Origin of the sequence: Methanothermobacter sp., assembly GCF_030055425.1 — an archaeon.
Lineage (GTDB): Archaea > Methanobacteriota > Methanobacteria > Methanobacteriales > Methanothermobacteraceae > Methanothermobacter.
Genome location: NZ_JASFYE010000001.1, coordinates 289,753 through 347,257 on the forward strand (window position 1 = coordinate 289,753; position 57,505 = coordinate 347,257).

At 49.1% G+C, this 57,505-nt stretch carries 56 protein-coding genes, 2 tRNA genes and 1 pseudogene (2 of these 59 running past the window's edge); 21 read left to right on the forward strand and 38 right to left on the reverse strand.

What is annotated here, in order from left to right; genetic code table 11:
- Nucleotides 1–1,401, forward strand: partial view of a right-handed parallel beta-helix repeat-containing protein gene (locus QFX39_RS01615; protein WP_300476800.1) — the 3' portion only. The gene continues 657 nt to the left of window position 1, outside the view; 1,401 of the gene's 2,058 nt are visible here — the last part of the coding sequence; its start codon lies beyond the left edge, outside the window; its stop codon occupies nt 1,399–1,401.
- A 70-nt stretch (nt 1,402–1,471) separates the two neighbouring features.
- Here QFX39_RS01615 and QFX39_RS01620 read toward each other — a convergent pair whose 3' ends face one another.
- From QFX39_RS01620 to QFX39_RS01630, 3 genes are all read right to left on the reverse strand, one after another.
- A complete protein-coding gene (locus tag QFX39_RS01620) occupies nt 1,472–2,956 on the reverse strand; it encodes an MBL fold metallo-hydrolase RNA specificity domain-containing protein (protein ID WP_300476803.1) in 1,485 nt (494 codons plus the stop codon).
- Between the two features lie 399 nt (nt 2,957–3,355).
- Nucleotides 3,356–4,228: a hypothetical protein gene (locus tag QFX39_RS01625; RefSeq protein WP_367185373.1), complete on the reverse strand. Its 873-nt coding sequence runs from the start codon at nt 4,226–4,228 to the stop codon at nt 3,356–3,358.
- Nucleotides 4,229–4,472: 244 nt separating this feature from the next.
- Entirely contained in the window at nt 4,473–4,817 is a 345-nt protein-coding gene (locus tag QFX39_RS01630) for a hypothetical protein (RefSeq protein ID WP_300476806.1), read from the reverse strand.
- A 151-nt stretch (nt 4,818–4,968) separates the two neighbouring features.
- Between QFX39_RS01630 and QFX39_RS01635 the strand changes: the two are divergent.
- A pseudogene (locus tag QFX39_RS01635) lies at nt 4,969–5,454 on the forward strand (DUF1802 family protein); the annotation flags it as partial.
- Between the two features lie 164 nt (nt 5,455–5,618).
- Here QFX39_RS01635 and QFX39_RS01640 read toward each other — a convergent pair.
- Nucleotides 5,619–10,592: a cobaltochelatase subunit CobN gene (locus tag QFX39_RS01640; RefSeq protein WP_300476807.1), complete on the reverse strand. Its 4,974-nt coding sequence runs from the start codon at nt 10,590–10,592 to the stop codon at nt 5,619–5,621.
- A 534-nt stretch (nt 10,593–11,126) separates the two neighbouring features.
- On the opposite strand from QFX39_RS01640, the gene QFX39_RS01645 reads away from it, so the two are divergent.
- The 4 genes from QFX39_RS01645 to QFX39_RS01660 all read left to right on the forward strand — a co-directional run bounded on the left by QFX39_RS01645 (nt 11,127) and on the right by QFX39_RS01660 (nt 13,601).
- Complete coding sequence (locus QFX39_RS01645) at nt 11,127–11,624, forward strand: MarR family transcriptional regulator (RefSeq protein ID WP_300476809.1); 498 nt, start codon at nt 11,127–11,129, stop codon at nt 11,622–11,624.
- A gap of 4 nt (nt 11,625–11,628) precedes the next feature.
- The gene (locus tag QFX39_RS01650; RefSeq protein ID WP_300476811.1) at nt 11,629–12,348 is read left to right on the forward strand and encodes a DUF6544 family protein; all 720 of its coding nucleotides are present in this window, start codon (nt 11,629–11,631) and stop codon (nt 12,346–12,348) included.
- 77 nt (nt 12,349–12,425) lie between these two features.
- Nucleotides 12,426–13,157: a nitroreductase family protein gene (locus QFX39_RS01655; protein WP_300476813.1), complete on the forward strand. Its 732-nt coding sequence runs from the start codon at nt 12,426–12,428 to the stop codon at nt 13,155–13,157.
- Nucleotides 13,158–13,160: 3 nt separating this feature from the next.
- Nucleotides 13,161–13,601 carry a hypothetical protein gene (locus QFX39_RS01660; protein WP_300476815.1) on the forward strand — a complete coding sequence of 147 codons (441 nt, stop codon included), beginning with the start codon at nt 13,161–13,163 and terminating at the stop codon, nt 13,599–13,601.
- A gap of 16 nt (nt 13,602–13,617) precedes the next feature.
- Here the strand turns inward: QFX39_RS01660 and QFX39_RS01665 are convergent, their stop codons facing one another.
- Together QFX39_RS01665 and QFX39_RS01670 are read right to left on the reverse strand one after the other, a co-directional pair.
- Nucleotides 13,618–13,908 (reverse strand): carboxymuconolactone decarboxylase family protein, encoded by a 291-nt coding sequence (locus QFX39_RS01665; protein ID WP_300476818.1) that lies wholly within the window; start codon nt 13,906–13,908, stop codon nt 13,618–13,620.
- A gap of 34 nt (nt 13,909–13,942) precedes the next feature.
- Nucleotides 13,943–14,338, reverse strand: a complete 396-nt coding sequence (locus tag QFX39_RS01670; RefSeq protein WP_300477150.1) for a metal-dependent transcriptional regulator — start codon at nt 14,336–14,338, stop codon at nt 13,943–13,945.
- A gap of 73 nt (nt 14,339–14,411) precedes the next feature.
- On the opposite strand from QFX39_RS01670, the gene QFX39_RS01675 reads away from it, so the two are divergent.
- Both QFX39_RS01675 and QFX39_RS01680 read left to right on the forward strand, forming a co-directional pair.
- Complete coding sequence (locus QFX39_RS01675; protein WP_300476821.1) at nt 14,412–14,705, forward strand: TIGR04076 family protein; 294 nt, start codon at nt 14,412–14,414, stop codon at nt 14,703–14,705.
- A gap of 10 nt (nt 14,706–14,715) precedes the next feature.
- Nucleotides 14,716–15,048 carry an MTH938/NDUFAF3 family protein gene (locus QFX39_RS01680; protein WP_300476823.1) on the forward strand — a complete coding sequence of 111 codons (333 nt, stop codon included), beginning with the start codon at nt 14,716–14,718 and terminating at the stop codon, nt 15,046–15,048.
- Here the strand turns inward: QFX39_RS01680 and QFX39_RS01685 are convergent.
- Both QFX39_RS01685 and QFX39_RS01690 read right to left on the reverse strand, forming a co-directional pair.
- Nucleotides 15,045–15,608, reverse strand: coding sequence for a M48 family metallopeptidase (locus tag QFX39_RS01685; RefSeq protein ID WP_300476825.1), 564 nt, complete (start codon nt 15,606–15,608; stop codon nt 15,045–15,047). The genes QFX39_RS01680 and QFX39_RS01685 overlap by 4 nt on opposite strands.
- A gap of 52 nt (nt 15,609–15,660) precedes the next feature.
- Entirely contained in the window at nt 15,661–20,319 is a 4,659-nt protein-coding gene (locus QFX39_RS01690; RefSeq protein ID WP_300476827.1) for a cobaltochelatase subunit CobN, read from the reverse strand.
- Nucleotides 20,320–20,561: 242 nt separating this feature from the next.
- Here QFX39_RS01690 and ppcA point away from each other — a divergent pair, with 242 nt between their 5' ends.
- The 5 genes from ppcA to QFX39_RS01715 all read left to right on the forward strand — a co-directional run bounded on the left by ppcA (nt 20,562) and on the right by QFX39_RS01715 (nt 24,424).
- Nucleotides 20,562–22,013 (forward strand): phosphoenolpyruvate carboxylase, encoded by a 1,452-nt coding sequence (gene ppcA / locus QFX39_RS01695; protein ID WP_300476829.1) that lies wholly within the window; start codon nt 20,562–20,564, stop codon nt 22,011–22,013.
- Between the two features lie 131 nt (nt 22,014–22,144).
- Nucleotides 22,145–22,969, forward strand: coding sequence for a heliorhodopsin HeR (gene heR / locus QFX39_RS01700; protein ID WP_300476831.1), 825 nt, complete (start codon nt 22,145–22,147; stop codon nt 22,967–22,969).
- A 109-nt stretch (nt 22,970–23,078) separates the two neighbouring features.
- Nucleotides 23,079–23,150, forward strand: a tRNA-Gln gene (locus QFX39_RS01705).
- A 66-nt stretch (nt 23,151–23,216) separates the two neighbouring features.
- Nucleotides 23,217–23,288 (forward strand) — tRNA-Gln (locus QFX39_RS01710).
- 26 nt (nt 23,289–23,314) lie between these two features.
- Nucleotides 23,315–24,424, forward strand: a complete 1,110-nt coding sequence (locus QFX39_RS01715; protein ID WP_300477153.1) for an ATP-grasp domain-containing protein — start codon at nt 23,315–23,317, stop codon at nt 24,422–24,424.
- 41 nt (nt 24,425–24,465) lie between these two features.
- Here QFX39_RS01715 and QFX39_RS01720 read toward each other — a convergent pair whose 3' ends face one another.
- Nucleotides 24,466–24,630 carry a hypothetical protein gene (locus QFX39_RS01720; protein WP_160323049.1) on the reverse strand — a complete coding sequence of 55 codons (165 nt, stop codon included), beginning with the start codon at nt 24,628–24,630 and terminating at the stop codon, nt 24,466–24,468.
- Nucleotides 24,630–25,037 (reverse strand): DUF61 family protein, encoded by a 408-nt coding sequence (locus tag QFX39_RS01725; protein ID WP_300476833.1) that lies wholly within the window; start codon nt 25,035–25,037, stop codon nt 24,630–24,632. The genes QFX39_RS01720 and QFX39_RS01725 overlap by 1 nt, the downstream gene beginning before the upstream one ends.
- Nucleotides 25,038–25,098: 61 nt before the next feature.
- On the opposite strand from QFX39_RS01725, the gene QFX39_RS01730 reads away from it, so the two are divergent.
- Both QFX39_RS01730 and QFX39_RS01735 read left to right on the forward strand, forming a co-directional pair.
- On the forward strand, nt 25,099–25,431 hold the full coding sequence (locus QFX39_RS01730) for a hypothetical protein (protein WP_160323047.1): 333 nt from the start codon (nt 25,099–25,101) through the stop codon (nt 25,429–25,431).
- Nucleotides 25,428–25,865 (forward strand): hypothetical protein, encoded by a 438-nt coding sequence (locus QFX39_RS01735; RefSeq protein WP_242451254.1) that lies wholly within the window; start codon nt 25,428–25,430, stop codon nt 25,863–25,865. Before QFX39_RS01730 ends, QFX39_RS01735 begins: the two co-directional genes overlap by 4 nt.
- Before the next feature lie 62 nt (nt 25,866–25,927).
- On the opposite strand, the gene QFX39_RS01740 is transcribed toward QFX39_RS01735, so the two are convergent.
- The 15 genes from QFX39_RS01740 to QFX39_RS01810 all read right to left on the reverse strand — a co-directional run bounded on the left by QFX39_RS01740 (nt 25,928) and on the right by QFX39_RS01810 (nt 40,687).
- Complete coding sequence (locus QFX39_RS01740) at nt 25,928–26,311, reverse strand: DUF22 domain-containing protein (RefSeq protein WP_242451253.1); 384 nt, start codon at nt 26,309–26,311, stop codon at nt 25,928–25,930.
- On the reverse strand, nt 26,311–26,952 hold the full coding sequence (locus QFX39_RS01745; RefSeq protein WP_147671651.1) for a V-type ATP synthase subunit D: 642 nt from the start codon (nt 26,950–26,952) through the stop codon (nt 26,311–26,313). Before QFX39_RS01745 ends, QFX39_RS01740 begins: the two co-directional genes overlap by 1 nt.
- Nucleotides 26,953–26,984: 32 nt before the next feature.
- Nucleotides 26,985–28,376 (reverse strand): ATP synthase subunit B, encoded by a 1,392-nt coding sequence (locus tag QFX39_RS01750; RefSeq protein WP_147671650.1) that lies wholly within the window; start codon nt 28,374–28,376, stop codon nt 26,985–26,987.
- 2 nt (nt 28,377–28,378) lie between these two features.
- Nucleotides 28,379–30,133: an ATP synthase subunit A gene (locus QFX39_RS01755; protein ID WP_300476845.1), complete on the reverse strand. Its 1,755-nt coding sequence runs from the start codon at nt 30,131–30,133 to the stop codon at nt 28,379–28,381.
- The gene (locus QFX39_RS01760; RefSeq protein WP_147671648.1) at nt 30,130–30,450 is read right to left on the reverse strand and encodes a V-type ATP synthase subunit F; all 321 of its coding nucleotides are present in this window, start codon (nt 30,448–30,450) and stop codon (nt 30,130–30,132) included. The genes QFX39_RS01755 and QFX39_RS01760 overlap by 4 nt, the downstream gene beginning before the upstream one ends.
- Nucleotides 30,447–31,604, reverse strand: coding sequence for a V-type ATP synthase subunit C (locus QFX39_RS01765; RefSeq protein ID WP_300476848.1), 1,158 nt, complete (start codon nt 31,602–31,604; stop codon nt 30,447–30,449). The genes QFX39_RS01760 and QFX39_RS01765 overlap by 4 nt, the downstream gene beginning before the upstream one ends.
- 15 nt (nt 31,605–31,619) lie before the next feature.
- Entirely contained in the window at nt 31,620–32,240 is a 621-nt protein-coding gene (locus tag QFX39_RS01770) for a V-type proton ATPase subunit E (protein WP_300476849.1), read from the reverse strand.
- Between the two features lie 4 nt (nt 32,241–32,244).
- A complete protein-coding gene (locus QFX39_RS01775) occupies nt 32,245–32,733 on the reverse strand; it encodes an ATP synthase subunit K (protein ID WP_013296144.1) in 489 nt (162 codons plus the stop codon).
- A gap of 5 nt (nt 32,734–32,738) precedes the next feature.
- Nucleotides 32,739–34,706 carry a V-type ATP synthase subunit I gene (locus QFX39_RS01780; RefSeq protein ID WP_300476856.1) on the reverse strand — a complete coding sequence of 656 codons (1,968 nt, stop codon included), beginning with the start codon at nt 34,704–34,706 and terminating at the stop codon, nt 32,739–32,741.
- Nucleotides 34,707–34,716: 10 nt separating this feature from the next.
- Complete coding sequence (gene ahaH / locus QFX39_RS01785; protein ID WP_237780012.1) at nt 34,717–35,031, reverse strand: ATP synthase archaeal subunit H; 315 nt, start codon at nt 35,029–35,031, stop codon at nt 34,717–34,719.
- Nucleotides 35,032–35,253: 222 nt separating this feature from the next.
- Complete coding sequence (locus tag QFX39_RS01790; protein WP_300476862.1) at nt 35,254–36,096, reverse strand: citryl-CoA lyase; 843 nt, start codon at nt 36,094–36,096, stop codon at nt 35,254–35,256.
- A gap of 17 nt (nt 36,097–36,113) precedes the next feature.
- Nucleotides 36,114–36,956 (reverse strand): fumarate hydratase, encoded by an 843-nt coding sequence (locus QFX39_RS01795; RefSeq protein ID WP_300476865.1) that lies wholly within the window; start codon nt 36,954–36,956, stop codon nt 36,114–36,116.
- A 1-nt stretch (nt 36,957) separates the two neighbouring features.
- On the reverse strand, nt 36,958–37,857 hold the full coding sequence (locus QFX39_RS01800; protein WP_300476868.1) for a peptidase: 900 nt from the start codon (nt 37,855–37,857) through the stop codon (nt 36,958–36,960).
- Nucleotides 37,858–37,963: 106 nt separating this feature from the next.
- Entirely contained in the window at nt 37,964–39,313 is a 1,350-nt protein-coding gene (locus QFX39_RS01805) for an MmgE/PrpD family protein (RefSeq protein ID WP_300476870.1), read from the reverse strand.
- Nucleotides 39,314–39,388: 75 nt separating this feature from the next.
- A complete protein-coding gene (locus QFX39_RS01810; protein ID WP_300476872.1) occupies nt 39,389–40,687 on the reverse strand; it encodes a tRNA(Ile)(2)-agmatinylcytidine synthase in 1,299 nt (432 codons plus the stop codon).
- Between the two features lie 20 nt (nt 40,688–40,707).
- On the opposite strand from QFX39_RS01810, the gene QFX39_RS01815 reads away from it, so the two are divergent.
- Nucleotides 40,708–41,643, forward strand: a complete 936-nt coding sequence (locus tag QFX39_RS01815) for a transcriptional regulator (RefSeq protein ID WP_300476874.1) — start codon at nt 40,708–40,710, stop codon at nt 41,641–41,643.
- Nucleotides 41,644–41,663: 20 nt separating this feature from the next.
- Here the strand turns inward: QFX39_RS01815 and QFX39_RS01820 are convergent, their stop codons facing one another.
- Both QFX39_RS01820 and QFX39_RS01825 read right to left on the reverse strand, forming a co-directional pair.
- Nucleotides 41,664–42,131, reverse strand: coding sequence for a hypothetical protein (locus QFX39_RS01820; RefSeq protein WP_300476877.1), 468 nt, complete (start codon nt 42,129–42,131; stop codon nt 41,664–41,666).
- Nucleotides 42,132–42,294: 163 nt separating this feature from the next.
- Nucleotides 42,295–43,095 (reverse strand): hypothetical protein, encoded by an 801-nt coding sequence (locus QFX39_RS01825; protein WP_300476879.1) that lies wholly within the window; start codon nt 43,093–43,095, stop codon nt 42,295–42,297.
- Nucleotides 43,096–43,141: 46 nt separating this feature from the next.
- Here QFX39_RS01825 and serA point away from each other — a divergent pair, with 46 nt between their 5' ends.
- Nucleotides 43,142–44,710, forward strand: coding sequence for a phosphoglycerate dehydrogenase (gene serA, locus QFX39_RS01830; protein ID WP_300477156.1), 1,569 nt, complete (start codon nt 43,142–43,144; stop codon nt 44,708–44,710).
- 84 nt (nt 44,711–44,794) lie between these two features.
- Here the strand turns inward: serA and QFX39_RS01835 are convergent, their stop codons facing one another.
- From QFX39_RS01835 to QFX39_RS01850, 4 genes are read right to left on the reverse strand one after another with little or no spacing between them, the layout of a single operon-like run.
- Entirely contained in the window at nt 44,795–45,241 is a 447-nt protein-coding gene (locus QFX39_RS01835; protein ID WP_300476881.1) for a Mov34/MPN/PAD-1 family protein, read from the reverse strand.
- Nucleotides 45,222–45,977: a tRNA(His) guanylyltransferase Thg1 family protein gene (locus tag QFX39_RS01840; protein ID WP_300476885.1), complete on the reverse strand. Its 756-nt coding sequence runs from the start codon at nt 45,975–45,977 to the stop codon at nt 45,222–45,224. The genes QFX39_RS01835 and QFX39_RS01840 overlap by 20 nt, the downstream gene beginning before the upstream one ends.
- Before the next feature lie 7 nt (nt 45,978–45,984).
- On the reverse strand, nt 45,985–46,749 hold the full coding sequence (locus QFX39_RS01845) for an aspartate dehydrogenase (RefSeq protein WP_300476888.1): 765 nt from the start codon (nt 46,747–46,749) through the stop codon (nt 45,985–45,987).
- Between the two features lie 18 nt (nt 46,750–46,767).
- Nucleotides 46,768–47,097 (reverse strand): PRC-barrel domain-containing protein, encoded by a 330-nt coding sequence (locus tag QFX39_RS01850; RefSeq protein WP_147671630.1) that lies wholly within the window; start codon nt 47,095–47,097, stop codon nt 46,768–46,770.
- A gap of 167 nt (nt 47,098–47,264) precedes the next feature.
- On the opposite strand from QFX39_RS01850, the gene QFX39_RS01855 reads away from it, so the two are divergent.
- Nucleotides 47,265–47,987 carry a tRNA-binding protein gene (locus tag QFX39_RS01855; RefSeq protein WP_300477158.1) on the forward strand — a complete coding sequence of 241 codons (723 nt, stop codon included), beginning with the start codon at nt 47,265–47,267 and terminating at the stop codon, nt 47,985–47,987.
- Here the strand turns inward: QFX39_RS01855 and QFX39_RS01860 are convergent.
- The 7 genes from QFX39_RS01860 to QFX39_RS01890 form a co-directional block, all read right to left on the reverse strand.
- Nucleotides 47,984–48,898: a radical SAM protein gene (locus QFX39_RS01860; protein ID WP_300476891.1), complete on the reverse strand. Its 915-nt coding sequence runs from the start codon at nt 48,896–48,898 to the stop codon at nt 47,984–47,986. The genes QFX39_RS01855 and QFX39_RS01860 overlap by 4 nt on opposite strands.
- A gap of 58 nt (nt 48,899–48,956) precedes the next feature.
- Nucleotides 48,957–50,138, reverse strand: a complete 1,182-nt coding sequence (locus QFX39_RS01865) for a chitobiase/beta-hexosaminidase C-terminal domain-containing protein (RefSeq protein ID WP_300476894.1) — start codon at nt 50,136–50,138, stop codon at nt 48,957–48,959.
- A 400-nt stretch (nt 50,139–50,538) separates the two neighbouring features.
- Nucleotides 50,539–51,951: a lactaldehyde dehydrogenase gene (locus QFX39_RS01870; protein ID WP_300476896.1), complete on the reverse strand. Its 1,413-nt coding sequence runs from the start codon at nt 51,949–51,951 to the stop codon at nt 50,539–50,541.
- A 15-nt stretch (nt 51,952–51,966) separates the two neighbouring features.
- Nucleotides 51,967–52,161, reverse strand: a complete 195-nt coding sequence (locus tag QFX39_RS01875; protein WP_160323037.1) for a class III signal peptide-containing protein — start codon at nt 52,159–52,161, stop codon at nt 51,967–51,969.
- Between the two features lie 12 nt (nt 52,162–52,173).
- Nucleotides 52,174–53,115: a type II secretion system F family protein gene (locus tag QFX39_RS01880; RefSeq protein ID WP_300476900.1), complete on the reverse strand. Its 942-nt coding sequence runs from the start codon at nt 53,113–53,115 to the stop codon at nt 52,174–52,176.
- Between the two features lie 117 nt (nt 53,116–53,232).
- Nucleotides 53,233–54,216, reverse strand: coding sequence for a Xaa-Pro peptidase family protein (locus QFX39_RS01885; protein ID WP_300476902.1), 984 nt, complete (start codon nt 54,214–54,216; stop codon nt 53,233–53,235).
- On the reverse strand, nt 54,203–54,685 hold the full coding sequence (locus QFX39_RS01890; protein ID WP_300476905.1) for an HIT family protein: 483 nt from the start codon (nt 54,683–54,685) through the stop codon (nt 54,203–54,205). Before QFX39_RS01890 ends, QFX39_RS01885 begins: the two co-directional genes overlap by 14 nt.
- Before the next feature lie 110 nt (nt 54,686–54,795).
- On the opposite strand from QFX39_RS01890, the gene ercA reads away from it, so the two are divergent.
- From ercA to QFX39_RS01905, 3 genes are all read left to right on the forward strand, one after another.
- Nucleotides 54,796–55,938, forward strand: coding sequence for an alcohol dehydrogenase-like regulatory protein ErcA (gene ercA, locus QFX39_RS01895; RefSeq protein ID WP_300476908.1), 1,143 nt, complete (start codon nt 54,796–54,798; stop codon nt 55,936–55,938).
- 11 nt (nt 55,939–55,949) lie between these two features.
- Nucleotides 55,950–57,059: a histidine kinase dimerization/phosphoacceptor domain -containing protein gene (locus QFX39_RS01900; protein WP_300476911.1), complete on the forward strand. Its 1,110-nt coding sequence runs from the start codon at nt 55,950–55,952 to the stop codon at nt 57,057–57,059.
- 135 nt (nt 57,060–57,194) lie between these two features.
- On the forward strand, nt 57,195–57,505 hold the 5' portion of the coding sequence (locus QFX39_RS01905) for a site-2 protease family protein (RefSeq protein WP_300476913.1). 265 nt of this gene lie beyond the right edge of the window; only the first 311 of its 576 coding nucleotides appear in the window; the start codon lies at nt 57,195–57,197; the stop codon falls past the right edge of the window.

The window sequence follows — 57,505 nt, forward strand, 5'->3', positions numbered from 1 at the left end:
GGTATAAATTCCTCAGGTAATGGTACAAGGATCACCAACAACACGGTGCTCCGTAACAACCTCACGGGAATCCATTCGACAGGCGGATGGGCAAATATAACCCAGAATACCGTCAAGTACTCAGGTGCCGACGGTATCTATGTTTCAGGAAACGGATCCACTGTGCAGGGATCCTATGCACAGAACAACACCCGCAACGGCATACATGTGGCTGGCCCCGGCTGCTCTGTTATCAGTTCATACTCATATTACAACGGTGAAAATGGGGTTTACTCCACAGGTCCAAATGCCTCATTCAGGTATGTGGATGCAAGTTTCAACAGAAAAAATGGAATATATTCCAGAGGAAGCAATGCTAGCTTCTTCTATATAACCAGCGCATCCTACAATGGCGAGAACGGTATACTCTCAGCTGGACAGAATTCAAGCATGCAGATAATACTGGACGTCTCCTTAAATTCCAAAAACGGGATCTCAAGCCTCGGTGATAACGCATACATATGGTTCGTTGAGGTTAAGAATAATGGTCTCAACGGTATTTACTCCGCAGGTAAGGACCTTTACCTTTCATATGTGAGGAACTCCACCAACAACACCCTCAGCGGTATCAACTCAACAGGGATCAATGCAAGGATATTTGACGTCACAGTGAAACTCAACAGGCTACATGGGATCTACGCTTCAGGATACAACACCACGGTGGCATACTTCGAAGCACTGGAAAACCTCAAAAACGGCATATACCTTACAGGTGCCCGCAGCTACATCGTATCAGGGAACAGCAGTTCAAACCATCAGAACGGTGTCCAGGTAAACGGTGCAGATACAATCGTGAGATCCGTGAACGCAACAGACAATGCTGCCGCAGGAATAGCTGTCTATGGTAAGAACTCAATCGTATACAACTGCACATCCCTCAGGAACACCGACGGGGTATACACCGCAACAAATTCCAGGATAATCCTGACCAGGGTCTCTGGAAACAGAAACTGCGGTGTAAACGCCAGGGGAACAACAGGTGTGGAGGAGAGCACGGTGACAGGTAACAGGTATGGTGTTTATGTCGCCGGTGCCGGTTCAGTTATCTATTCATCCACCATAGGCAGCAACAGGGGCTACGGCATATACGTTGGGGGCTCATCTGTAACCATCTACCGTAACACCCTGCAGTACAATGGTGGCGACGGCATAACTGCAAGGGGAGGCTATGCAAAGATATACTACAACACTGCAAACAGAAATAAGGGTTCAGGTATAAACTCAGCCTCATACAGGGCAGTCATAGCATACAACCGGGCTTCATACAACAGTTACTACGGCATATACTCCTCAGGCAAGCGTTCAACCCTTGCAAAGAACACAGCATCAGGAAATAAAAAGGGGAATATAAGGAGACTTTAAAATTGACTTTTTTAGGATTAACCTTTCCCCTCATTTTTTAGAGGCTCTAACCTCATATGAAGATCATCCACTATTTTTTCATTACGGGATCAAGAACCCTAATACCCTCCTCCTTAAACATCATGAACTCCTCCCTGTTCCTGGTGTGAATGGGGTATATGGCCTCCGGTTCCACGTCGAGTATCATCTCCACAAGGTCAGATCTCCCTGCATGACCTGAGGAGTGGAACCTCCTGTACTGTGCTATGCCAAAGTGCCTGAGCCAGTTGCTCTCCCTCTCTGCATCGATCTCCATCTCCTCATTGAAGGGTTCAGTCTTGGACTTGATGTAGGCCGCGCCCTCGGGTTTGATGTCTATGAACTCCTTGAAGTCAAAGTAGTCGCACTGGAAGAGGTACTCCCCGGGTTCCTCCTGGAGGTCCCTGTAGGTTATGATGTTGTCCGCTTCAAGGAATTGCCTTTCCCATCCCCTGTAATCCTGAACGATGTATTCCTCAGGAAGTTCAGCTGCAGGTATCCATTCACCATCAAAGCAGACATACGCATCTTCGCCGATAAGTCCCCACCCTCTCCTTGGAAGGTACACCGCAAGATCCCTGAGAGACAGGTAGCCCATGTCCTCAAACAGTTTAATGATGTAGGCCTGTTTCAGGCTCACTGCAAGTGTTCTATCAGAGTTCCTGGCGGCCAGATAAAATGTCAGGAACCTGTCGAGGTCTCTTATGGGGTAATTGACAATGACAAGTCCCCTGTGGTGTGCAGCTATAGCTGCTGTTCTCCTCTCAATATCCTCCTCGAAGGTACTATTATCCTGGTCTATCCTTGTCCCCTCTGTTATGAGGATGTTTGGGGAAAACTTCCTTGCCTTTTTAACGAATTTTCTGGATTCATGATCCCTTCGACCCTTAAATCTGATGTCCCCAGTGTATACTATTGCCTCCTCTGATTCTATCAGGTACGCGCAGGAGCCTGGGACCGAATGGTCAACTGGTGCTGGTGTAATGCTAAATTCACTCGTGTACTGAGTTTTATAGGGTTTAAGAAGATTTATGGGCCTGTTTAATCTGGTATCATCGTCTCTTTTATGTGATGTGTTCCCTAATTTTCGCTTTTTTTCTACGAAATGAAACCTTGGGTTGTATTGAATGAGATCATGGTTCCCATTTGAAGTTTCTTCTATGGCCTTAAGGACTAGAAAGCTCTCCTCCGTCATATAGAATGGTATATCGTGGCGTATGTACTTGAGGCATCCTGCATGGTCAAGGTGGGGGTGGCTCAGAAGCACCCCTGATACCGCCGGCTCCTCCTCAAACTTCATTCCAAGGTACCTCATCTGGTCCTCACGGTAAACCCCCCTTATCCTTGGGAGGGCCCCAAGCTCCATGAGGTCACCGAGACCATTGAAGCTCCTTGGCTGCAGGAACTCATCAAAGTAGAGTTTCTCAATGTTGAACCTCATCCCGAAGTCAAGGAATATCCCATCACCGTTGCAGGATACCTCTATCCTGTTACCACCGATCTCATCAACTCCACCATAAAATTTGAAATCCACCATGATACGCCTCCAGAGTTATCATAGGGTTACTTATGCGAGTATGCTGAGTATGAAATAAAGCAGAAGTAGGCCAAACACACACCCCAGAACTCCCCTGCAGCAGTCATCATCCATACAATCACCCCCTTTTTGTTATCCAGAATATTCAAGGCTGTGATCCCCCATCATGCTGAAACAGCATGAATCAACTGGTCCTGCATATTAAATATAATTTGTTTATATATTTAAAAATTTCCAATTTTTTATGATTTAAAGTTTAATAGAACAGGTTAAAGGTTGAAACTATGGGTGCAAAACGAATGGATTATTGCGTTATATTTCCATATTACGAAGAACATGATAGTGAGCCTACCTTTTATAATTAATCTAGATCTATAGACCCATAAGGTCTACATTTTATCATATACTCCATAAGGCCTCTATTTCATCGTTCCTGAAATCCAATTTTTTCAGGAGACATCGTTTAAGAAAGGTTCTGATTTTATAAGGAAGTTCAAAATCAGTTTGTAGGTAATTTAATTCATTATTATGATCGTGTTCTATCCTACCATGAGAAAGATAGTTCCTAATCTTAACAATTCTGTCCAGTTCCCTTGGTGTGATGTTCATGTCGCTATAATCCTTCAATTCCTTTAACCGGGTCCTCAGACTAACTTCACCATTAAAATAGATCTTATGATAAGCCTCCAGTCCATTAACATAGCTCAAAAACTCTTCTTCAAGCGACTTACGTGTATTATAAAGGTGATCCACGTAGAATCCCAAGACATGCTGAAAGGATGAATCAATGGCATTTGAAAGTATATCATGAAACTCACTTTTTATATCAGAAAATTTAATTCTAAAACTTTCAGGTCCACTTGACATAACTTTACCTGGGGTCACATGAGTTCCGATGTTATTCCATTCTCCATCACTACTTTTTCCCTGAATACATGAAGCATAAAATGGTTTTTCGGTTATGAATGACAGAATATTCTCAAATTTGATTAAAAAGTCTTTATAATCCCTATAATCTACAGGATCTCCTGAATGTGGGGATATATATGCAAAAAATTTACCTTTTAATTTAAACATTCGTGTGAGCATATCTGTTTCTAATCTTGTATTGGACTCAATTGAAACATTGAACCCATCTAAAACTGTGAAAAACAGTTTATTATCTGCTAATTTTATTTTAATCTCATCACCATCTTTGTTAATTTGAAATGGATGAAAATCTATGAAACCATAAAGTAATGGATAATGGACCCTCAACTCCTCAAACTTCATGTCCTCTGGATTGTAGAGTGTCAACATACATTTTTCCTCCCTCAGATGCCAGATGCTTCAAAACATCGAATAAATGTTCATCGAATCCTTTAATCATGAGAAGTGCCTCCTTCAGGTATGAGGAAAAGGGATAAAATCATAGCCACCAGTAAGAGAGCCGCCCCCAGTCAAGACTGAACCTCAGGGCGGATAGAATGTTCCCGTCTACCTTGTGTATAATCTCAGAGCGGTACTCTGCTTCAATTTAGGTTGATGTTAATGTATCACGTGGGGTGTCAAGGTCGGCGCATATCACCACCTCCCTCTCTGAGAGGCCCTCAATGGTTCCAATCACGTTCCTGGATGTTTTAACATCATCTGACCTCAGTGAGTAATATTTGAATTCCCTGACCTCTGTTTTAAGTCCATATTTTCTGAACTGTGCTGCCAGGTAATCTGCAGCCTCTGCCTCTGCATGGGAGCCTGCTGGCCGCGGCCCTATATCCTTGCTCAGGTACCTCACGTGGCCTGTGAGATTAACTGCTTCCGCAGCATTCAGCTGGTAGAGGACAAGGAGGAGTACAAAAAGTGAGATTAGTTCCCTTTTCATCAATGTTTCTATGTTCCCCTGGAACCTTAAATTTTATTCAGGAATTTGCAGGATGGGTGCTGAATTGTCAGAAGATGATGAATGGTATTTATAATTTACAGGATAATATCTATTCAGGTGAAATTATGGAGATGACAAGTGTCTCAATGAATGGAATGCGGTGGTGGAGGCCCTGGGTGAGGGTATTCAGACCATCCTTATCAGGAAGTACAGGACGTCGGCTCCGAGGTTCCTCCTCTACCCCACAAAAAGTTATGCCCTGAAGGATGACTTTCTGGGGGCCTTCAAGGCCGAGTACCATGACTTTGTAAGTGAAAGGAAGCTCCCTGAGATGCAGGGTGATATGGCGGCTGTCAGGTACCTTGCAGAGGTTGTCGATGTTATTGAGAGACCCTCAAATCGCCTTGGAAGGTTCAGTGATTATCATATCTGGAGCCCGGAGCACGTCCGATCCTACCTCGGCTCAAGGGGGTATGTTTGGATTCTCAGGGTCTTCAGACTGCGGGAGCCCGTCTTCACAGGGAGGACGAGGGGAATGGTCTATGCCAATACCCTGAAACCCGTTGATACATCCGGGGCTGAACCTGTTATCGGTGATGATGAGTTCAGTTCAATCCTTGAGGAACTCAGGGGTTGAACCATAATTATTACTTAACAACACACTCAGACGTACACTTCAAGTGTAAAAAAGTACACTTTTTAAGAAGTAGTGCTCTTTTTAGTACCTTTAAAAAATAAAAAATAAAAAATAAAAAATAAAAAATAAAAAATAAAAAATAAAAAATAAAAAATTAATTAATTTTAGTTTCTTCCAGTTCCAAGGAAGTATCCGACGCCAACAAGGGCTACCAGCGCTATAACACCGATTATGGCGTAGACTGGCATTCCGGTGCTTGAACTCTGTGATGCAGTTGCCCTGCTCACCTCATAGGCCTTCCCGGCCTCAGCACCAGGTGACTCCTGGGAGGCACTGGTAACCTCAGAATCCACGCCTGCAGCATCACTGGGCCTTGCATCCGGCCTATCTGATGATGGGGTTCGCCCGGCTGAACTTGACCCTGTATCTGGCTCGCCCGGGTTAGGGGTTGAGAGGACATCAGGGTTGGATCCACCTGCTGGGGCGAATGCTGAGCTCTTTGTGGCCGCATACAGTTTCTCCTTAACCCTTGCAAGGAGGTCAGGGTTGAGGTACTGCATGGCCCACTCCATCATTGCAATGTTGCCGCAGCTGCAGTCACAGCAGGCAACACCATTTTCTGCGATGGCCTCTGCCCATGTGGTGGCTATCAGGCGCCTTGTGGCATCATCAGCATTCCAGTACCCGCGGTGTATTGCGGTGAGCATGGTACCTGTCATGCTTATGAGTGCATAGCTGTTCTTACCCCTTGAAAGCCATTCCCTGACACCAATGCCATATCTGTCCTTGAGGTAGACATCCACAGTTTCCCTCCACATCCACTCGGAAACCGTCTCAGGACTCATAACATTCCATCCCCAGAGGTTGGCAACGAAGTTGTTTGAGATCTCCCTTGCGCCTGCATACCCGCTCTGCATCATCGCCTGTATCCATCGGGGGTTGTAGTAGCGGGACTGGAGCTCCCTGTAGAGGAACTGTCCAAGGGTCTCTATTCTGGAAGCCGATGGGTTCACCTGGTTTATTATGTACATCCCTGGAATCCTGCCGCCTGCAGCCTCCACTGCAAGCCTGAAGCCGCCGAGGAACTCGAAGTTGTGGTCCACGTCCAGAACTCCATAGAGATTCGTTGACCTTGAGTGGTAGACGCCCTCAACGTCCCGTAGCCTCATTGTCAGGACCTCTTCAAGGTCCACTCCCCAGCCATCCTCGCTCAGCGCATACTTCATGCTGTCAATGTAGAGCTTTCCAAGGTCCAGCCTTTCATCCCACGTCCAGTCCTGCTGAACAGCCTCAGGGAGCCTGGTGCCATAGTTACCGAGGGATGGTCCAAATAGCCTGGATATTGCGGCGATTCCAGCGTCCTCAGGTTTCATTCCAAGTTTAATGAGCGCCTTAACGTCTGAGAGCCAGTGCCTTGCAATGGGGTTCTTATCAAGTGGGTCGCTGCCAGGAATGAAGAGACCTGCTTTCTGGATACTTGAAACTGAGGCGTTGAGTGCAGAGATGAGTTTCGTCCTGTTATCGTTTGTTTCCTGATTTATAGCTGCCATCAGTGTGTTGAAGGATGCTGCAAGTGCCACCCTTGATGCGCGGTCCAGGAGCACTCCCAGAAGCGGGAAGGTCTCCCTGAATATCCCGGACGTGGTCATCAGGACATCCACCCTTGACCTGTTGAGCTGTGACAGTGGTGTTGCCCTCACACCCATGACAGAACCCCCATATCCATAGATAGGTTCGAGTCCCATGAGCCTCAGGATGAATGCCACTGTTGCTCCCTTGTCGTTCTGGGTTTCTGTGGCCCATATGACAACACCCAGCTGTTCAGGGGTTGCATTGTATGATCTAAGGGCTTCATCTGCAAGTTTTGATCCCCTGATCCATGCAGCCTGTGTTGGAAGGAGTGATGGGTCCTCACCATACAGGTTCCCCCCTGTTGGGACTGCTGATGGGTTTCTGATCGGGTCTCCCCCTGCTGTGGGTGGTATGTATCCTCCCCCAAGGGCCCTGAGGAGCATCTGCCTCTCCCTTGCACCTGAACCCCTGATGTTCAGGACATCGTTGAGTGTCAGGTTGAGGGCCGTTATCTCTGTGGCTGTTAGATTTCTTCCAAGTGCCAGCTGAAGTTCAGATATGACCGCCTGAAGTGATTTTCCGCCGTAGAAATCCTTTATGATCATATCCACTCCCCTGTTCACCCCTGAAAGTGCCTGTATCACTGATATGAATGTGCTGTTACCGACGGTTATCCTGGGTACTGTTGCCATGGATCTGACCATTGTGGTAACCTGGCTCTCATTCCAGTCCCTGCCAAAGACGTAGAGGCCCAACGGCATCATTGTACCCTCAAGTTCCCTTATGTAGTCGTCTATCCTGTCAACCAGTTCATCGGGGTCCATGTTGAGGTCCATTACTGTCTCAAGGTGGAGTTTGGCTGCCCTCTCCCTTATCAGTTTTATCTCCTCTGACCTGTCGCCTGTTGCTGCATGGTACTGGTCTATCAGGGTTTTGAGTGCCGCGATGTCACCGTAGACTCCCGTTGCCTCCATTGGTGGGGTCAGATGACTTATGCTCACAGCCAGCCCCCTCCTCTTGGCATGTATGACCTCACCGACACCATCCATGATGTAGATGTATATGCTTGGCACTTTTCCAAGGCATATGTCAGGGTAGTCTGCCCCTGAGAGGGCTGATTCCTTTCTGGGGAGCCATTCATAGGTTCCGTGTCTTCCGAGGTGTATCATTGCATCGGCACAGAATTCCATCTGAAGGTATGCATAGAATGCCAGGTACTGGTGGTGTGGCGGGACTATCTGGCTGTGGTAGAGTTTATCTGCATCGCCCTCCCAGCCGCGCTGTGGCTGTGGAGCCACAAAGACGTTTCCATAGAACATCCCGGGTATCACCATGTATTTCCTGCCGTTTTTCTCAACGGTCATGATGTTTCCGGGAGGAGCGCCCCATCCACACAGCCCAGGGACCCTGAGTGCCAGGAACGCTGACTTTACACTGTAGAACTCGTTCCACCTGTTAATGCCGTTTAGGATGTCCTTAAGGGCGCTGTAAGCCCTTAAAACATGTCTCCTGGCCTCTGATGCCCTGCTGATCTGCATGTCATCTATGGTTGAGATCAGTGACTTCTGCCACCTCTCCAGTGTATCCAGTAGTCTGGGGTTGTTAACGCTGTATTTAAAGAGGGCTTCGATGTACCCGAATGGTCCCTCCTCTATCTCCTTTCTTGCAAGTTCAGGGAGCCTGCTGTACCATTCCATGTACCTCTCCACGTCCCAGAGGATGGTTGCATTGGCAAGTCTCTCGAGTTCCCCTGGAGCCCAGTTTGCAATGTTGAGGCCACGGTTCATCATCTCTGTTAGGAGTTCATCCACTCCCGCAGGCACATTCCTAACAGTGTAACCGTTCTCCCTCAGGAGCCCCAGTATCTCAAGTATTGAGGATGGTCCGTCGAGGTAACTTGCACCTGCAAGGTTCTGTTTCCCTGGAGGGTAGTTGTAGTAGATGAGCGCAACCCTTTTATCCGCGTTCTGTGTGTACCTGAGTTTAATCCAGGCTGCAATCCTGTCTGCAAAGGTTTCGACCCTCTCATCTATGGGCTGATAGAATTCAACCTCAAGTCCTGTTAATGGATCCAGTGACTTTCTGGTTGAACTTGTTACCATTGTGAGGATCTGACCCTGGAATTCAGGCAGGACTATCTGACTTGTTATGCTGGTGAAGTCCATTCCTGCGTCAGAAATGTACCAGGTTTCCTCGGTGTCAGCCACATTGAGGGGTCTGAAGACAAGGATGCTGTTATCAAGGACCATTTTCTCGGCAATCGCTGCGGTTGCACCCCCCAGTTTGAATGACTGGAGTGTTATGAGGCCCTGAATTCTTGTCCTGTTCTGTGAGTCCAGGAAGTAGCTTCTCATGGCATTTATGACCGGTGTTCCGTCAACGGGGTTTCCCTGGGCTATTGTGGCTATAACATTTATACCCCTTGATTCCATTTCACCTATGAGTCTGTCGAGCATCAGGAGGTCCCCGCGTTCCCATGTGAGGGCCATCCATGATGTTATACCCACCGTTGGTCTTCCTGGAACCAGGAACTGCTCGTAGTCTGTGAAGTTGTAGTAGAGTCTTCCGTTGCGGTAGAGGGCATACTTTGGCACTATAACTGGTTCGCGGAATGTGTATCCCCTACCCGGGAATGCCAGGGCTATGAGGTACATGAGGCCCTCCTCCCTGTTTTCTGGGGATGCTGTGTCTGATGTCTTGTATTCCTGGAACTTCAGATAGGATGCCATGGCCGGGTAGGCTGCCTGGAGTTCCCTTAGAACCATGATTGGTGTCTTGGGGGGTACAGCCCTTGATACTGACTCGAAAATGGCCTGCAGCTGGCTGTCAGTGAGTTCAGTACCGTTTGCATCCACGAATCGTGTGTTGTTTATGTTTGTAAGCCTTGCAACCGGGAAGCAGTAGTATGGGTTGGGGTAGGCTGCTATTATTTTACCGTTGAGTTTTCCCTGGTTCTTCATTGACATGAGGAGGTCAGGGACGGGCCCGTTTGGGCCGTTGACGGTCTGGACGTTGCTGATATATATGAGGTCGGCCCATTCAATTAACTGTGCGGTCTCTGTAAGGTTCAGTTTTGCCTGGTCGGTGTTTCTGACCTTCACTGTGATCTCAGGGTGCTTCTGCATTATGTTCTTAACCGGTTGAAGGAGCTGCCCAGCCTCTGTTGGCCATGAGATTATCAGGAATCTTATCTCCGGAGGGTCAACCACCCTCACACCGGAGAGTGCCTCATCCCTATCATCAAAGACACTGTTCCTGTTCAGGTCAGCGTAGAGCCTTCCTGTTATGGTTGAATTGATGAAGGATGCCTCAAGTACTACATCTCCGGCCCTCAATGATGCATTTGATGATGGGTGCAGTGTCAGTCTCAGTGTTTCGTTGATTCGATACTTAGCCGGTACTGTCAGTGGGTCCACCCACACAACATGGTTATTATCAGTGACACCAGTGAATGTGAATCGCCCCTCACTGTCTGTGAGGTTCTCTGGATTTTTAATTTCACCTCCATCAATTTCTGCCGCTACAGCTGATCCCTGTAGAATCACTGTAAAAAAAGCTGCAATCAATAGAATAATCAACTGTTTTCTAATCATTTTCACCTCCTTTATTCTTTACAATCAGAGATCTTTCAGAAATTTTATTTAAGAGTTTTTATTAATTTTTTATTACTATTTTTGAATTGAATCAAATTAATGTAATAATTCAATGGAAAATTAATACATATGATGTGGAAATTTATATGATTTTATAATATTAAATATAATAAAAATATTAATTGAAAATTCAAATAGAAATTAAAAGGATTTTTATTAACATTAAAGCCTCTTTTGAAGTTTAATATAAGAATAAAAGCAATAAAATCAGTTATTTTTCATATATGAATCATTTACGTTCCCTTTAACTCAAATCTGTGTAATATTAAATTTTAATATGGTGTTAATAGTGCTGGTCCAGATCCCTCAGCTCATCTTCCAATCCTGCAAAACTTTATATGCTGCAAAAAGAACTATGTAATATATTACCTTAATATGTAATATATTACCATATGAAGTCAGAGGAAACACCACTGAAACCTGTGGTATTAAGAGTGAGGTTCCTTGATGAAGGATTCAAGAGAAATTGTAAATGAACACGCCGGTTCCCGGGATGCCATGGAGAGGTACATACTGGTGGCCCTCTTTCTCATTGAGCAGCGCTGGAAATATATAGTGGGACGGGAGTTTCTCCCAGAGAACATAACACCCAAACAGTGGCTTTTTCTTGTGATCCTCGGAAATGTCTTTGAAAGGCCCCCCTCAATGCAGGAGATGGCTGAGGCCATGAGTACCACGCACCAGAACGTCAAGCAACTCGCAGTACGCCTTGAGGAGAAGGGTTTCATAAGGATAAAACCGGACAGGGACAGGAGAATACTGCGCCTTGAGACAACCCCCAGATTCCATGAATTCTGGAGTGGAAGGGATGAAAAGGACAGGGCAGCTGTGGGGTCGCTCTTTGAATCACTGGACGATGATGAGGTGGAGGACCTCTTCAGGATATTCGCAAAGCTTGAAGGGGCCTCAAAACGAAGGTACATGGAATACCGTAAAAGAAGATGATAGAATGCTTAAAAAGATGTTTGAGATGGAAGTTGAAGAAGAACTCAAAAATAATACCTCCCTGAATGAGAGGGAGCTACCCGACCAGATCAGAAGACACCTTGCCCTCTGCAGCCTCCCTGAAGACGCAGAAAACCTCCTGATAAGGTGGGGGGACTCAAGAATAAGGAGGGGTGAGAGGTGGATGAACATGGACATGTTCCAGTTCAACACCCCCCACACCTTCAGGTGCGTGTACCTGGCCGGCCGTTTTTTCGGGGTCCCCCTGGAGGGCCTTGACCTCTACTCCAGATGTAAGGGAAGAATGATCATCAGGGCCCTTAAATTCCTGGAGGTTGCAGATGAGCACGGACCTGAAATGGGCCGTTCAGCCCTTGTAACCGTACTCTCAGAGGCCCTCCTTCTTCCATCCCTTGCCCTATCAGAGTGCATTGAATGGTACGCCCTGGATGATACCACAGTTGAGGCCACCATAAGGAATCATGGCGTTGAGGCCAGTGGTGTCTTCAGCTTCGATGACCATGGAAGGTTTGTGAGGTTCCAGACAGAGGACCGGCACTGTGCAGAGTTCAACATGGAGGCACACCCCTGGAGTGTTGATGTTCTCTCCTACAGGGAACACGATGGGTTCATCTACCCCAGGAGTGCACCGCAACATGGCACCTTCCTGATGGTGACCTCAGGTACTTCCAGGGAAGCATTGATGAGGTACACCTCAACATAAAAACGTTAGGAAAGGACTTGTAGAATGACTGACAGATTATTTATGGAATTTGGGAATGACAATATGGAGTAAATATGATGAAGAAACTCTACCCTTTCATTTTCAGGAGAAAATCCACGAGAAGGTATTCGTCGCCTGTATCAGACGATGCACTCCATGAGATCAGGGATTACCTTGGTGGACTTGAATCACTTCTTCCCTCCATTCCGTTTGAATTCAGGATAATAGGGGAGAATGATGTCAGTACCAGGATGCAGAAACCCGCCCCCCACTACATTGCGGCCTTCTCAGAGGGACACATGGGGCGGCTCAACGTGGGCTTCATGTTGCAGCAGATGGATCTGAAGCTCTCCTCCATGGGGATTGGAAGCTGCTGGCAGGGGATCCCCAGGGTTAAGGGACATGTGAAATCTGACCTTGAATTCATCATCCTGCTTGCCTTTGGGGTTGCAGCAGAACCGGTGCACAGGGAGCCATCAGAGTTCAAGAGGAAACCCCTCTGTGAAATAACAGACATTAGGGGAATGGATGATGTGCTTGAGGCTGTGCGCCTTGCACCATCCGCAGTTAACAACCAGCCCTGGTACCTGAGGGGTGGTGATGGGATTGTCCATGCATACTGCCGGGTCCAGAACCCTGTTAAAAGGCGCCTTCTTGGGAGGTGGAACCCCATCGATATGGGGATAGCACTGGCCCACCTCAAGATTTCACTTGAGCACCACGGCTACGGGGCTGAATTCAGAATCCTTGATAAAACGCCTGAAATTAAAAATTACACCTATAAAGGAACATACATCTATGGAGATTAAAAAGTGGATAATAATATTCTAAAGGAATTCCTCAGGGACAAGGAACTAAAAAATCAGGAGTTTTTAGTTGGCATCATAGTGAACATCATACTCCTCTATATTGTGAACAGTGTCATGAACTGGAACCTATCATTTGTAGAGGAGTCCTTTAGGGAACTGATACCCCTCTTCAATGTTGTGATCGCCGCCAATCTCATTGCAAACGCCGCACTTATAATATACAGAAAACAGTGGCTCTGGACCTTCGCCCAGATCATTCTGAGTGCCCTTGGTTACCTTCTGGTCTCATCCCTTTACAGTGTCTTCCCATTCACCTTCAGGAACATCTATGTGTTCTACTCTGTTAAATCTGGACTCCTTGTTGCCATGGTCGTTATGGCTGTGGCTGTGTTTCTGCATGGGCTGAAGTTCGTGCTGAAATTCATCCTGAAGGTTGAGCCCTGAGTCCTTAGCAGGGGTTTCAGTCCAGAAATATCCTGGAGGCCGTGTTCATTGCAGAGCCCGCCCTGATCAGGGCTGCCACCGCAGCTGCCTCTTTGAGTTCATCCTCCCCTATTCCTATTTTCAGGGCCTCTGTGGCGTGTTTCTCTGTGCAGGCATCGCACCTTACTGCAACGGCACATGCGACCGCTATCAGCATCTTTTCACGCTCTGTGAGTTTACCCTCAGACATTACGGCGTTTCTGAATTTCATGAATTTTTCGGATATCTCCGGTGATTCTCCAAGGAATTTATCTGCTCCTGACCTCATGGTCCTTAACTTGGTATCTTAACTTAAATATTTTTCAGGGTATGGGTATCCCGTGGGGGCACCTTGAGGGGTTCCTGAGGTACCTCCTGAGTGCATCCTCTGTCTCTGTGAAGAGTTCATGCTTCATCCGGGAGGCCTCCTCATAGGATGAGTCTATGTCCATCCCCAGGACCTCATGGAAGAAGCACTCCAGGAGCATATGTTTTCTGAGGACCTCCTCTGCAAGTTCCCTGCCAGTATCTGTGAGTTCAGCCCCGAGGTATGGGTGGTAGACCACAAGTCCCATTTCATGGAGTTTCCTGAGCATCTGGGTCACACTGGCCGGTTTAACCTTGAGGCGTGCCGATAGATCCGATGTTCTCACAGTACCCCTTTTCCGTATCCTGTATATTGTCTCAAGGTAATTTTCCATGCTCCTTGTAAGTTCCATAAGAGACACCAATTGAATATATATTCAAAACCTATTTAAGTTTTACCATCCATAATCCATCACAGGTGGTCGGATGCTTGAGATACGAGTACATGAGATAAGGGGGAACTGCCCGGTATACAGGGAGGGTGACCGTATCATAATAAATGACCCTGAAATAGACCTTGAAAGAACCGATGCCCTGTGCACACATGCCCTATCAACGATACTGCACTACACAACCATCCTGGAGAGGAAATGGTGCCCCGTGGAGCTGGGACTCACAGTGGAGGGCGACGATGAGCACGCCTACATGCAGTGCGTTGACCCGGGTGAACCCTACACAGATGGGGGCACCGTCATATTCAGGGTGCAAAGGATTGAATGAGGTGTTCAGTATGTTCTCAGACTGCCGCTTCGGACTTGTGAAGTACAGGGGGCGTGAATACACATCAGACATTGTAGTCCACGTCGATGGAACCGTAACCCCAAGGAAGAAGGAGATATCAAGGAGGAAGCATGGAACCTCACACCTCATGGCAGAGGAGGAACTAGAGGAACTTAAAACTGAAAACCCTGACTGTATAATCATAGGTTCAGGCATTTACGGTGCCCTTGAAACCGAATTCAAATCCGCTGTGGTGCTTCCAACATGTGAGGCTATAGAAAGGTACAATGATGAGAAGAGAAGGGGCAGAAGGGTTGCAGCCATAATCCACGTGACCTGCTAGTCGGCGAACCCCTCAAGGTGCAGCCGCACCCAGTAATACCGCAGCATCTCCCTTCGCTCCCTCCAGTCTGGAATGTAATATTCAAGGATACCCCAGAACCTCCTGCTGTGGTTCATCTCAAGCATATGTGCCAGTTCATGGAGGACCACGTACTCCACGAGTTCATCAGGGAGGTATGAGAGGAGTGTGTTGAAGCTCAGGTTACCGAGGGAGCTGCAGCTACCCCACCTTGACCTCATCCTCCTGAACCTGACCCTCCCATGCGTCACCCCAAGCTCCCCTGAATAATGGTCAAGGAATCCCAGGACAAGGGACCTGAACTCATCCTCACCCCTCCCCTGGAGTTCAAAGCCGGATGCAACCCTCACCATCTCCTCATGTTCATCCAGTTTTCTCTCAATCCAGTCCTTTCTGGATAGGATGAGATCCTCTGGCTTTCCCCTGAAATCCCTGGGGAGTATGAGTCTGATACTCTCGAATCTGAGTTCTATTCTCGGGTTCTTAACATCCCTATAAATTATCTCATAGCTAATTTCTGTACCCCTGATTCTTACATTCATAGAAATAGTGAAGAATCAGAATCCTTATAGATTACTAAAAAAGAAATGGGGTTTATGTGCCCCTGGGACCAAGGTAATATCCAAGTCCAATGAGGCACAGGAGGGAAATTACTCCAACCACCGCATATACAGGTATCTCACTTTTTTCTTCGCTGATTGATTGATGTTTCTTAACCTCGTAGGCCTTTGCATTTGATGGTCCTTTCGCTTCACCGACCTCTGATGATTCTGATTCTGCTGAAACTGAGTCCCTGGCTCCACCATTGGCCGAAGTGGATCTTGCCCTTCCAGCTGAGCTTCCTGAGGTACCTGAACCTGATGTTGCATCACCTGAATTTCCTGGAGTGGATGGTACATCCGGTGTGGATCCATCAGATGAAGGGGCAAATGCTGAGCTTTTTGTTGCAGCGTAAAGCCTGTTCTTCACTGCCTCCATAAGGTCAGGGTCAACGTACTGGAGGGTCCACGTAACCATGTTTATATCAATGTGTCCGCCTGTAACACCATTTGCCTTGACAAGTCTTGCCCATGTATTTGCAACGAACCGAATGTCCCCTTCACTTGCTGACCAGAATCCCCTATAGGCTGCCTTGAGGAACGTCTCTGAAAGTGCTATCATTGAGTATGCGTTGCTGCCCTCTGAAAGCCACCTGCTAACACCGATCCTGTACCTGTCCTTGAGGTATATGTCAAGAGCATCGTTCCACATTCTGTCATTGATAACCTCTGGTGCAACAACCTGCCATCCCCACATGTTTGAGAAGAAGTCACTGGAAATTGACCTTGCACCGGCATAACCTTCCTTCATCATAGCCTCTATCCATTCCCTGTTGAAGAACTTGGTGTGAAGATCCCTCATTATGAACTGTGATGCTGTCTCTACTGTTGATGATGCTGGGTCCCTCTGGTTCAGGATGAACATGCCTGGTACGCTACCACTGAGGTACTCCACGGCCAGCCTCATGCCACCGAGGAATTCAAAGTTGTGGTCAAGGTCAAGTATTCCATGGACATTGGTGGACCTTGAATGGTATGCTGCAGTGACCGCTGAGAGTCGCCTTGTGAATATCGCTGTTCCCACAGATTCCCAGCTATCCTCTGCATACGCAAAGCCCATGTCACTTATGTAACCCCTTGCAAGTTCCCCTCTGTCATCCCATGTATCAGTCATGTGCACGCCTTCACGGACAGTCTTTGAACCCCATTCCCCACCAGGGGGTCCGAAAACTCTCTGTATTGCGGCCTTTCCCGCTTCTGTCTCATTGATTCCCATTCCAAGGAGATACCTTACATCAGATAACCAGTGCCTTGCTATACTGTTCATCTCAAGTGAATCGTTTCCTGGGGTGAACAGTCCTGCCTCCTTTATAGTCTTAACCGCCGAATCAAGGGCATTGATTATCTTTGACCTCATAGATGGGCTTTCACTGTTAAGTGACTGTACGATGGTGTTGTATGATGCTGCAAGTGCAACCCTGAATCCACGGTCCAGGAGAACTGCAACCTGAGGGAATGTCTCCCTGAACACGCCTGTTATTGTTACAACAACATCCACCCTAGGTCTGTTGAGCTGTGAAAGTGGCGTGGCTCTGACTCCGATGACGTTTGAGCCTCCTGTTCCCCCATAAACGGGTTCAACGCCGAGTAGCCTCATTATAAATGAGACTGTGGCGCCCTGATCCCTCTGTGTCTCGGTAGCCCACAGTATCACACCAAGCTGCTCTGGAGTTGTATTGAAGCTTCTGAGGGCATCCTCTGCAAGTGCTCGACCCCTTATCCATGCCGTATTGTAGGGTATCTTCTGCTGGTCGAGGCCATAAAGGTTTCTTCCCGTTGGAAGTGATGCTGGATTCCTGACGGGATCATCCCCTGTCGCTGCTGCAATGTAACGGCCGTTAAGGGCATCGAGGAGCGATTTTCTCTCCATCATTGGGCTGATGATTATATTCCGCACATAGGTTTCTGTGAGGTTCAGTGCCTTGAGCTCCGTGGATGTAAGGTTTCTACCTGTAGCCACCTGTAGGCTGGCGATTATCTCCTGCAGTGATGTCCCTGCTATTATCTGGAGGATTATCGAATCAAGTGACCCGGGTAAACCTGACAGGGCTTCCTTTGGTGTTAAATACACTGTTCCATTTACGGGTATCACTCGGTTTCTTGTGAGTATGGTGGTTGCAAGTGCCATGACCCTCTCAGTGGTCCAGTCGACACCAAATGAATGGAGTCCAAGTGGTGTCACCGTATTCTCAAGTCCCTTCAGGTATTCGTCCAGTGCGTCAGCTGATTCATCCATATTCTCCTCATCAATCAAGGAAAGAAGGTTAAGGTTCTCTGCAATCCTCCTTATCTCGGTAAAGACAGCAGGTCTTCCCTCATTTGAGGTCAGCATGTACTGACCAATGAGGTTCTTGAGCTGGCTCATCTCCTCTGTCAGTGTATATCCTGTGAATGGCTGTGTCAGGTGCCCTATGACCACTGAAAGTCCACGCCTTTTTGCATGTATGGCCTCGCCGACTCCATCCATGTTGTAAATGTATATGGCAGGTACATTGCCAATGCAGATGTCAGGATAATCTGAACCTGAAAGTGCTATGTCCTTTCTGGGAAGCCACTCATATGTTCCATGCTGCCCAAGGTGAATTATTGCGCTTGCATTGATCCTTGTCTGCAGGTAGGCGTAGAATGCAAGGTACTGATATGTTGGCGGTATAACCTGGCTGTGGTAGAGCATTGAAGCATCCTCATAGCCTCTCATTGGTTGTGGTCCAATGTAAACTTTACCGAAGCTTATTATCGGTAGCACGAAGTACTTTTTTCCGCCTCTTTCAATCACCATTAAATCGCCGGGCGGCTTTCCCCAGCCACAGAGCCCTGGTATCTTCATTTCAAGGAATTCTGACTTTGCTCTGCGAAACTCTGCCCATCTGTCCTCACAGTTAACTATCCCCTGAAGTGCACTGTAGGCCCTTTCAAGGAGTTCAAGTGCCCTTTCCCTCTGCGTTAGGTTCAGGTAGTTACCCATCTCCCTTATAGCTGATTCAATGCCCTTCTTCCATTCTGTAAGTGTATGTGTAATTAGCTTGTTGAGTTCAATAGTTCTCTTGCTGAGTGGAATGGTATATATCCTGGATGCAAGTACCTCAATGTAGCCAAGGGGTCCCTCCTCCATTTCCTTCCTGGTTATATCCGGTAGTTCCATGAACCATTCCATGAATTCAGATACATCCCAGAGAACCATCCCTGCTGATGCATTCTCAAGTTCACCTGCAAGTTCAAGGTTTCTTCCCCGCCCCAGCATGGTGGCTATGAGTTCATCAACGTTTGCTGGTACCTCCAGCGTGTAACCGTTTTCCTTAAGTAGCCTGAGGATGCTGAGTATTGATTCAGGGCCGTTTAGAGAGTTGCCCCCTGCAAGGTTTTCCCTGCCAGGTGGATAGTTGTAGTAGACAAGTGCAACTATTTTTTCAGTGTTATTCATGTATCGAAGTTTCAGCCAGTTTGAAATCCTCTCACATATTCTTATGAGCCTCTCTGGTATGACATCAGCGACAACCATCTCAAGTCCGGTTACCGGATCCACTGATGTTTTCATTGTTGCAATGAGTATCTGTTCAATGTGGCCCTGGGTCTCCTCGATTGCCATCTCAGATCCGAAACTGTAGTCCAAGCCCTGCTGTGAGATCTGCCAGTAATCAGTGGTGAGGTAACCGCTTGACCAGACCTGTAGGGGTGAAAACACAGGTACCCCAAAACTTGAGAGGAAGCTAGTTCCATTTGCCTGGCCCATACTTCCACCGATGAGCCATGCCAGGTTGATTATGGCATCGACCCTTGAGGTGTTCGCTGTTCGATCAATGAAGTATTCATTGATTGCCCTTATAACGTTGAGGCCGTTTGCGGGGTTACCCTCTGCAACCACGGGTATCGTGTTTATGCCTCTGCTTTCAAGTTCAGTCACAAGTGCGTCCAGAATGTTGCTATCACCCCTTCCAAGGGTTACATGTCTGTAGGCGATTATTCCAACGGTGGGTCTCCCAGGCTTAACATATGATGAGTAGCTGGCAAAATTTTGGTACTCGGTTCCGTTTCTGTATATGACATATGGCTTGGTTGACACTGGTGGTCTGTATGTGAAGCCCCCATCAGGGTACCTGAGGGCAAGGAAGTACATTAAAAGATCCCTTGAAAGGTACCTGTACGCCTCAATGTAATTCGCCGCTGCAGGGTACTGGAGTTTCACCTCATCTATCAGGGATGAATTTGCAGTGTAACCCCTGAGCTGCTGGTACATCAGCTGCATCTGGACATCAGTAAGTGGTTCTTCACTCTGTGATACAAAACGGGTGCCGCCAATATTTGTTATCCTGATGAGCGGAACGTACCATGTGGGCATTCCCATGACAACCACTGTCTTGTTGTTCATCCTCCCTTCAGCGTGTAACTCCAGGATACGATCTGAAACTGGACCGCCCTCAATGTTATCCAGGTATATGATGTCAGCCCAATCAATGAGTTCAGGGATCTCTGTGAGATTGTTGCCTGCCTGGCTCACAGATCTCGCCTTAAACTTTATGTGGGGGTAATCGGCCGAGATGTTATGCATCACCTTTACCATCTGACTGGTTGTCCTGTCTGTTCCTATTACAAGGAAATTTATCTGATCTCCTGTGGTGTTTGAGGAGTTGCTGCTTGCTGAAACACCTCCAATCAATGTTAAAATTACTGAAATCAGTAGAAATGCTGCTATTATTCCCTGTTTTCTAATTACATTCACCTCCTATCATTTTAATTACAGGACAACTTTGGTAGAACAACCACTTAAATCTTATACACTTGAAATAAAGTAATAAAAATAATGGAATAAAATACAATTTAATAATACTATAATTCCTGATAGCATATAATGATGTTTTTATAGTCCTCCCACCTAATATCACTCCGGGAGTGTTAAACATGAAGGTTCCAAGATGCATGAGTACACAGCATCCAGACAACGTGAACCCGCCGTTCTTTGCAGCAGAACCTGAACTCGGTGGTGAAGATGAAATCAGGGAGGCCTACTATGTCTTCTCACACCTCGGCTGTGATGAACAGATGTGGGACTGTGAGGGCAAGGAGGTTGACAACTACGTCGTGAAGAAGCTCCTCACAAAGTACCAGGCCTTCTTCCAGGACCATGTGCTGGGGGAGGACCTCAGGTTAACCCTCAGGGTCCCCAACCCCACTGTGGAGAGGGCCGAGGCCAAGATACTCCTGGAGACCCTTGAGAGCATACCAAGATCCTATGACACCGCAAGCCTCTTCTATGGAATGGACACACACCCTGTATTCGAGGTCATACTGCCAATGACCTCCTCCAGCAGCTGCCTCAACAGGATCCACAGCTACTACCGGGACTTTGTCAAGGGAAAGGAGAAGCTGCAGCTCGCAGATGGTGTAACCGTCAAGGAGTGGATCGGGGAGTTCAGGCCCGATGAGATCAATGTTATACCCCTCTTCGAGGACTATGAGGGGATGCTCAACGCATCCCGTATAACAGGCGATTACCTCGATGGTAAGGACCTCACAGGGCAGAGGGTCTTCCTTGCAAGGTCCGACCCGGCAATGAACTACGGTATGGTCTCAGCCACCATACTCAACAGGATAGCCCTCAGAGACTTCAGGGCCCTTGAGGAGGAGAGTGGGGTTAAACTCTACCCCATCATAGGTATGGGTTCAGCCCCGTTCAGGGGAAACCTCAGGCCAGATAACGTGAGGGACGTTACAGGGGAATACAGCGGGGCATACACATTCACTGTCCAGTCCTCCTTCAAGTACGACCATGAACCCTCAGAGGTCATAGGGGGGATAAGGGAGCTGAGGTCAGCAAAACCAGGCAGGGCATCTGAGATTGACACCGACCGTGCCCTTGAGATAATCTCAGCCTACTGCAGGGAGTACCGGAGGCAGGTCATGGACCTCGTGGATATCATAAACAGGGTTGCAAGGTACGTCCCGGGCAGAAGGAAGAGGAAGCTCCACATCGGACTCTTTGGATATGCCAGGAGCATGGGTAACGTTTCACTTCCAAGGGCAATAACATTCACCGCGGCCCTCTACTCCCTGGGGGTTCCCCCTGAGCTTCTGGGCTTCAATGCACTGTCCTCTGAGGACCTTGAATTCATAGAGGATGTCTACCCTGGCCTCAGGCGTGACCTTGGAGATGCTATGAGGTACGCCAACCCTGACTCACCATTCCTCAGCCCTGAGGTTAAATCCGCGGTTGAGGAGTACATTGAACCTGAATATGACGAGGACCACCGCAGGGTCACCGATGAAATCATAAGGGCCCTCCGGGTTAACAGGACCGCCAACCTCCAGGAACTCATACTTGAGGCTGCAAGCCAGAGGAGGTTCCTGGGGTAACCCCCCTCTTTTTCAACCCCACGTTACAAAAATATTGAAATAAAGGTTCTGGAACAAATTCCTCCTTTTCAACCCCACGTTACAAAATATTAAAATAATTTAAGAAACATAATAAATCCGGGGGTTGTTTTATGGACAATGTTGAAAGACTTAAAATGATTGAGAAGTCCCCTATAAGCTTTGAGGGACTCCGTAAACTGAACATTGCGGCCGGGACACTGCACCTCCTGCAGGGTCTCCTGATGGTTGCTCTGGGCTACCTTCTGACCTGGGACAGGGACATATACACGTTCTACCTGAAGTTCAAGGTGATATCCCTGAACCCGCCGTCCTTCCAGGTACTCCCGAACCCGGAGGTGGCTTTCACTGTGAGCTACCTCGGGGTGATACTTGCATCGTTTCTGCTGATCTCTGCGGTGGCACACTTCACAATAGCCTTCCTGAGGAATGAGAGTTACGTTGAGAACCTCAGGAGGGGGATGAACCCCTACCGCTGGTACGAGTATGCGTTCTCCAGTTCAATAATGATCGTCATACTGGCAACCTTTGTGGGTGTGTGGGACCTCTGGTCACTTGTGATGATATTTGTGCTGAATGCCTCAATGATAATGTTCGGTTATCTCATGGAGAAAATCAACCAGTACACCGAGAAGATCGACTGGTCACCCTACCTGCTTGGCTGTATTTCCGGTTTCACGCCCTGGATCGTCATTGCAGCATACTTTGTGGCGGCCCTTGGTTCATCAGAGACCCAGCCACCTGACTTCGTGTACCTCGCACTCCTCCTCTACTTTGTGATGTTCAACACCTTCTCCATCAACATGCTGCTCCAGTATAAGGGTGTCGGTAAGTGGAGGGACTACCTCTACGGTGAGCGGGTGTACATCATACTGAGCCTCGTTGCCAAGACCATACTGGCCTGGCTGGTATTCATAGGGGTCTTCTCACCATTCTAACCGCCAGTTATTCCAACTATTCTAATTTTATTTTTACCCTGAACCGCAAACTATTTATATGGCTTTCACTTAACACTTATTCTGCCGATATGAACTGTTTTTCAGATACAGTCCCGTGGGGTAATGGCAATCCTGATGGACTCTGGATCCATCGATAGCGGTTCGACTCCGCTCGGGACTATCCCCCCAAAACCCCCTTTTTATCGAAACCTATTTATTATGAACCTCACCACCTATTAACTGTCATAGTCCCGTGGGGTAGTGGTAATCCTGCTGGGCTTTGGACCCGGCGACAGCGGTTCGACTCCGCTCGGGACTATCAAATCAACTTATTCTGTGTCTAGAATGGAAAAACTCCTCATAATAGGCGTCAACACAAGACCCGTTGCTGAATCAGCCTTCAGGGCAGGTTACAGTGTCTACTCTGCATCCTACTACTGCACCCTGGACTTCCTTGGATACACAGAGAGGAGGTGCATCCTCCAGGAGAGAAGGGGTGAAAGCTGCGGGAGATTCCAGGAGAACTTCAGTACAGAGAAACTCCTCGAAGCAGCATCGGATTTCATGGAAATGGCTGATGGCATAATACCCCTCACAGGGGCCCCTGGACTCCCAGAGGATAAGGTGCTGGGTAACACACGGGCAGACCACGTTGAGGACAAGTACCGCCTCTACCGGAGGATAAAGAACTCATACCCCACTCCAGAGACCCACCTCATCACTGACCCCGAGGAAGCACTGGAGATCGTATCCGGTGGGGAGAAGAGGTACCTCATAAAACCCGTGAGGGGTGCCGGGGGTTTCGGTGTGATGGATTTCCATGAGGCCAGCGGCGATTTCCTGCTGCAGGAGTACATTGAGGGCGTGCCTGTGAGTGCCTCGGTGCTATCCACGGGTTCTGAGGCATTGACGGTACTTACAAGCAGACAGATCATCAAAAGGGACATCCCTGGATTTGAGGGCCAGTTCATCTACGCCGGTAACATAACACCCGGGCCCCGTGGCGTGATTGAGGAGATGGCAGAGGACCTCATACTTGACCTCTCACTCAGGGGCTCCAATGGTGTCGACTTCATAATTCAGGGCTCTGAAGTGTATGTTGTGGAGGTGAACCCCCGCATCCAGGGGACCTTTGAGTGTGCAGAGGCATCTCTTGGTATAAACATGACCGAGGCCCATGTGAGGGCCTGTATGGGTGAGCTCATTGAAAAGCCGGAACCTCTAAGGTATGCTGTTAAGAGGATACTCTACGCCCCCTCAAGGTGCATGGTGGGTGAGATAAAAATCCCCGGGGTCCATGACCTCCCATTTCCCGGTGCAATAATTGAGGAGGGCGAGCCCCTAGTAACTGTGCTGGCTGCAGATGAAACCCCTGAAAGGGCACTTTCAGCTGCATCCATGAGGTGCTCAATGGTCCAGGAAAGACTGAACCCCGTAATAAGCCTGAAAAAATAGGGTGCACCTGAGTGTTTCTGGTCAGAAAATGAAACCTATAGTTATATTATGCCGAGAAGCAGGAGTATCAGTATTATGGTGCCTATGGTTATGAGCACTGTGCTCAGAATCATGCCACCTGTCATTAAAAGGAAGAGTTTCGCCCTTCTATCCGGGTCCTTAAGGTACTCCTTAAGCGGATCCTTACTCACATCATCAACCTCCATTAAAGTTCCCTCACAAGGAATATGTACTGTGTTGCCGTTGGAAACCTCGCCCGTAGCACCCTGATCTCAGGCCTGTATATGTAGATCTCATCACCCTCATCGTCCCTCCCAAGAACCTCACCTACCACCTTAACCTCAACCTCACCCGCTATCCTTGCACCGGATGTATCCGATTCTATCTCAATGTAGATGGGTAACCTCAAACGGCGCGCCTCCTGGGGGGTCAGCATGTCCCTGAGCTCCTCAAGTTCAGCCCACTTGAATCTGTGCCTTGTACCATCAGAACCAATGACGTGGGGTTTGTCCTCCCCCAGGAGCTCCTCCAGGGTCTTTCTCCTGGATGGCAGGTGCCTGTTGAGGTTGAAGATCTCCTTCTTTATGAGCCTGTCTGACCTGTCACCTCTCATCGTATAGGCTATGTTTTTATTCTATAAAAGATTAATATCTTAACTGAATGGAGGGTGGACCTTGGATATTGATATAGAGCAGTGCAGGGAAAACGATAAGATAAAAGAGATAATAAGCAGCAGCGGACTCCCCATAAAGTACATAAAACTTCTTCTGAGGCTCTCCGACGGCATATACATAAATGGGGTTAACTACAACGTTAAGATAACAGATGATGGTGTTTCAATCCTCCTCATATCCTCCAAGCCAGATAACAGGACAGGCGTATTCAGGACAGGCGCCCTCACCAACATATTCTACCGTATACGTGAAATTGAAAAGGAGAATGAGGAGATTGAAACCGAGACCCGTGTCAGTGACGGCCTGATAGAGGTGAGGATCCAGTTTAGATGATGGTGGTGGTGATGGATCCAGAGGATTATCAGAGCATCCTTATGGAAATTGCAGATTTCAGTGAAATAGACACATCAACCATCGCATCAACCCGGAAGTCCCTCATGGAACTCACTGAGAGGAGAGAACAGCTGCTTGAAATCCAGAAGCGGATCAAGAGGGATATCCGGGGGGCTGAGCGCTACTACCTGGATCGAATGGCAGAGATAAGAAGTGAGGTTGAGAACCTCAAGGAGAACTCGTCCAGGTTTAAAAGGATAATAACAGGTAACCCTGCGGCTGCACAGGCAAAGGCCATGAAACAGCTACAGAGAAACCGTGATACCCTTATTGAAACCTACAGGGAACTCCTGGAGTACACCGGGGAGCTCCTTGAGTACACCGAGGACCTTATGATTGAACTCTATGACTCAATAAAGTCGTTTTTTGGATAAAAGAGCTTTTTACTCTTTGAATTAATATATAAATAAAAGAACCTTTAAATTAAAAAAAGGATTTAGTGGGTTAGCTCAACAGGGAGGATTATGAGGACTCCCAGGAGGTCGTTCCTGCTTATCTTTCCATCCACTGCAGCCACAAAGGTCGCGTGGTCAGCCTTACGGTCCATGCTTATGGGTAGGGGTGTCTCCTCCCCTGCCGCTATGGGATGACCCAGGGGGTTCGTGGCGTAGGCACACATGAAGACTATGTGGTTTGCGGGTATGCTGATCTCCTTTATCTTCACGGGTTTTGCCTCGCCGGCCCTCACCTCAATATCCTCATCTGCAATGATGGCCCTGAGGTTGCCGTAGACCTCACCCATCCTGAAGTCAACAAGCTCCCTCTTATACCTCTCCTCGGCCTCACGGACCTGGCCGAGCCTTGTAAGTATCCTAACCATCACTCCATCTCCATGGATTTTTTGATCATCTTCAACCTGACGAAGTTCTCCCTCTCCATCTCCTCGAGCCTCATCTCAATGTACTTGACGGTGTTCTTGAGTCTCGGGATTATGATGTGCTCAAGGGCGTTGACCCTTCGCTTGGTTGATTCTATCTCACCGGCAAGGAGCCTTATGGTCTTCTCGATTTCACCGAGTTCTATTATGAGTGCCAGGGACTCCTCGAATTTCCTGGCTGCCTCGTCAAGTTTGACTGATGTGTCCACAAGGCCATAGCCACGCTCAACCACCGTCCTCCTGGTTGCACGGGCATCCACGACAGGGACCACGACACCCATTATGCTCCTTGAGTCTATGTCAACCTCCACTGACTCCCTCACTGACATTGCGGCCCTCTCAACCGCGGCATCACCCATGAGTACCTGGGCCTCTGTGAGGTCCATGAAGGCCTCCCTGAGGTGCTCCTCCACCTTTTCACGGGAACCCTTAACCCTCTCAAGGATGTTGAAGAACTCCATGATAAGGGCGTTCCTCTTCTCCTTGAGGAGACTGTAACCCTTAACAGCGAGTTTCTCCCGCTGCTTGAGTTTCAGGAGCTCCATCCTCGTTGGGTTGATCCCCTCAATCATTTCCTGTGCCATCTGCTACCTCTCCTGAAAAAATATGTTGGGTGTTACTCTGCACCCGGGAGGTACTTGGGTATGTGCTCCTCGCGGACCCTCTTGAGTTCGGATCTTGGCAGGAGTGACAGGAGCTCCCAGCCAAGGTTGAGGGTCTCCTCTATGGAGCGGTCCTCATCACGTGCCTGGGTGATGAAGCGTTTCTCAAATTCATCGGCGAATTTGAGGAACTTCCTGTCCCTCTCTGTGAGGGCCTCCTCACCCACAACAGCCATAAGGTCCCTCAGATCACGACCCTCGGCGTAGGCACTGTAGAGCTGGTCAGAGACACCGCTGTGGTCCTCACGTGTCCTTCCCTCACCGATACCACCACTCATGAGCCTGGACAGTGATGGCAGCACATCCACCGGTGGGTATATACCCTTACGGTGGAGGTCACGGCTAAGCACTATCTGGCCCTCTGTGATGTAACCTGTGAGGTCAGGTATCGGGTGGGTTATGTCGTCCTGTGGCATCACAAGTATTGGCATCTGGGTGATTGAACCCTCCTTGCCAACTATACGGCCTGCCCTCTCATAGAGGCTTGCAAGGTCGGTGTACATGTAACCCGGGTAACCCCTTCGACCCGGGACCTCCTCCCTTGCAGCTGATATCTCCCTGAGGGCCTCACAGTAGTTTGTAAGGTCAGTGAGGATAACGAGCACGTGCATGTCGTGTTCAAAGGCGAAGTACTCTGCTGTTGTCAGCGCCATCCTCGGGGTGATGATACGCTCAATGGCAGGGTCGTCTGCCAGGTTCATGAACACTGTAACCCTTTCAAGGGCGCCTGTCCTCTCGAAGTCCCTCATGAAGTAGTTTGCCTCTTCGTGGGTGATACCCATCGCGGCGAAGATAACCGCAAATTCGCTCTCCTCTGCAAGCACCTTTGCCTGCCTTGCGATCTGTGCGGCCAGTTCGTTGTGTGGAAGCCCTGAACCTGAGAATATCGGGAGTTTCTGACCCCTCACAAGGGTGTTCATCCCGTCAATGGTTGATATACCTGTCTGTATGAACTCCGCAGGGAACTCCCTTGCAGCGGGGTTCATTGGGCTACCGTTGATGTCCAGTTCCTTCTCAGGGATGATCTCTGGGCCGCCGTCTATTGGTTTTCCTGTACCGTCGAATATACGGCCCATCATGTCAAGGGATACGCCGATCTTGGCTGTTTCACCTGTGAACCTTATCTTTGTGGTCTCTGTGTTGAGGTCACTTGTACCCTCAAAGACCTGGACGACCGCCAGGTCCTCCTTCACCTCAAGGACCTGTCCCCTTCTCTTCTCACCTGTGGGTGTTTCAATCTCCACTATCTCACTGTAGGCAACCCCTTCAACACCCTCAACGATCATCAGAGGCCCTGAAACCTCTGTGACGGTGGTGTATTCTCGGGTTTTGATGTTAACGTTCATCTTCACACCTCACCACATTCCTTGACGATCCTCTCCTGGATCTCCTTGATTCTTGCCGGGAATTCATCTTCGGGTATGTACTTCATACGCCCTATGTCCTCCTTGACCGGGAGGGCTATGATGTCCGCTGCTGGCGCACCCTTCTCAAGTGCTGCTGTTGCATTCTTGTGGAACATTATGATTGTCCTGAGCATCTCGAACTGCTTTGATGGTGAGCAGTATGTGTCAACCTCATGGTAGGCGTTCTGCTGGAGGAAGTCCTCCCTTATCATCCTTGTTGTCTCGAGGGTTATCCTCTCCCTGTCTGGAAGTGCGTCGGGTCCAACGAGCTGGACGATCTCCTGGAGTTCCGCCTCCTTCTGGAGGAGCGCCATTGCCTCGTCCCTTGTGGCCCTCCATTCAGGGTCAACGTTTTTGGCCCACCATTCCTCGACGCTGTCAACGTAGAGTGAGTAGCTCTGGAGCCAGTCAATGGATGGGAAGTGACGCTTGTCTGCAAGGGATGCGTCAAGTGCCCAGAAAACCTTACAGATCCTGAGTGTGTTCTGTGTGACAGGCTCTGAGAGGTCCCCACCTGGTGGTGAGACCGCGCCGACGACTGACACGGATGCAACCTTGTCCTCTGAACCCACGGTTGTAACCCTTCCTGCGCGCTCATAGAACTGGGCGAGCCTGGATGCCAGGTATGCAGGGTATCCCTCTTCACCGGGCATCTCCTCGAGCCTTCCTGAGATCTCCCTCATGGCCTCCGCCCACCTTGAGGTGGAGTCAGCCATGAGTGCAACATCGTATCCCATGTCCCTGAAGTACTCTGCTATGGTTATACCTGTGTACACACAGGCCTCCCTTGCAGCCACAGGCATGTTTGATGTGTTTGCTATGAGAACCGTCCTGTCCATGAGGGGGTTACCTGTCTTTGGGTCCTCCAGTTCAGGGAATTCCTTAAGGACCTCTGTCATCTCGTTACCCCTTTCACCACATCCAACGTAGACGATTATGTCTGCGTCGGCCCATTTTGCAAGCTGCTGCTGGGTAACGGTTTTACCTGAACCAAATGGTCCTGGTATTGCTGCTGTACCACCCTTGGCGACTGAGAAGAATGTGTCCTGTGCCCTCTGACCTGTTATGAGTGGAACGTCAGGGTCAAGTTTCTTCTTGTATGGTCGGCCCTTCCTCACAGGCCACTTCTGGAGCATCTGCACCTTAACGGTGCCCTTATCGGTTTCAACCTCTGCTATATCATCAAGAACCGTGTAGTCACCCTGGGGCACTATCCTTGTGAGTTTACCCTCAACGTTTGGTGGGATCATTATCCTGTGGGTTATTGAGGATGTCTCCTCCACCTCACCGATTATGTCCCCACCCTTAACCATCTGGCCCTCCTGGGCCAGTGGCTTGAAGGTCCATTTCTTATCCTTTGGGAGTGATGGTACATCAACTCCCCTCTCGATGTAGTCTCCGGTGAGTGCCTTTATATCCTCCAGGGGCCTCTGTATCCCGTCGAAGATTGAACCCAGTATTCCAGGTCCGAGTTCCACTGATAGAGGACCGCCTGTTCTCTCAACGGTCTCTCCAGGTTTTATACCTGCTGTTTCCTCGTAGACCTGGATGGTTGCTGTGTCACCCTCAAGTTCAATGATTTCTCCTATGAGCTTGTCTTCACCCACCTTGACCATTTCGTACATCTGGGATCCTCTCATCCCCTCGGCGATGATAACAGGACCCGCTATTTTTATAATCCTTCCTTCCTGTGTCATTTTACCATCTCAACCCCAATAACTCTTTTAATAAGGTCCCTCAGTGGATCGGTTTCGCGTTCTGAGGGCCCTGTTTTGTCAGGTATCTCTATTATCATTGGCAGTGCGCTTGAACTTGTGGTTTCCTCAATAAATTCCCTCAGTTCATCCCCAATCTTTTCTGTGACGATTATTATGGAGAAGCCTTCACCTATAAGGTTCCTTATGGTCTCCTCTGCCTCGTCAGGTGTCTCCACGACGTAGCCTTCCCTGACGCCTCCGAGTCTGAACCCTGTCACGGTGTCCCTGTCACCGACCACTGCAATATTTGAACTCATACCAACATCTCCTTAACCATTGATTCAGGGAACCCTGGCTCCCTCTTGCTTCTGGCTATGACCTTGAGGTTTCGCACCTCGGTTTCCTTCCTGCTGAGGAATCCTATCATTGGTCCCACCCCGAAGGGCTTCTTGAGTGCGAAGTTCCTGGCCATCCTGTTGAGGTTGTCCTCAAGGACGCGCTCGAAGACCGCCACTGAACCTGTTGATGTGTACTCTGATAGTGCCTCTGACAGGATCTGGCCATAGTCTGTCCCCTCAAGGCCGCTTATAACTCCACTGACGTCCTCTGCCTCCATGAGGTCCTTGAGCTTCCACTCCCTCAGCTGGTAGCCCTTGGGTACTATGTATGGGCTTATGTCATCGTAGCTGAGGCCGTCTGCCTTTGCACGGAGTATCATCCTGAGGTTCGCCACGTCCACCTGTGTACCGAAGTAGCTGTGCAGAATCTTTGTGTTGTCATCTGAGGGGCTTCCAACTGACCTTATGAGGTCCTCCAGGAATTTCCTGTCGAGGGCCGCCTCGATTGGGAGCAGCATACCTGTTTCCTGGTACTGGGAGAGTGCGTCCTCCAGTACCTCCGCATATTCTGTTCCCTCAAGGCCTGTTACGACCTCCTGAACACTTGAGGCATCTACCAGTCCCTCTATGACCTCATAGATCTCCCCTGCAGGTACTATCAGGTTCACTGTCTCCTCAGCACTTAGACCAGCGTCCTTTGCTGTTATGAGGCTCTTTATGTTCCTTATATCCCACTTCCTGAGGTTTGCCCTGAAGGGGTCCCTTATGGATGCAGGCGCTATCTTTGATACTGTCTCATAGGTCTCTGCAAGCTGACTTTCAAGTGCCTTCTCAATGGGGAAGCGGTCAACGTAGCCTGCATAGTCCGGGAGTCCCCTCAGGTAGTTTTTGAACTCCTCCATTGACTCTGTCTCAAGGATCTCTGAGAGCTGTTTCTCGTTTATCAGTCTCCCGATACGTGCCCTGACTCTGGCGTTGGGGTATGCAAAGGGGAATAAATCTAATATAGGCCTTATAGTTGCTATTACGACAATAGCACCTATAATTGCCCCTCCAAGGAGGAGTACGCCTATAAAAGATTCTATTGAAGGGAATCCAAGCGCTGTTACAATTGTTGTGATGCTGTCAGCCATCTGTTATCTCCCCTTTCATTGGAAAAGAACCCTGGCCACCTCTGAACGCAGAGCCTTTCTGAAGCGGGACATCCTGGCCTCTACTGTATTGTTAACCTCAACCAGTCCATCCTTTGTCCTTACCACTGCTCCTCCAATGGTCCTGATACTGTCTCCAACCTCCAGGGTTGTTTTTTTGCCTGTTTCGGCTTCCACTTCAGCTGCGATTTTATCAAGGCCAAGGTCAAGGGAGCCGTCACCCTCCTTCATGCTGACGGTGAGTTCTCCCCCTCCTATCTCAACCGCGGCCTCCTTTATCATTGCCTTAAGGGCGCTGACGTATTCATCTGAGGATGCGGATGCCAGCTTTTCAAGTTCCTCCTCGGCCTTCCTGAAGGCCTCCTGTATTACCTCTTCCCTTGCCTCCAGCTCTGCACGCCTTGCGTTCATCTTGGCCTCTGAGATTATCTGCTGGTACCTCATATCGGCCTGTTTCCTGGCTGATTCCAGGATGCGTTCGCTGGCCATTCTGGCCCTTTTTTCACCTTCCTCTAGTATACCGGCGGCTTCCTTTTCAGCTTCCTGAATGATGGCGTCTGCCTTTGCCTGAGCCTCTGACATTATACTGGAGACAATTTTTTCGGCTCCGGAGCTCATCTAATTAGCCTCCTAGTATTCCGCCGAAGACCATGAGGAGTATGGCAATCAGGAACCCGTAAATAGCCTGTGTTTCTGAAAGGGCTGAGAATATAATACCCCTCGCAAACATGTCAGGGTCCTCAACAACTGCACCCACTGATGATGCTGATGTTATACCCTGACCCATACCTGAACCGAGACCTGCGAATCCTATGGCTGCACCTGCACCCACAGCCACAAGTCCGGCTGTTACATCCAGGCCCTTTCCTCCTCCAAGGAGTCCTGAGAACACCAGGAGAAGTATGGCGATCAGGAACCCGTAGATGGCCTGTGTCTCTGGCAGGGCTGAGAATATAATACCCCTCGCAAACATGTCGGAGTCCTCTGCAACTGCACCCACACTTCCTGCGGCTGCTATACCCTGACCTAATCCTGATCCAAGACCTGCGAATCCTACTGCAACTCCAGCACCTATTGCTGCTAAAGCAGTACCTAATGCTATTTCAACCATTCTATTTACCTCCTTATCTTAGTGAAGTTTCTTTCAGCACGAAATGCGTTGAATTTGTTTTTTCCACCCAGATAGAACTGGGCAAAGAATTCCACATAATGCAGACGAAGTGAGTTTATGAAGGCACCAAGGCTCTGGAAGGCGTTGTTGGCAAGGTGCCCGAACACGAATATTATCGGGGCCAGAACGACTCCAATGACCGGTATCATCTCATAGCTCAGTCCTGTGAGGATGTTAACGGTCATCGCTATACCCCCTGTTGATAGACAGAGGGCCAGGAGCCTGGCATATGATAGGAGTGTACCCAGGAACCCTGATACATCCATGAGTCCAAAGAGGCCATTGTAGTAGAGCAGCATTGCAGCTGCCAGGATTATCAATGGCGCCCCCAGGAACATTCCTCCGAAGATGTAGAGGATGATACCCAGTTCAAGTATCAGCCAGACTATCTGTGACCCGAGGGCCTCCCTCATGTTCCCGAGCCTTATGTTGTTCCTTGCCCCCAGGATTAAACCGAAGTTGATGTGCAGCACACCAACCGTGAGTGCCATTATGAGTATGTTCTGGGGGTTCACAAATGCATCTATGGCCGGTATGACCGTTGGCAGCTGAATGTTCAGGAACCGTGGGAAGAAGTCCCCTATGAATCCATTGGTGACCATCCCGAGGATGAAGGCCCATACCCCGCAGGACATCATGATTATACCGAAGTCCCTCATGAACCCGTTGACCTTACCAAGGCCCCGGTAGAGTATGAGTCCTATGAGTGCATCCAGTATACCGTACCCTGCATCTGTGAGACAGAACCCGAAGAAGAATGGGAACACGAAGGCCATGAAGATCGTCGGGTCGATCTCGTTGTACTTCAGTGGTGAGTACATCTCCACGAAGTTCTCATAGGGTTTGGCGAATCTGGGGTTGTCCAGAAGCACCGGAACCTCCTCGGGGTTTGGTTCCTCGAGTTCGGTGACGCAGTGACCCTCGGATGACTCCTCAACAACCTGGATGGCCCTATCTGCCTCCTTGAGGGGCACCCATGCCTCCAGCATCACTGTCTTCTCGGTTTCGCCGAAGAGTGAGAAAACCTCGTTTCGCTCCTTCTCGATTTCAAGCTGTTCCTTGAGGACAAGGAGTTCGTCCTCCCATTCACTGTTTATCTCCCTCAGCTTTGAGATGATCTCATTTCTTTCCCCCTCAATTTCCGCAATGCGTGTCTCTGAGGAGGATATGACTTCTGATGGTCTTCCGCTGAGTTCGCTGATCTCGAACCTCTCAAATTCCATTCTCCTGAGGAGTGAGGCCACACTGTCCCCATGTTTCCTTAGGGTTATTATTATTAAAATGCGCTCTGCCTTGGTTTCCCCCTCTGCATCGAAGAGTATCAGTTCATCTGTGATCTCTGAGAGTTTTTCCCGGATTTCATCCAGGTTTTCAGAGGGTATTCTCCCGGCGATTCCAGTTATGTACTTTGAAGCATGGAGATCGGCAAAATCAATATCAAATTCTTTCAGTTTCTCTGCAACTGTCAGGCTTGATTCAAGGCTTGCTTTTTCTGAATCAAGCTCATTCAATTTTTCCTCCATAACCCTGGTCTCTGATTCGACCTTTCCCAGGAGTTCCTCGGCCCTTTCCAGGAGTGATTCTGTGTCCAGTTCCTCAACCTCCCGCTTATCAAAGACAGGGGGGTTGATGAACTCCTTCAGGGTATCCTTGATGCCCTTCTCCTGGGCTGCCACTGAGCCAAGGAAGTCCAGGATACCGCTTGTCTTCATGAGGAGGGATGACACCCTTCCTGTGTATGGTGTTGCCCTCGATGGTTTAAGGATCTGGCGCCACTCTGCATCCTGCTGGATGCGCTCGGAGATGTCATCGATCTGGGTTATTCCCTCCTCATGCAAGGACCGAACCACTGAATCCGAGTACTGGTCCAGGGTTATGATCTTGAGTTTTCGCATCCTTGCCGGTAGAAACATGTTACTCACACTACAAGATACTTTTCACGATAATGCTGGCGGCCTCAGGGACCCTGCCCATTGCCGCTGATTTCATTGTCTCCACTTCACGCTTTGCCTTCCCTGAAATGCTGATGGCTTCCTTTCTGGCCCTTTCCTCTGCCTCCATTATGAGCTCATCGCCCTTCTCACTGGCCTCCCTTTCAGCCTTTTCAAGGAGTTCACTGGACCTGGTTCTGGCGTCATCGATTAGCTGGGATGATTTTTCTCTGGCCTCCTGAATTAACCTGTCAGCGTCATTTTCAGCCTTCTTTATGGTAGTGATAGCTTCCGATATGGTTGTCATGTAAATCACCCTATTAATGCAAAGGTCTATTTTGGGGTATATTTATCTTTTACTATTTTATTCCAGAGTTTATGATACTCAACTAAACCTATTCGGTGAACAAAGCCTTTTGAATCCCTCCCTTGGTTCAGTGAATCATATTATGAGATTTAAATGAATTTAAGGGAATTTTAATGTTTATTATTTGCTATAAAATGATTTTATGCTGCCTGAAGGTTTCTTCTATTCAGGCATTGGTTCAAGGTCTGCGCCGGCAGAGAGGTTCTTCTCCTCCTCGCCGTCGTAGTGTATTTCTTCGATGTCGAAGAATTTTCTGAAGGCCGGTTCACGCACCTTTTCCTCGTATACGTGGGATATGAGTCCTGGGAGCCGTCCTATCATGAACACCCCTGCACCTGTGCGCCAGTCAAAACCCATATCTGAGAGTATTCCGGCGTTGGCACCATCAACGTTCATCCTGACACCCTTACGCTCAAGGAGTACGTTCTGAACCTCAACCGCAAGCCTCGTGTGGGGGCCGACACAGTCGTACTCCTCTGCAAGGTCCAGGAGCCGCACAGCACGGGGATCCGCATTATGATACCTGTGCCCGAAACCCGGGACCTTCCTGTTCCTCCGCAGATGATCATCCACCAGCCTCACAGCAGCCTCAGGAATCTCATCCTCAGACTCACACCCTGAAACAGTCTCCTGGAAAAGCTTCATGGACCTCTCGATGGCCCCTGCATGATTCTTACCAAAGGCCAGAAGACCACCGGCAATACAGGCATGCACCGGAGAACCAGCAGAGGCAATCATACGGGCAGCCTGCGTACTGGGCGGAGTCACCCCATGATCACAGAAAGACACAAGGACAGCCTCCAGCATCCTCGCAACATTACCAGGCGGAAGCTCACCCCGAATCAACAGGTAAACCATCTCAGAAAAAGAAACACCACCAATCAAATCCTCCTGAGAATAACCCCTGGTAACAATCCGATTAGGCTCAACCCTAGTAATGGAAGTCCTCCACTTCGGGGAACCCATCCTGAATACATTTTCAAGTGAATCCTTTCCTATAGCCATTCATTCACCTCAGAGATCTACAGTTTTATTGTCGCCCTTCTCGGCTCCACACAGCATGCCAGCCTCATTGAGACTATTCTGACGCCGCTGGCCCTCTGAGGCCCCACATTCACCAGGGAACCAAGGGCTGTTGTGGATCCCCCAAGACCCAGGGGCCCTGTTCCGGTACTGTTAAGGGATTCTGTAATGTAATCCTCAATTTCAGACTGCTCATCAAGGCTTCCAGTGGCCATTGCCCTGAGCATAAGGCTCGTGGCCTCAAAATGAGTTCTCCCAATACCTATAACAGGTATGCACGGGGTGCATCCAAGTAAAGGGACCTCTGTTTTCATCCATGTCAGAACTTCCTCAAATACTTTTCTATAGCTGTGTCTGTGAAAAACCCTTCTGGTCCTTGCCCTTATCTCGGGGCCGCCCCCAAGGAGGAGAACATGGATTCTGACCTCGTCTCCCGGGACTGAGTCAACAAGGAAGGGTGCTGGGGGAAGTTTTGACGGGTCACTGTAGAGGCCCCGGCTCTGCTCTATCCTCTCAATCTCATCGCCCCGCACAGCCATGGGTCTTCCTGGAAGTTTAAGGAGGCCCTCAGCAATCCCCCTCCTTATGAGGTTGAAGAAGCCACCATGGAGGAAGGCATCTTCACCCACCTCAACGATGACGTGGGGTATTCCTGTGTCATCACAGAGGGGTCTGCCGCTTTCTTCGGCTATCCTGGCGTTTTTAATTAGAAGTTCAAGGATCCATGCTGCCTTTTCATCCTCTTCCCTCTCAAGGGCCCGCTTATATGCCCGCATAACATCCGGTGATGTGGTTGTACCCGCCCTTACAAGGGCATCCCTCACCCGTGCCGCTATATCCAATCTACATTCCCCCCACAGGTACCGCGAGGTCCTTCCCGGATGAGAACACGGCTTCAGGGTAGTAACGCTCTATCATGTCCCTCACAAGCACAACCTGCCTTATCCTCTCACGGGCCTGTGACTCTGTGGTATCCCATCCATGGTGTCCCGCAACGGATCCCCCTGTTTTGAGGTAAACCGGGGATGCGTACCTTATGATATCAGGGACCTCGTAGTGTCTTATGAATCCACCGGATGACTTGGGGTTCTCTGTGTGGACATCGATTGAAATGTCAATGGCCTCCCTTATTGCTGCAAGCATGGGTATCTGGAGGTCCCTCACAGGGTTGAGGGAATCGGCGCCCATATCCTGAAGGAGCCGTGCTGATGCAGGGTTGCCGTGCCCGCAGTGGGCTGAGACCTTGAAGTGGAGGTCAGCTGGCAGTTCACCGTCGCCTCGCATCCTCCCGAGAACCCAGAGGAGTCCCTCATCGTAGACCACTATGCCCCTTACACCGAGTTCAGCAGCCCTCCGCACATCCTCAACCGCATAGACCAGGTTGTCGTATCCCCTGAGCCTGTAACCTATCCTTGAACCCTCCGGGGTCCTTGCAGATGCACTTGTATCATAGGTTGCCCTGGGACCCACACTCAGGAAGAGTTCGATGCCGGCTTCACGGGCCAGTTCAGCCATCTCCTCAATTTCACCGTCGGTGAGGAGCATTATACCCTTTGTCTGGGTTACCCTGTGGACCCTGACGTCATGTTCTTCCATGGCATCCAGGAGGGCCCTCATGGCCCCGGGCCTCTGTATCCCTGGGACCTCAAAGCGGTACTGTCCGCCATCACTGAATCTCTTCTCTGATTCACCTTCGGGGACTCCTATTCCGATTCTATCAAGGTATCTACGGGTTTTTTCCAAACTTTTCACCTCCAGTTTTAATTATACCCTTTAATCAGTAGCCCAGAGGAGTGTTCTGAGCATATCTCAATCAAGCCAGTATCAAGCAGGAGCTCCGCCCAATGTATCAGTCAAGGACCTGAGAGATTATCTCTGAGATACTCTCTGACCATGCCCCCCTCAGGATATCCAGTTTATCTGTCCTGTAACCAGGGTTCAGGAGTTTGAACTTCTCAAGGATGTCCTCCCAGGTGTAGGGGTCCTCTGGTTCCCCTGATGGGAGTTCTCTGAAGGCTGTGTGGACACTGCCGTCCCTTAGCCTCACTGTGACACGTGCCGGTCTCCTGTTCTTCATACCCTGCATCTCTGGATCCACCATTATTCTGATCTTTGATGCAGTCTCCCTGACATCAGGGACCATATCAAGGTCCTCAACCCTGAGATCCCCTTTCTCGAGGATTATAGCCAGTGAAACAGGCAGGCTCTGCCTCACCGCCTCAACAGTTTTCGGGGAATAGCTGTCGTGTTCTGCTGCAATCTCATAGGTCTCCACGAGGACCTCATCTATATCTGATGCCTGAAATCCAGTCATCCCAAATATTTCAAGGGCGCAGTCAAGGGTGGAGTGAAGGTGCCTGCAGACAGGGTACCTCTTGAGGTAAACGTCTCCTATGTGGAAGACGCCAGTTTCAGGTACCTCTGACGGGGGCTGGCACATTGCATTGAGGAACCCCTCCTTTCCCTCAATTATGGACTCTGCCCCTGTGAAACCCTCCAGTGCAAGCTTTGCAGATATGAGTCCTGACTGGGCCGCCCTCCCGGCGTGCAGGTGCTTGCCCATTGACCCGGCATGGTCTGATTCAAGGAGTCCTGCTGCCTGGGTCCCTGCAAGTCCCAGTGCATTGACTGTCTCCTCACAGTCAAGGCCCATTAAGCTGGCTGCGGCTGCGGCGGCCCCGAATGTGCCACAGGTACCTGTGGTGTGGAAGCCCCTCTTCCTGTGGCCCGGGTTTGCGAGGAGGCCCATGAAGATGGCCACCTCATAACCTGCCACAATCCCTGCTATGAACTCCCTGAACTCTGCATCCAGGGCCTCTGCAGCTGCGAGGGCCGCGGGGATCACGCATGCCCCTGGATGCAGCTGGGCCCCCCTGTGGCCGTCATCAAGGTCAAGGTTATGGGCAAATATGCCATTGAGGAGGGCAGCCCTTTCATCAGAACCCCTTCCATGGCCTATGACCGTCGAATTTCCCTCGCCGGTGCCCAGTGCCCTGAGTGCCACAAGGCCGCTCCTCTCCCCTGAACCCCTGAGTGAGACGCCCAGAAAGTCCAGGACGCATATATTTGCCCTTTCAATGATCTCAGGAGGGAGGTCCCTGTATGAGAGTGATGATACAAATTCTGCAAGCCTTCCTGTCATCATTGATGCTACTATGTTGCCTTTAAATATAACAGTGATTGTTATAAAGGTTCCCATTTTTTATTAATTCAGAGGAATAACAGCCGCCAGAAATTTCCATGCCCTACCTCACCAGATGGCTAAAGACATCCATCAATCCCCATTCTTAAACCGACCAGATGGGTAAGAGCCGCCAGAGATTCCCATCCTCACAAGCTGCTTTGAGAGGTGTCTTCTGGCGCAGGTGGGGACCTCATAGTAGCCCTCCCTCAGTGGCCTCTCAAGTACCCTTTTAACCTTTCTGGAATTTCTTACCCTCCGCCCACATGAGGGACACTTGAACCCCTTATTTCTGCCTGCGGATTTCATGCGCCTTCCACAGGTGCAGAGGGGGTTTTCCTCCACATAGAGCTCAGCAGCCCTCTCAAGGTGTATCTTTTCAATGTTCAGTGTCCCCTGGGCCCCGATACCCCCATAAACGGTGACCCTGTCCCCTGGTATGAGTTCAAGGATGACCTTCCTGAAGTCCTTTGTTGGTTCATAGGCACCGCATTCGATTTCACCGGAGTCGTCGCCAAGGGTGAAGAATACGTGGCCCCCCTCAATCACCCTTGGCCTGTCAAGCACCTCACCGCTGATGCGGTAGCAGCCGAATTTTTCCATCTCAGCTATGCTGTCTGCATCCTGGATGTGCTGGTCTGTGTGCTGGTTTGTCTCGAAGATGCAGAACCTCTCTATCTCCTCAGAGACACGAACCATCTCCATGGCCCTCAGGAGGACCTCAGGGGATTCGCCGCGTATACCATAGAGTATTGGGCAGGGTGTATGTGGCTCTATTGCAATGTAGTCACCATCAATGTTATCAAAGGTCTCACTGCCTGTTTCAATGTCCATGATCCTCACAGATTCTATGTCTATCTGGCGGGGTTTTCCGTAGTTTTCAGGGACCCTGTAGGTGAGAAGTTCATATGTCCTGTCCTCAAGGGGACAACCGATGGCTGCAAGGGCCCCTATGATCCCCCTCCCCCTTTTGAATCCATGAACCTCTGCCCCCACCTCCTCTGCAACCCTCATGGCATCTTCAATTTTGAGTATTCTCCTTATGGCTGATACGGCGAATTCCCTCATGGAATATGTGATCTCACCGGTATAGAAGACAACCCCGGGGTTTGTCCCCTCATTATCAAGCTCCGCGAGCCCCTCAACACTGCGAATGACGATATCCCTGATATCATCAATTTCATCCTCTGATTCGGCCCTCACGGTGAATGCCACTGCACCGTTACCCCGGGTCTTGTGGGGTGCAAAGGGGTTAAGTCTTATGAGCCGCGGGTAACCCTCAGTGGTGAAACCGCAACTTTTAAGTTCATGGATTATAAAGCATGATATATAGGTTGTGCACATCCCATCGGGGGAATCGGTATCATCTATACCCACATGAATTCTGTACATTAAATCACCCGGTGATCCAGTTGGATAAATCTGTTAAAAGGGAAGATGTATTAAGGGAGATACATGAACTTCTTACCAGCAACGGATTTGAAACATCCCACATATATGAAAGGAGCTGCTTTGACCTCATGGCCAGGAGAAAGCTCCTTCTACTTCTACTTAAGGTCCTTGTGAACATTGATGGTATAAATAGTTTGCAGGCCCATGAGATAAAAACCCTTGCACACACGTTCCTGGCATCACCACTCCTCATCGGTATAAGGTCAAAGACAGAGTACCTTGAGGAGGATGTTGTCTATGAAAGGCACGGTATCCCCGTCGTTGCCCCTGAGACCTTCAGGACCATGGTGGTTGATGGAGAGTACCCTGAGGTTATAGCTGACCGTGGCGGTTACTATGTGCAGATAGACGGGAGAACCCTGAGGGAGGTCCGTGAGGAATATAACCTCTCACTAAAGGACCTTGCTGACCTGGCCCATGTATCCCGCAAGACCATCTACAAGTATGAGAATGGGCTTGCAAGGGCCTCGCCTGAAACAGCCATGAAACTCGAGGAGATACTCAACATAAGGATAACACTCTCAATTGACATCTTGAGTGTCCCTGAGAGGGATGAAGTTGAAATAAGACCAAAGGGAAGGCTGGGTGATATTGGCTTCGGGATGATCGAGACCCAGAGGACCCCCTTTGATGCCGTTGCAAAGGAACTGAAATTTGAGAGTACCGTCATAACTGACCTTGAGAAGGGGAGGGATTCAAGGACCCTCCGGAGGATGGCTGTGCCTCTGAGGGACCTGTCACTTGTAAGTGGTTCAGAATCTGTTTTTATCATTGATAACCCCCGTATAAGTGAGAACCTCGAGGGTGTGCCTGTGATCAAGAGCTGGGAGATAGGTGAGATGGAGAGCAGCAGGGAGTTCCTGAAGGTGATAGCGGAAAGGAAGACCTGTAGCTGAACCCTGTCCATTATCAGCTTTCAGTAGTAATCCCACACCGTGACCTTCCAGTCCCTGATTTCGTTTGCATAAACCGCGATGCAGTATTCTCCAGGGCTCCCCTCAACCTCAAGGGTTCTCTTCTTTCTTGCAGGTGACTCTGTGGGTCCCCAGTCCACGGTGTCAGTGGCCACAGTGTATCCGTCCCTGAGGACATCCACGGTGATGCTGTTCACATCGTAATTCACCAGAGGAGTCGCTGAAAAAACAACGCGTAGCCTGTTGCCCCTGATGTTAACATAGCGGTAATCCGATTCAGAGCCTGTGAATGTCATGACCCTGTGCCAGCTGGGACCTGAAGACCCACCACCTTCTGTATCGCCGGTGATGGTCACATTGTAGTACTGATTCCCGCCGTGGGGTGACTTGAGGAACATCCCTGAGATAAAGCCAAGGGCCCCTATGAGAATAAAACAGATTACAACAAGCACCTTTGTCGCAGTATCCATAACCACACCCCATATACACTGAGCGGATGGGAGTCCATTCATGAACAATGGAAGGTGTCCTCCAACATGTTAATGTTAAAACATTAACTTCTATTTTACGATTTCATTCCTATAGAAAATATTAAATATAATGATAGGGTGGTGGGAGATCATGCTGGCAATATCATAACCTGAAGAGTTCCCCGAATGTCTCCTTCACTTCAGGAACAGATGCCGCGCCCACAGTGACCATGTCAACGTAGTCAGCACCCTCAAGGAATTTAAAGGCCTCCCCTGGTGAGAGTATCCCCGCTGCAAGTACCTTCTCGGCGACAACAACCTTTCCAAGTTCAAGGAGCAGATCCCTGAGTTTTGCCCGTTCATCCTCAAGGAAAACCGGGAAATCCATCATATAACCCAGCCTGTTGAGGGGTATCATGTAAAGCTGGAAGTTATCAACCCCCTCATCAATGAGCCGCCGGGTGGTGGCCCCTGGCATTGTGGTTATGAGGCCGGATATGACCTCAATATCATCAAGGATCTCAGCCACCTCACCGGCTGGTAGAAGATCCGTGTAGTGCTCATCAAGGAGAACAGCGCAGGCACCAAGATCCATGAGTGTCCTGAGGTCCTCCTCAAGCCGCCCCTCCCGAAGTGTACCCATTAGTATGAAACGGCACCCGGCATCAACTGCCATTTCAAGTGCTTCAAGCACAGAGCCCTCAGGGATGACCTGGAATCCCCTCACACCCACATCATATGCCCCCATGAGCACCTCCGCAATGTTTTCAGGCCTCCTTTTGAGGTCCATCTCATACAGCCTTGAGCGGTGCCCAAAGTAGGGTGCTGCGGTGAACGGTGCGCTTCCCAGGAATGCCTCCGGAAGCTCAACTCCATCAACAGTAACTGAACCAGTGAACATCACATCTTCCTCCATGACACCAATAATTATAATATACCCTACCTCTATAGATTCCTCTATCATTCTATAAGATCTTCATTGTGATAAGTGTGGTGAAATTATGCCAGATATGAAAGTGCTTATTGCTGATTCCATCAATGAAAAGGGAATATCTGAACTTGAAGAGGTGGCGGAGGTTGTGGTTAACACAACCATAACACCCGAGGAGCTCCTTGAGGCCATAAAGGACTTCGATGCCATAGTTGTCAGGAGCCGGACCAAGGTCACAAGGGAAGTCATAGAGGCAGCCCCCCACCTCAAGATAATCGCAAGGGCGGGTGTGGGCGTTGACAACGTGGATGTTAAGGCCGCCACAGAGAGGGGTATAATGGTCATAAACGCCCCGGAGTCAACATCCATAACAGTTGCCGAACATTCAATAGGCCTCATGCTGGCCCTCGCAAGGAAGATCTCCCTTGCAGATAAATCCGTCAAGGAGGGTAAATGGGAGAAGAACAGGTTCATGGGTATAGAGCTAAACGGCAAAACCCTCGGTATAATAGGTATGGGCCGTATAGGTTCACAGGTTGTTGTGAGGACAAAGGCCTTCGGAATGGACATACTGGTATATGACCCCTACATAAGCAGGGAGGCCGCCGAGGAAATGGGTGTAACCGTCACAGACCTTGAAACACTCCTGAGGGAATCCGACATTGTGACCATACACGTACCCCTCACCCCAGAGACAAGGCACCTCATCTCAGAGGATGAATTCAAACTGATGAAGGAAACCGCATTCATAGTTAACTGTGCCCGTGGAGGTATAATCGACGAGGAAGCCCTCTACAGGGCCCTCAGGGATGGTGAAATAGCAGGGGCGGCCCTTGATGTATTCGAGGAGGAGCCCCCGGAGGGCAGTCCGCTACTTGAACTTGAGAACGTTGTCCTCACACCACATATAGGCGCCTCAACAGCTGAGGCCCAGAGGGACGCTGCAATAATAGTTGCAAATGAGATAAAAACAGTTTTCCAGGGGGCTTCACCCAGGAACGTCCTTAACATGCCAGTGCTGGACCAGGAAACCTACAAGTCCCTCAGACCCTACACCGAGATCGCAGAGAAACTGGGAAGCATCATCACACAGGCCCTCCCAGGTAACATAGAGAAACTGGACGTCACCTACTGCGGTGAACTTGCAGATATGCAGTTCGATATACTCACAAGGACCATGCTGCAGGCCATCCTCAACCCCATACTCACAGAACCCGTGAACCTAATAAATGCGCCGGCAATTGCAAAGAAGAGAGGTATCGTGGTTACAGAGGCCAAGAGGTCAGAGGCTGGTGGCTACAGGTCCATAATAATGGTAAAGGCTGTTTCTGACAGGGGCGAGTTCAGCGTGGAGGCCACCCATATCAAGGAGCCCACAATAATCGGTATCAACGGATACAGGGTGGATGTGAAGCCAGAGGGTACAATGATAATAGCACGCTACAGGGACCTCCCAGGTACCATAGGTGCCATCGGAACCAAGCTGGGCGAGCACCAGATAAACATAGCCACCATGCAGGTTGGAAGGAAGGAGATCGGTGGCGAGGCCGTCATGGTCCTCAAGGTTGACCAGAGTGTCCCGGCTGAAGTCATAGATGAGGTAAAGAAACTTGAGAACGTGGACGATGCTGTTGCAATAGAAATATAAGTCCACCAACAATTAGACCTAAACATCTCCCTTTTTTTATAATTTATAAGCCAGACCCAATCCCAAAAACAAAACATTCCTTTTTTAAACAATCTCAAACCCCACAGGTACACCCTGCCTTGTATAGGCTGCAACCATTTCCACAGTGTAGGGGTGTGCTACTATCATATGGAAGAGACCATTCTTTGAGAAGAACTGCATATCAGCACCTGATGGTAAATTGCTGGGGCCCGGATGGGAGTGCACCGACCCCACCGTACCTGTAAATGGGGGGAGCATCAGAACATCCATAACAGCCCCCTCATCAGAGGTCCTTGATGGCAGGAATATAAGGCCAGTGATGTGAAGGGCATCACCCTCCTGTTTTCCCTCAAGGAGCGCCACAAATTCATGGGGATGTGACCTTTTTGCGATCTCCAGGGCCTCCTCAATGACATCGGAATCAATCAGCACCCTCCTTACCGGTTTTACACCCATAAAATCAAGGATCCTTTCAATTAAACCCATTCTATCAGGCGCTCTCTTGTCCATTGTGTTCCTTCAAACCCTGAAGTCCTTCAAAAAATTCTTCTGTAAAGAGGGGGAGTTCCATGTCAACCTTCACCCTCATCCTCACCGCAGAGACCTCCCTCTCAGTTATGGGATTGTAGCCCCTCACCTTCACCGGAGCCCTGTAGACCCCGATACCCCTCCGCTGCCAGGCAGGAACCTCTGAGATGTTCAAACCCCTCTCAAAGAGCATCTCATGGAGGGAATCCGATTTCATCCCATTAAGGGTTCTCGCGGCATCATCTCTATCCATTTCATCCCTCAGTGTCCAGTATGCATAGCTGTTGAGGCAGTTCCTCCAGGCCTCATCCTGCCTTGACCTGAAGTACCTCCAGACCATGTCTCTACCCAGTGGTATAACCCTGCAGTCAAATGAAACAGGTTTGTAAAGTGATAAACCCCTTTTTATGGCGTTAAGTGTGAATGATGACGATGCAAAAGCCGGGAAGACCGAGTCAAGCTTCTCAACCCTCCCTGAGAATGGGACAGAGTCAAGGAGTACGTTGATCTCATCAGAGAAGGTGTATATGAGTGATGGGCTGAACTCATTCATGATCTCAAGGCACGCTGAAACCATGAGGTCACGGAAGACATCATCATAGGGCCTCCTAAACCCTGCCTTTGCTGTTAGCCTGTGAAAGCCCCTCCCATCAAGCCTCAGTACTATGCGGGAGGACGGTGGCACCCTGAGGTTTGAGTAGATTTCATGTTCCCTCATCATAACATCATGTTCCAATGTGCATGTTCTCACTGAGGGATTTAAGGAGTCTTATGGCGGAATAGGCGGCCATCACACTTGTCTTGGGGTTTATGGAGCACCTGACATTCTCTGTTATAGTCTTGAACTCCCCGAAGTCCCCCTTAACGGTTACCTCATGGACGTTACGGTCAACTGCCGGGTCCGCTATTATCTCAACATCAATATCCCGTCCGCAGGCGAGACTGAGGGCTGCTGCCACATTTATGTTGAGTGGAAACCTCTTAACGGCCTCTGATGCCTTACCTGTGTAGAGGACCTTCTTCTCATCCATGCTGATACCCAGAGACCTTGGGGGTTTCCTTGTAACAAGTTTAACTGACCTTATACTGCCCATGGATGCTGCCTTCAGGCCATCGAGGCCCACTATGGCCCCTGAGGGTACATGTATCTTGGCATTATTCTCTGAGGCCTTCCTCTCAAGCAGGCTCCTTAATTCAGGGTCCATGAGGGCGCCGACACTCATAACGACGACGTCACTGCCTGCCTCAAGTATTCCGGGGACCAGTTCCCTTACAGCCTCAGGTGATGCGGCCTCCACCACAAGATCAACGTGGGGGAGCATATCCGCAACATCAAGGACCGCGGTCCCGTCCACCATGGACGCCAGGTTCTCTGCCCTCTCAAGGTCCCTGTCATAGAAGAATCCCAGTTCAACGGGTACCTTACCATCCCTCACAAAACCCGTTATAAGGTTGGCTATTGCGCCGCAGCCCACTATACCCACGATCATACCATCACACAGAAAAAATCAGGATTCAATGGGGTTTACCTTTTTCTCCACTGAAACATCCGGAGATATTATGAGTATATCTCCAACCGCCTGGACACGTTCATAGTTTATGTCGATTATGCCCTCCTCCTGTATGGGTCTTATCTCATCTGATTCAGGGACTATCCTTATGCTGGTCTTGAGGACATCCTTTATACCCACATTCTTCTTATCGTGTCTCATTGGACGGACCTTCAGTGTTGAGACACGTCCCTTCTTGATGTTGAGGACAACGTCCTGAACCCTTCCAACGTACTTACCCCTTGACGTGTATATTTCAAGTCCATATAGACTGGATAATTCAACCATTTTTCCACCACCGGACAGTTAAACATGTAGCGCTGCTGCATAACCCTACTGTTGGTTAATATTATTGTTTATAGCTTAAATAGTTATAGGGAAATAACAGATTACTGCAGTGGCAGAAAGAAAAGGCTGTTACTGGAATTAAAAAATGATTCTGGATTGTGATTGAAATGTGGGACACCAGTAAGGATTACAGGCTCATGGTTGCAGTTAAGGCAGTTGACCTCTTCAGGAGGGCCCTTGAGGCAGGTGGTTTCAGGGGCCAGTGGAAGAAGAAACCCGCAATCCAGGCCGCCTCTGAGATTGAAAGGACACTTCAGAGCATCATATACTCATACCTTGAACCTGAGGACCTTGCAGCAAGTCCAGAGATGATGGGCATTGAGGAAAAACTTAAGGTGATAACTGATGCCCTGGGGGGTGAGGACTGGAGCCGTAAGTTCCTTGATGAGGCCTCAAGGGATGAGAGGGAGAGGGTTGAGGAGAACATAGCAAAGGTGAAGTTCTTCCTGAACACCATTGGAAACCTCAGGGGTCGGCTGATGCTTGGGAAGATATCAGACCCTGTTATTGCAGTTGATATAGTTGCAGGTGAGGTTATGAGTGTTGGGGGACACCCTTCCGCGGATAAACTTCAGATCTGCAATGTCAATGTGGGTGGGAGGTCCATAAAGGTGGTCACAAATGACCCTGATGTGAGGGAGAAGGACGGGGTGGCCGTGGCCCTTTTGCCGCCCCAGAACTTCATGGGTGTGGTGAGTGAGGGTATGTTCCTTGGTGCCGATGGTGTTCTGAGGGACGTTAAAGGAAACCCCGGGGAAATGCCAAGGGGGATACCCCTTGAGGCCCTCAACGAGACAAGGAACCTGGTCGAGGAGTTCCTGGCTGGTTAACCCCTCCATGGCTCCCTGAGAATCGCCCTGCACACTTCATTGCTGCAGCTTCCACAGTCCCTTGGGAGACTGCACCCTGCTTTTCTCAGACGGTCCTCAAGCTTTAATTCTGATAGGGGGTAGTAGCCAGAATAATCAACCCTCTCAAGGCCCTCTGCCCTGCACTCATCCACCAGCTTCTCCATCAGTTTTCTGTCAGGTCCCCTGTGGTAGTAGAGGAGGAAGTTGGGTCTGAAACCTATCAGGCGGTAGGGGATCTCGGGATTTATTTCTGCAATGAATGATGCTATTTCCCTTATCTCATGGTGGTTTATGCCGGGTATCACGACCGTCCTGAAGACCCTTATCTTTTCAGGAAATTTCTCTGCAAGGTAGGCTGCGTTCCGGAGTACAGGAGCCACGGGTGCCCCTGTCAGGTTTCTGTGGAGTTCATCTGAAAGGGCCTTTATCTCAAAACTGAAGAGTGAGGTAAACCTTATGATGCGCTTTAAAGTCTCGGGTGTCTGGAATCCATTTGTTGCCACTATGACATCAACATCACCTTCACCCTTTATTTCATGCAGCATCCTTTCGATGTAGGGTGTGTGTATTGTGGGTTCACCGCCAGTGAAGCTCAGATTTGATATGCCATGTGATTCAAGTTCCCTGAGAGCCTCCAATGCCAGATCCTCAGGTTTCACATGACCCCTGTAAACCCACCCTGAGTGGGGGTACTGTGAGATCCTGTAGGCATTGCAGTAGGCACACCGGAAGGGGCATGAGAGGAGGGTTATTGAGTAACTTTTCAGAACATCTGTAATTGATGTGTATGCGATTTCGGTCTCCGCGGCCCCGCAGACGCCCTTCTCACCTGCAGAACGGTTTGCCCCGCACCTCCATTCGCATAGCCTGCAGTTCATGAGTTCATCCATAAAATAAGTATATGTAACTCTTTTAATGCATTTTTCCAAAAATGTAAAAATAAAGGTATCAGGTTATCTGCCAGTAGCTGCTGGTCCTCTTAACGTACCTGTAGGTCCAGTAGTACCTCCACCTGTATCTCCATTTGCCCATGTACCTGTACCATTTTCTGTACCATTTCTTGACCTTCACCTTGACGTAGTAGCTGAGGGTTACCGGTTTCATGACAGTGTAACTGGCTGATGAAACTGCAGAGGATGCTCCGTTAACAACGGCTATGAATTTGAGTGTCGCTGATTTTGTGAGAAGGATTGGTGCTGTGTATCTTGTGCTGTTAACAGTTGGATTTGATCCGTTAAGAGTGTAGTATATCACTGAACCTTCTGGACCTGCAAGGGTCACAGTTACATTGTTCCTGTAGATGCCTGGAGCAGGTGATGCTGTAGGTACTGAGGGGGTTGATGTGACACTCACAGGTGCCAGATCATTGACTCTAACATTGTATAGCCCTGCTGGCAGCGTATAAGTGAATGTTACCGTGACTGTTTCACCTGTTAAGACATTCACAGTTTCTGTATCCTTCACATCACCGTTGATTCGGAGTTCTGCTGTGAAGTCGTCTTCAACACCGGTATTTGTGATCTTAACAGTGACGGTTATATCCAGGGGTGCGCTGCCGGCTACGGGTGTGACCGTCAGGTTTTCCAGGGTGAAGTGTGGCTGGAGGTCCACTGTGAGCTGGGTTGAGTTGAGCACGGTTTCATTTTCAGGTCCGTCGGGGCCCATCTGGAAGGCTGTTGAGTTTGCCCTCACCGTGAATACCTTGCCTTTTGCGTTTTCAATGACAAAGAGCCACCTGTAGTTTTTACCATCCTCCATGTACAGTTTTGCCTCTCCCTGAGGTACCGGTGCATTTGTGAATGAACTGAGCCAGACTACGTTGACCCCCTCAGGGACAGTGTAATTTGCGAAGGGGCCGTTCAGATCGCCGGTGTAGTACCATTTTATTTCTGAGCCCGTTATGTTGCCGCTTAAGAGTTCAAGTTTTGCATCGACAGCTATAGTTGGATCAACATCCTGAAGGTCGTCACTGTAGTTCACATCCACAATTATCTGTGCCGGGTCAGATGCATTCTGCTGCATCGTCAGGTTCACGGCATTCTGTGTTATTTCTGCCGCCGATGCCCCTGAGATGCCCGCTACAATTGCAACCAGGAGCATCAATGACAGTACTTTATATTCACATTTCAATTTTTCACCTCCATATAACTGTAAAAATATGTATATGTGTAATTAATATAAAAGTTTTTTTAAATATATAAAATAGTAAATTTTAAATTTATTGATTGATAAAAATATTATTATATTGATTTTATTATGGTTAAGTCAATTTAAAAATTTATAATCAGACCATATAATTAACAGTAAATTAAAATATGGTCCTATTCATTTTCAGTTAAAATCATTAATACAATTGATTCAACAAACCATTCACCTTTATATTAAAAATTGGCCAACAATGTTTTTTATTAAAATTAGAAATAAGAAATGCAATTTTTCAGATATTAAAGCGGTCATAATCCTTATTTCATTAATAATAGCAATAATCAACCGGTTAATCACTTAATGTTAAATTGTGGAGGGCCTATAATCATCTACTGTTTAAAATAACAAGTTTTGTCCTGGTCATATCCTCTATGGCGTACTTAACGCCCTCCTTACCCATTCCACTGCACTTGAACCCACCGAATGGCATATGGTCCACCCTGAAGGTCGACTGTTTGTTCACAAGAACCGTGCCGGCCTCGATTTCAGACGCCATCCTCAGGGCGGTTCCTATGTTCTCAGTGAAAACCCCTGCCTGAAGTGCATAGCATGTCCCATTGGCAATCCTTAAGGCCTCATCAGTATCATCAAACCTTATAATCGGTGACACTGGCCCGAAGGTTTCCTCTGCAACAACCTCCATCTCAGGACGCACATGGTCCAGGACGGTGGGCTCAACAAAGTTGCCACTCCTTGACCCTCCATGGAGGAGCTCGGCACCATCCTCAATGGCATCCTCAATTCGCCTCTCAACCTCAATGGCCGCCTCCTCATTTATAAGTGGCCCTATATCAGTTTTCGGATCAAGTGGATCCCCTGACCTTAATCTGCGGGTCTTATCCACAAGTTTATCTGCAAATTCGTCGGCCACATCTCTATGGACTATCATCCTCTTAACCGCGATGCAGACCTGTCCGGAGTAGAGATAGGAACCCCTAACCGCGGCCTCAACTGCAGAGTCAATGTCAGCGTCATCCATGACAATGAGGGGGTCGTTGCCCCCCAGTTCAAGGGTTACCTTCTTCATTGAGGCTCTGCCGGATATGTATCTTCCAACCTCCACACTGCCGGTGAATGTTATCTTATCCACGATGGGGCTATCTATTATAAGATCACCCACCTCCCGGCCCCTCCCTGTTAGAGCATTAACAGCCCCCTCCGGGAAGTGTTCATTCAGTATCTCACAGAGTCTCAGAGCAGAAAGAGGTGCCTCAAGTGAAGGTTTTAGAACCGTGGTGTTCCCGGCTGCCAGTGCAGGTCCAACCTTATGGATTGCAAGATTGAGCGGATAGTTAAATGGGGTTATTGCAGCCACAACACCAATTGGAAGCCTTAAAGTGAATCCAATAAGCCCCTTTCCGCCAATACCTGCATCCATGGGTATTGATTCCCCATAAAGCCTTCCCGCCTCCTCTGCACATAGACGTGCGGTTTCAACTGACCTTTTAACCTCATCACGTGAGAACCTTATGGGCTTACCTGACTCCAAGGTTATGAGGCGGGCAAGTTCATCCATCTCCTCCCTGAGTTCATCAGCAACATCATAGAGGCCCTCAGAGATGCGCCTGGCAGAAAGATCAGACATGGCACCCTTTGCACGGTGGGCCGCCTCAAGAGCCCTTAAAACATTATCCCTGCCTGCAAGGGGTACAGTATCAACCTCCTCGCCGTTGAAGGGATTCCTGACACTGAAACGGTTATCTCCCCCAACGTGCTCACCATCAATGATCATGTCCATATGACCACCCTAAAATTAGAACTTGTTCTTGAGCCCTTTAATTGAGTTGGTGACGTTCTGAACATCAGAGTTCATTGCAGTCTCAGATGACCTCACATAGTTGCGGTACCATACCACAGCAAAGGTCACGATGACTATTATACCACCAAACACAAGTATCAGCTCGGCTGACCCCTGACCTGAATCATCAGCAATTAAACCCCCAGACAAAACCTTAACCTCCTATGGTGCCATGCTTCCAACAAGGCTCAGTCCAAATTTTCCTATGACATAGAATATGGAGTAGGCCACAATTGATAGTGGCACAGAGAACTTAACACCCTTCCTTGCGCTCCCATACATTATGATTCCGATGAGTAGCCCTGCGATTATGGAGTGTATTATGATGTAGCCTGAAGCTGCGATCTGTGCTGCCCCAAGGATTGGGTTGGGTTTCCCCACAGACTCCATGAACCCTGAGTAGACCATTATCATTCCAAGGGCGAATGGCGCCGCGATTATGGCGGCGACAATAAGGAACATCACTGACATCATAACATTGGCTTTCCTCTCCCTCTTGAGTGCCAGAACCGCCCTGAGATCCTCTGCAACCGTCTCAATGACATCCGAAAGGCTCCCACCGGCCCTTCTGCCCTCAAGGATCATCCTGAAGGTTCTGTCAAGGTTCTGGGATTTGAGCCTTTCACTCATGGAGAGGATGGCGTCATCGAATGTTCGCCCGATTTTTATTTCAATAACCGCCCTCTTGAGTTCATCGTAGAGTGGCCCCTCCCCCTGTTTGGATACATCCTCCAGTGCCGATTCAAGGCCCACCCCTGCCCTCAGCAGTGATGCTATCTGTCTGAGGAAGTCAGGTGTTGACTGCTCAATGGCGTCAACACGCCGCTCCATCATGACAAAGATGTATGCCCCGAGAAGAATGGATGGCATGAAAAATCCAACAATGACTGCAAGGATAACATTCAGACCTGCTACTGCAGCTACAACTGATCCAAGAACAGCAAAGAGTGCCCCTGCGAGAAATGCCAGGGTTATTATCTCAGATGCCTTCACATAAAGCCCTGTCCTTATGAGCGTCTCCTGCACCCTGATGAGCAGTTTATCAGGTAATATACTCTCCAGGGCCTCGCTTACAGGTTTCAATGCTGCCGGTAATACTGCCATCTGCACACCACTTGAAGTCCTTACTGTTACTAATTATTTACAGCCTATTATTTATACTATTATTTTTACAGTGCCACATAGTAGAAAGTCACAGTAGGTCAGTGCCACCTGCACTCTCTACTCTGGGTGATCAGGTAGGCGGTTCATTACTCCACCACCCACCACGAACATGTCCTCAACCCTCACACCGAATTCTCCTGGAAGATATATCCCCGGTTCAATGGTGAGGACCATTCCCTTAGCGAGAACCGTTTTATCGTCGGCTGAAAGTGATGGCCTCTCATGGACCTCAAGTCCAACACCATGGCCGCTTGAGTGTATAAAGTTATCAGCGTATCCATATTCCTCTATAACACTCCTCACTGCACTGTCAACCTCACATGCCCTCACGCCAGGTTTAGCTACCTTCAAACCCTCCCTTCTGGCTTCAATCAATATATCAAGGATCTCATGTTCCCTTTCACTCTCCACCAGTGTCCTTGTGGTGTCAGAGTGGTAGCCACTGTAAACAGCGCCCCAGTCAACCAGTAAAGGGGAGCCTAAATCGTTAGATGTGGGTACCGCATGGGGTATGCTTGACCTTGAGGCCGATGTTACGATGGTGTCGAATGAAACTCCCTCTGAACCTCCAAGACGCATAAGGTAGTCCAGTCTGGCGGCTACCTCAGATTCACTGCCCCTGAATTCAATTTTCTTAAATGATTCCTCGGCAATTTTAAGGGCTGCCTTTATCATTCTTATCTCCTCCCTGTCCTTAACCATCCTGAGATCTGCGATGGGATCCATCACCTGAAAGTCCCTCCCAAGGCCGATTCTCTCAATGAGGCCCACTGGCATGGAGGGTTCAACCGCGATGACCCTTAGTTCAACCATATCAGGGACATCAGATACCTTCTTAAAGACCTCAACACGAACCTCACACCCCTCTGCTGACTCAAGGTCCATCTCATTTACAAAGAGGACCGGTTCATCACTCAGAAACAGAAAAGCAGTGACTGTTGGCATGAATCCTGTGAGATAGTATATATTCTCCCTTTTTGTTATGATTGCTCCCTCAGCTTTACCAGATATGGCTTCAAGTGCCCCTTCAATCCTTTCCAAGTACATCACCCATCCTTTCCATGACAGCTCTTTTCATGACCAGTTCAAGTTCATCCATAACCTCATCGGGTGCCCTGAACTCAATGGGCAGAGGTATGTGGCCAAAGTCCGGGTCCCTGAAGACCTCACCCCCAAATTTCACGGGCCTGCTGTAGCGGGGAATGAAGTGCCAGTGGACCTCAGGGTCCGGGTTTTCAGACCTGAAAGCCGAATTTTTAAAGCAGCTCCAGTTGAAGAGTTCCGGTCCAAAAAGGTCGCGCACAGCGGATTCAAGTACCCTCACCACCACTGCAAAGTCAGCCCACTCCTCTGTTTTGAGTTCAGAGAGGTCCCTGCATTTCCTCCGGAGGGCCACCACACAGGTTCCAAGGTAGCGCTGGCTCGGTGCAAGGTAAACAATCCATTTGTCTGTGCCGGCAATTTCACGACCATAATAACCGTCAGCCCCACAGTACTCACAGACCGCCACATGACCACCGTTAAAATCTATGTACAGGGTAATACTCAAGGTTTATATTAGTCATTAAACCTAATTTATATGTATATACTGCCTGACCGGTATCTTCACACGTGGTTAAGATGGGGGAGCTTCGAAAGTTTGTGACAGCAGAATTTGTTTTTGGAAATGGAGCCAGGTTCCTGGCGGGAAGATACGCCTCAAACCTCGGGGCCAGAAGGGTCCTCCTTGTAACAGACCATGGTATAATGAAGACCGGTCTCGTGGATGACGTTACAGGTAGCCTCAGTGATGAGGGCCTTGATTATGTCATATTCAATGATGTAACACCAAACCCCCGCGACCACGAGGTCATGGAGGGTGCAGGGGTCTTTGATGCAGAGGAGTGCAACATGATAGTTGCGCTGGGTGGCGGAAGCCCCATTGACTGTGCAAAGGCCATGGGTGCTGTTGTATCCAACAGGATGAACGTCCTTGAATTTGAGGGCGTTGACCGCATCCCAGTACCCTCGGTTCCCATAATATGCATCCCTACAACCGCCGGCACAGGTGCAGATGTATCCCAGTTTGCGATAATCATGGATACCCATAGAAGGGTCAAGATGGCCATCGTAAGCAAGACAATGGTACCTGATGCATCCCTCATAGACCCGGAAACCACCCTCACCATGGATAGGGAGCTGACAGCTGCAACAGGTATGGATGCACTGGCACACGCCATTGAGGCATACGTATCCAATGCAAGCTTCCACCTTACCGACCTCAACGCCCTCGACTCAATAGGCATCATAAACCGCGCCCTCCCCCGGGCCGTGCTTGAACCGGATAATATGGATTACCGTGAGGATATGATGCTCGCAAGCCTTGAGGCAGGCCTTGCATTTTCCAACGCCAGCCTTGGACTTGTGCATGCCATGGCACACAGCCTCGGTGGGATGCTGGACATACCCCATGGTGAGGCAAATGCCCTCCTCCTTGAATACGTTATTGAATTCAACTTCAAAACCGCGAGGAATAGGTACCTCAAGATCGCAGAGGTCATGGGACTCAGTGGTTCGGGGCTTGAGGAACTCAAGGAACACATAAGGGAATTTCGGGAGACCCTGGGAATTGATATGACACTTGGGGACCTTGGTGTTGCTGAGGAGGACATACCCTCCCTTGCAGAGACATCAATGAGGGATCCCTGCATAGTTACAAACCCTGTCCGGCCAAAAAAGACGGATGTTGAGGAGATATTCAGAAGGGCCCTCCATGGGACTTGAGGTGTGATGAAATGTCTGATAGGGACTGGGAAACCCTAAGGGAGAAGATAATAGGGTTTGGTGAAAAATCCATAAGGAAGAGCTACTATCCCCGTCTTCAGGAGTCACTCGCCGAACTCAGAAGGTTCAGGAAACTCCTTGACTGTACAGATGACGCCATATTCCTTGTTAAAACGCCTGGAGGGGAACTTACAGACGCCAACCGCTCAGCATGCACCAGGCTGGGGTATTCAACCCGTGATATACCCGGACACAGGATCTATGATCTTCTGCCTGAGGACATGCATTCCCGCTTCAAAGGGATCCTTGAGGGCAACGATGAAAGAATAACAATGGAGGGGCAACTTATAAAAAGGAACCGTGAAATGATACCTGTTGAGATAAAGGTAGATATGGTTGATTTTGATGGTGAAAGGTACGCTGTCCTGGTGGCCAGGGATATAACCGAGAGGCTGAAGATGGAGGCGGAACTCAGGAGGTCACTGAGGGAGAAGGAGGTACTTCTGAGTGAGATACACCACAGGGTCAAGAACAACCTCCAGATAATTTCCAGTCTTCTGAGCCTTCAGAGCCACAGCATCAATGATCCCACATGCAGGGATATCCTTGAGGAAAGCCAGGACAGGATAAGGTCAATGGGACTCATACATGAGCAGCTATACCGTTCAGGTGATTTCAGCTCCATAGACTTTGGAGTGTACGCCTCCAGACTCCTCAAGAACCTCCAGAGGTCATATTCCCATGGAAAGGATATAGAATTCTCGCTTGAAGCCAATGATATAAAGGTGAGCCTTGAAACCTCAATTCCCCTGGGCCTCATACTGAGTGAACTGGTAACCAATGCGCTCAAACACGCCTTCAGAGGAAGGGATAGGGGGAGTATCACAGTGAGATTTAAAAGGAGGGACTCTGCCTGTATTCTTGAGGTGATGGACGACGGTGTGGGGTTCATTGAGGAGGATCTCAGGAACAGCAAGTCCCTTGGCTTCAAACTTGTTGAAATCCTCACAGAACAGCTTGAGGGAACCCTCACCTTTTCAGGGTCGAACGGCGGACTTTTCCGGATAGAATTCAGGGAACCCCCCTACACCAACAGGATATCATTGGATTCTAAAAAATAATTACTTTAAAAAAGCATTTTAATTTTTCCAGACATTAAAATCGAGATATTGCCCTTAAATCTCTCATGTAACAGAAAGGCAGACACAATCCAGCAATGGAAAGCATTATAAGCCCTATCCCATGTTAATATAAACATGGTCAGATTCAGTAAGGGAGAGGTAAGGGATATCCTTATCTCAATGGTCGTGATCGCCGGAGTATTTGCCTATGTGTTCTCAGGTAGAAATCTGCAGGTAGCACTGATTCTGCTTCCGGCAACCCTCGTTACTGTGGGGCTCGGATTTGTCCTCCATGAGATCGCCCATAAGTTAATGGCAATAAGGTATGGATTCTGGGCCGAATACAGGCTGTGGCTCGAGGGCCTCATACTGGCGCTTGTAACATCCTACTTTGGATTCGTATTCGCAGCCCCAGGGGCCGTTTACATTCATGGAAACTACATTGA

Bases quoted from the DNA above. Each gene is read 5' to 3' on its own strand.
- QFX39_RS01630 (WP_300476806.1), bottom strand. From the start codon at position 4,817: ATGAAAAGGGAACTAATCTCACTTTTTGTACTCCTCCTTGTCCTCTAC.
- QFX39_RS01760 (WP_147671648.1), bottom strand. From the start codon at position 30,450: ATGAGTTCAAATATTGCAGTGGTCGGTGACAGGGACACCGTGACAGGG.
- QFX39_RS01900 (WP_300476911.1), top strand. From the start codon at position 55,950: ATGTCTGATAGGGACTGGGAAACCCTAAGGGAGAAGATAATAGGGTTT.
- QFX39_RS01755 (WP_300476845.1), bottom strand. From the start codon at position 30,133: ATGACACAGGAAGGAAGGATTATAAAAATAGCGGGTCCTGTTATCATC.
- QFX39_RS01685 (WP_300476825.1), bottom strand. From the start codon at position 15,608: ATGAATGTAAGAATCAGGGGTACAGAAATTAGCTATGAGATAATTTAT.
- QFX39_RS01870 (WP_300476896.1), bottom strand. From the start codon at position 51,951: ATGGACATGATCATTGATGGTGAGCACGTTGGGGGAGATAACCGTTTC.
- QFX39_RS01675 (WP_300476821.1), top strand. From the start codon at position 14,412: ATGCTTGAGATACGAGTACATGAGATAAGGGGGAACTGCCCGGTATAC.
- QFX39_RS01650 (WP_300476811.1), top strand. From the start codon at position 11,629: ATGCTTAAAAAGATGTTTGAGATGGAAGTTGAAGAAGAACTCAAAAAT.
- QFX39_RS01765 (WP_300476848.1), bottom strand. From the start codon at position 31,604: ATGGCTGACAGCATCACAACAATTGTAACAGCGCTTGGATTCCCTTCA.
- ercA (WP_300476908.1), top strand. From the start codon at position 54,796: ATGGGGGAGCTTCGAAAGTTTGTGACAGCAGAATTTGTTTTTGGAAAT.
- QFX39_RS01855 (WP_300477158.1), top strand. From the start codon at position 47,265: ATGTGGGACACCAGTAAGGATTACAGGCTCATGGTTGCAGTTAAGGCA.
- QFX39_RS01665 (WP_300476818.1), bottom strand. From the start codon at position 13,908: ATGAGGTCAGGAGCAGATAAATTCCTTGGAGAATCACCGGAGATATCC.
- QFX39_RS01790 (WP_300476862.1), bottom strand. From the start codon at position 36,096: ATGGCTATAGGAAAGGATTCACTTGAAAATGTATTCAGGATGGGTTCC.
- QFX39_RS01750 (WP_147671650.1), bottom strand. From the start codon at position 28,376: ATGAACGTTAACATCAAAACCCGAGAATACACCACCGTCACAGAGGTT.
- QFX39_RS01620 (WP_300476803.1), bottom strand. From the start codon at position 2,956: ATGGTGGATTTCAAATTTTATGGTGGAGTTGATGAGATCGGTGGTAAC.
- ahaH (WP_237780012.1), bottom strand. From the start codon at position 35,031: ATGACAACCATATCGGAAGCTATCACTACCATAAAGAAGGCTGAAAAT.
- QFX39_RS01655 (WP_300476813.1), top strand. From the start codon at position 12,426: ATGAAGAAACTCTACCCTTTCATTTTCAGGAGAAAATCCACGAGAAGG.
- QFX39_RS01670 (WP_300477150.1), bottom strand. From the start codon at position 14,338: ATGGAACTTACAAGGAGCATGGAAAATTACCTTGAGACAATATACAGG.
- QFX39_RS01645 (WP_300476809.1), top strand. From the start codon at position 11,127: ATGAAGGATTCAAGAGAAATTGTAAATGAACACGCCGGTTCCCGGGAT.
- QFX39_RS01810 (WP_300476872.1), bottom strand. From the start codon at position 40,687: ATGTACAGAATTCATGTGGGTATAGATGATACCGATTCCCCCGATGGG.
- QFX39_RS01720 (WP_160323049.1), bottom strand. From the start codon at position 24,630: ATGGAGGTTGATGATGTGAGTAAGGATCCGCTTAAGGAGTACCTTAAG.
- QFX39_RS01820 (WP_300476877.1), bottom strand. From the start codon at position 42,131: ATGGATACTGCGACAAAGGTGCTTGTTGTAATCTGTTTTATTCTCATA.
- QFX39_RS01835 (WP_300476881.1), bottom strand. From the start codon at position 45,241: ATGGACAAGAGAGCGCCTGATAGAATGGGTTTAATTGAAAGGATCCTT.
- QFX39_RS01845 (WP_300476888.1), bottom strand. From the start codon at position 46,749: ATGATCGTGGGTATAGTGGGCTGCGGCGCAATAGCCAACCTTATAACG.
- QFX39_RS01805 (WP_300476870.1), bottom strand. From the start codon at position 39,313: ATGGGAACCTTTATAACAATCACTGTTATATTTAAAGGCAACATAGTA.
- QFX39_RS01715 (WP_300477153.1), top strand. From the start codon at position 23,315: ATGGAAAAACTCCTCATAATAGGCGTCAACACAAGACCCGTTGCTGAA.
- QFX39_RS01625 (WP_367185373.1), bottom strand. From the start codon at position 4,228: ATGAAGTTTGAGGAGTTGAGGGTCCATTATCCATTACTTTATGGTTTC.
- ppcA (WP_300476829.1), top strand. From the start codon at position 20,562: ATGAAGGTTCCAAGATGCATGAGTACACAGCATCCAGACAACGTGAAC.
- QFX39_RS01850 (WP_147671630.1), bottom strand. From the start codon at position 47,097: ATGGTTGAATTATCCAGTCTATATGGACTTGAAATATACACGTCAAGG.
- QFX39_RS01860 (WP_300476891.1), bottom strand. From the start codon at position 48,898: ATGGATGAACTCATGAACTGCAGGCTATGCGAATGGAGGTGCGGGGCA.
- QFX39_RS01680 (WP_300476823.1), top strand. From the start codon at position 14,716: ATGTTCTCAGACTGCCGCTTCGGACTTGTGAAGTACAGGGGGCGTGAA.
- QFX39_RS01880 (WP_300476900.1), bottom strand. From the start codon at position 53,115: ATGGCAGTATTACCGGCAGCATTGAAACCTGTAAGCGAGGCCCTGGAG.
- QFX39_RS01735 (WP_242451254.1), top strand. From the start codon at position 25,428: ATGATGGTGGTGGTGATGGATCCAGAGGATTATCAGAGCATCCTTATG.
- QFX39_RS01780 (WP_300476856.1), bottom strand. From the start codon at position 34,706: ATGTTTCTACCGGCAAGGATGCGAAAACTCAAGATCATAACCCTGGAC.
- QFX39_RS01840 (WP_300476885.1), bottom strand. From the start codon at position 45,977: ATGAGGGAACATGAAATCTACTCAAACCTCAGGGTGCCACCGTCCTCC.
- QFX39_RS01740 (WP_242451253.1), bottom strand. From the start codon at position 26,311: ATGGTTAGGATACTTACAAGGCTCGGCCAGGTCCGTGAGGCCGAGGAG.
- serA (WP_300477156.1), top strand. From the start codon at position 43,142: ATGAAAGTGCTTATTGCTGATTCCATCAATGAAAAGGGAATATCTGAA.
- QFX39_RS01825 (WP_300476879.1), bottom strand. From the start codon at position 43,095: ATGATAGAGGAATCTATAGAGGTAGGGTATATTATAATTATTGGTGTC.
- QFX39_RS01725 (WP_300476833.1), bottom strand. From the start codon at position 25,037: ATGAGAGGTGACAGGTCAGACAGGCTCATAAAGAAGGAGATCTTCAAC.
- QFX39_RS01775 (WP_013296144.1), bottom strand. From the start codon at position 32,733: ATGGTTGAAATAGCATTAGGTACTGCTTTAGCAGCAATAGGTGCTGGA.
- heR (WP_300476831.1), top strand. From the start codon at position 22,145: ATGGACAATGTTGAAAGACTTAAAATGATTGAGAAGTCCCCTATAAGC.
- QFX39_RS01745 (WP_147671651.1), bottom strand. From the start codon at position 26,952: ATGGCACAGGAAATGATTGAGGGGATCAACCCAACGAGGATGGAGCTC.
- QFX39_RS01770 (WP_300476849.1), bottom strand. From the start codon at position 32,240: ATGAGCTCCGGAGCCGAAAAAATTGTCTCCAGTATAATGTCAGAGGCT.